This window comes from Pseudomonas sp. NFXW11 (genome assembly GCF_049887815.1).
In the GTDB taxonomy this organism is placed as follows: Bacteria; Pseudomonadota; Gammaproteobacteria; order Pseudomonadales; family Pseudomonadaceae; genus Aquipseudomonas.
This window is the reverse complement of record NZ_JAGEKI010000006.1, coordinates 1-55955: the sequence shown is the minus strand read 5'-3', so window position 1 is coordinate 55955 and position 55955 is coordinate 1. Positions and strand designations below refer to the sequence as shown.

Annotated in this window: 55 protein-coding genes and 1 pseudogene (1 of these 56 running past the window's edge); 34 read left to right on the top strand and 22 right to left on the bottom strand. The window is 62.0% G+C overall.

What is annotated here, in order from left to right; translation table 11 throughout:
- Both J4P02_RS11285 and J4P02_RS11280 read right to left on the bottom strand, forming a co-directional pair.
- Window positions 1-586 carry the 5' portion of an AraC family transcriptional regulator N-terminal domain-containing protein gene (locus tag J4P02_RS11285; RefSeq protein WP_426190105.1) on the bottom strand. It extends 317 nt beyond the left edge of the window, so 586 of the gene's 903 nt are visible here — the first part of the coding sequence; the start codon lies at window positions 584-586; the stop codon falls past the left edge of the window.
- A 119-nt stretch (window positions 587-705) separates the two neighbouring features.
- Entirely contained in the window at window positions 706-1563 is an 858-nt protein-coding gene (locus J4P02_RS11280) for a hypothetical protein (protein WP_426190103.1), read from the bottom strand.
- Between the two features lie 223 nt (window positions 1564-1786).
- On the opposite strand from J4P02_RS11280, the gene J4P02_RS11275 reads away from it, so the two are divergent.
- Window positions 1787-2233, top strand: a complete 447-nt coding sequence (locus J4P02_RS11275) for a hypothetical protein (RefSeq protein ID WP_426190101.1) — start codon at window positions 1787-1789, stop codon at window positions 2231-2233.
- 17 nt (window positions 2234-2250) lie between these two features.
- Here the strand turns inward: J4P02_RS11275 and J4P02_RS11270 are convergent, their stop codons facing one another.
- Window positions 2251-3240, bottom strand: a complete 990-nt coding sequence (locus J4P02_RS11270) for a zinc-dependent alcohol dehydrogenase family protein (protein ID WP_426190099.1) — start codon at window positions 3238-3240, stop codon at window positions 2251-2253.
- A 171-nt stretch (window positions 3241-3411) separates the two neighbouring features.
- Here J4P02_RS11270 and J4P02_RS11265 point away from each other — a divergent pair, with 171 nt between their 5' ends.
- Window positions 3412-4317, top strand: coding sequence for a LysR family transcriptional regulator (locus J4P02_RS11265; protein ID WP_426190097.1), 906 nt, complete (start codon window positions 3412-3414; stop codon window positions 4315-4317).
- On the opposite strand, the gene J4P02_RS11260 is transcribed toward J4P02_RS11265, so the two are convergent.
- Window positions 4314-5141 (bottom strand): helix-turn-helix domain-containing protein, encoded by an 828-nt coding sequence (locus J4P02_RS11260; RefSeq protein WP_426190095.1) that lies wholly within the window; start codon window positions 5139-5141, stop codon window positions 4314-4316. The genes J4P02_RS11265 and J4P02_RS11260 overlap by 4 nt on opposite strands.
- A gap of 134 nt (window positions 5142-5275) precedes the next feature.
- On the opposite strand from J4P02_RS11260, the gene J4P02_RS11255 reads away from it, so the two are divergent.
- Entirely contained in the window at window positions 5276-5830 is a 555-nt protein-coding gene (locus tag J4P02_RS11255; protein WP_426190093.1) for a GNAT family N-acetyltransferase, read from the top strand.
- Between the two features lie 65 nt (window positions 5831-5895).
- Here J4P02_RS11255 and J4P02_RS11250 read toward each other — a convergent pair whose 3' ends face one another.
- On the bottom strand, window positions 5896-6591 hold the full coding sequence (locus J4P02_RS11250) for a tRNA (adenine(22)-N(1))-methyltransferase (protein WP_426190091.1): 696 nt from the start codon (window positions 6589-6591) through the stop codon (window positions 5896-5898).
- A 430-nt stretch (window positions 6592-7021) separates the two neighbouring features.
- Here J4P02_RS11250 and J4P02_RS11245 point away from each other — a divergent pair, with 430 nt between their 5' ends.
- From J4P02_RS11245 to J4P02_RS11235, 3 genes are all read left to right on the top strand, one after another.
- Entirely contained in the window at window positions 7022-7897 is an 876-nt protein-coding gene (locus J4P02_RS11245) for a hypothetical protein (protein ID WP_426190089.1), read from the top strand.
- A 180-nt stretch (window positions 7898-8077) separates the two neighbouring features.
- Window positions 8078-8806, top strand: coding sequence for a hypothetical protein (locus J4P02_RS11240; RefSeq protein ID WP_426190087.1), 729 nt, complete (start codon window positions 8078-8080; stop codon window positions 8804-8806).
- 77 nt (window positions 8807-8883) lie between these two features.
- On the top strand, window positions 8884-9672 hold the full coding sequence (locus J4P02_RS11235; protein ID WP_426190085.1) for a hypothetical protein: 789 nt from the start codon (window positions 8884-8886) through the stop codon (window positions 9670-9672).
- 476 nt (window positions 9673-10148) lie between these two features.
- On the opposite strand, the gene J4P02_RS11230 is transcribed toward J4P02_RS11235, so the two are convergent.
- A complete protein-coding gene (locus J4P02_RS11230; protein WP_426190083.1) occupies window positions 10149-11501 on the bottom strand; it encodes a GIY-YIG nuclease family protein in 1353 nt (450 codons plus the stop codon).
- 230 nt (window positions 11502-11731) lie between these two features.
- Between J4P02_RS11230 and J4P02_RS11225 the strand changes: the two genes are divergently transcribed.
- Window positions 11732-12382 carry a hypothetical protein gene (locus J4P02_RS11225; RefSeq protein ID WP_426190081.1) on the top strand — a complete coding sequence of 217 codons (651 nt, stop codon included), beginning with the start codon at window positions 11732-11734 and terminating at the stop codon, window positions 12380-12382.
- Window positions 12383-12401: 19 nt separating this feature from the next.
- Here J4P02_RS11225 and J4P02_RS11220 read toward each other — a convergent pair whose 3' ends face one another.
- The 5 genes from J4P02_RS11220 to J4P02_RS11200 form a co-directional block, all read right to left on the bottom strand.
- Entirely contained in the window at window positions 12402-15236 is a 2835-nt protein-coding gene (locus J4P02_RS11220; protein WP_426190079.1) for a TonB-dependent receptor domain-containing protein, read from the bottom strand.
- A 95-nt stretch (window positions 15237-15331) separates the two neighbouring features.
- Window positions 15332-16297: a FecR domain-containing protein gene (locus tag J4P02_RS11215; RefSeq protein ID WP_426190077.1), complete on the bottom strand. Its 966-nt coding sequence runs from the start codon at window positions 16295-16297 to the stop codon at window positions 15332-15334.
- Window positions 16294-16800: a sigma-70 family RNA polymerase sigma factor gene (locus J4P02_RS11210; protein ID WP_426190075.1), complete on the bottom strand. Its 507-nt coding sequence runs from the start codon at window positions 16798-16800 to the stop codon at window positions 16294-16296. The genes J4P02_RS11215 and J4P02_RS11210 overlap by 4 nt, the downstream gene beginning before the upstream one ends.
- Window positions 16801-16994: 194 nt before the next feature.
- Window positions 16995-17741 carry a Fic/DOC family protein gene (locus J4P02_RS11205; RefSeq protein ID WP_426190073.1) on the bottom strand — a complete coding sequence of 249 codons (747 nt, stop codon included), beginning with the start codon at window positions 17739-17741 and terminating at the stop codon, window positions 16995-16997.
- Window positions 17738-17995: a hypothetical protein gene (locus J4P02_RS11200; protein WP_426190071.1), complete on the bottom strand. Its 258-nt coding sequence runs from the start codon at window positions 17993-17995 to the stop codon at window positions 17738-17740. The genes J4P02_RS11205 and J4P02_RS11200 overlap by 4 nt, the downstream gene beginning before the upstream one ends.
- 254 nt (window positions 17996-18249) lie before the next feature.
- Here J4P02_RS11200 and J4P02_RS11195 point away from each other — a divergent pair, with 254 nt between their 5' ends.
- The 6 genes from J4P02_RS11195 to J4P02_RS11170 all read left to right on the top strand — a co-directional run bounded on the left by J4P02_RS11195 (window position 18250) and on the right by J4P02_RS11170 (window position 24124).
- A complete protein-coding gene (locus J4P02_RS11195; protein WP_426190069.1) occupies window positions 18250-18783 on the top strand; it encodes an RNA polymerase sigma factor in 534 nt (177 codons plus the stop codon).
- Window positions 18784-18812: 29 nt separating this feature from the next.
- Window positions 18813-19772, top strand: a complete 960-nt coding sequence (locus tag J4P02_RS11190; protein ID WP_426190067.1) for a FecR family protein — start codon at window positions 18813-18815, stop codon at window positions 19770-19772.
- Window positions 19773-19919: 147 nt separating this feature from the next.
- Window positions 19920-22397: a TonB-dependent siderophore receptor gene (locus J4P02_RS11185; RefSeq protein ID WP_426190065.1), complete on the top strand. Its 2478-nt coding sequence runs from the start codon at window positions 19920-19922 to the stop codon at window positions 22395-22397.
- Window positions 22398-22680: 283 nt separating this feature from the next.
- A complete protein-coding gene (locus J4P02_RS11180) occupies window positions 22681-23337 on the top strand; it encodes a hypothetical protein (protein ID WP_426190063.1) in 657 nt (218 codons plus the stop codon).
- A gap of 142 nt (window positions 23338-23479) precedes the next feature.
- The gene (locus tag J4P02_RS11175; protein ID WP_426190061.1) at window positions 23480-23641 is read left to right on the top strand and encodes a DUF2986 domain-containing protein; all 162 of its coding nucleotides are present in this window, start codon (window positions 23480-23482) and stop codon (window positions 23639-23641) included.
- Between the two features lie 54 nt (window positions 23642-23695).
- Window positions 23696-24124: a hypothetical protein gene (locus tag J4P02_RS11170; RefSeq protein WP_426190059.1), complete on the top strand. Its 429-nt coding sequence runs from the start codon at window positions 23696-23698 to the stop codon at window positions 24122-24124.
- Between the two features lie 97 nt (window positions 24125-24221).
- Here the strand turns inward: J4P02_RS11170 and J4P02_RS11165 are convergent, their stop codons facing one another.
- Window positions 24222-24812, bottom strand: a complete 591-nt coding sequence (locus J4P02_RS11165; protein ID WP_426190057.1) for a TetR/AcrR family transcriptional regulator — start codon at window positions 24810-24812, stop codon at window positions 24222-24224.
- A gap of 173 nt (window positions 24813-24985) precedes the next feature.
- Between J4P02_RS11165 and J4P02_RS11160 the strand changes: the two genes are divergently transcribed.
- Together J4P02_RS11160 and J4P02_RS11155 are read left to right on the top strand one after the other, a co-directional pair.
- On the top strand, window positions 24986-25774 hold the full coding sequence (locus J4P02_RS11160) for an SDR family NAD(P)-dependent oxidoreductase (RefSeq protein ID WP_426190055.1): 789 nt from the start codon (window positions 24986-24988) through the stop codon (window positions 25772-25774).
- 256 nt (window positions 25775-26030) lie between these two features.
- Window positions 26031-27029, top strand: a complete 999-nt coding sequence (locus J4P02_RS11155; protein ID WP_426190580.1) for an NADP-dependent oxidoreductase — start codon at window positions 26031-26033, stop codon at window positions 27027-27029.
- Window positions 27030-27078: 49 nt separating this feature from the next.
- On the opposite strand, the gene J4P02_RS11150 is transcribed toward J4P02_RS11155, so the two are convergent.
- Window positions 27079-27342, bottom strand: coding sequence for a hypothetical protein (locus J4P02_RS11150; protein WP_426190053.1), 264 nt, complete (start codon window positions 27340-27342; stop codon window positions 27079-27081).
- Window positions 27343-27442: 100 nt separating this feature from the next.
- Here J4P02_RS11150 and J4P02_RS11145 point away from each other — a divergent pair, with 100 nt between their 5' ends.
- The 4 genes from J4P02_RS11145 to J4P02_RS11130 all read left to right on the top strand — a co-directional run bounded on the left by J4P02_RS11145 (window position 27443) and on the right by J4P02_RS11130 (window position 31031).
- Window positions 27443-28003: a hypothetical protein gene (locus J4P02_RS11145; RefSeq protein ID WP_426190051.1), complete on the top strand. Its 561-nt coding sequence runs from the start codon at window positions 27443-27445 to the stop codon at window positions 28001-28003.
- Window positions 28004-28355: 352 nt separating this feature from the next.
- A complete protein-coding gene (locus J4P02_RS11140) occupies window positions 28356-29339 on the top strand; it encodes a DUF1852 domain-containing protein (RefSeq protein WP_426190049.1) in 984 nt (327 codons plus the stop codon).
- A 27-nt stretch (window positions 29340-29366) separates the two neighbouring features.
- Window positions 29367-30401, top strand: coding sequence for a methionine synthase (locus J4P02_RS11135; protein WP_426190048.1), 1035 nt, complete (start codon window positions 29367-29369; stop codon window positions 30399-30401).
- 108 nt (window positions 30402-30509) lie between these two features.
- Window positions 30510-31031, top strand: coding sequence for a flavin reductase family protein (locus J4P02_RS11130; protein WP_426190047.1), 522 nt, complete (start codon window positions 30510-30512; stop codon window positions 31029-31031).
- Between the two features lie 245 nt (window positions 31032-31276).
- Here J4P02_RS11130 and J4P02_RS11125 read toward each other — a convergent pair whose 3' ends face one another.
- From J4P02_RS11125 to J4P02_RS11095, 7 genes are all read right to left on the bottom strand, one after another.
- Window positions 31277-31717: a hypothetical protein gene (locus J4P02_RS11125; RefSeq protein ID WP_426190045.1), complete on the bottom strand. Its 441-nt coding sequence runs from the start codon at window positions 31715-31717 to the stop codon at window positions 31277-31279.
- 855 nt (window positions 31718-32572) lie between these two features.
- On the bottom strand, window positions 32573-32995 hold the full coding sequence (locus J4P02_RS11120; protein ID WP_426190043.1) for a hypothetical protein: 423 nt from the start codon (window positions 32993-32995) through the stop codon (window positions 32573-32575).
- Window positions 32996-33182: 187 nt separating this feature from the next.
- Complete coding sequence (locus tag J4P02_RS11115; protein ID WP_426190041.1) at window positions 33183-33743, bottom strand: hypothetical protein; 561 nt, start codon at window positions 33741-33743, stop codon at window positions 33183-33185.
- A 192-nt stretch (window positions 33744-33935) separates the two neighbouring features.
- Window positions 33936-34484: a cupin domain-containing protein gene (locus J4P02_RS11110; protein WP_426190039.1), complete on the bottom strand. Its 549-nt coding sequence runs from the start codon at window positions 34482-34484 to the stop codon at window positions 33936-33938.
- A 400-nt stretch (window positions 34485-34884) separates the two neighbouring features.
- The gene (locus J4P02_RS11105) at window positions 34885-36165 is read right to left on the bottom strand and encodes an NAD(P)/FAD-dependent oxidoreductase (RefSeq protein ID WP_426190037.1); all 1281 of its coding nucleotides are present in this window, start codon (window positions 36163-36165) and stop codon (window positions 34885-34887) included.
- A 55-nt stretch (window positions 36166-36220) separates the two neighbouring features.
- Entirely contained in the window at window positions 36221-37711 is a 1491-nt protein-coding gene (locus J4P02_RS11100; protein WP_426190035.1) for an aldehyde dehydrogenase, read from the bottom strand.
- 33 nt (window positions 37712-37744) lie between these two features.
- Window positions 37745-39121, bottom strand: a complete 1377-nt coding sequence (locus J4P02_RS11095; RefSeq protein WP_426190033.1) for a glutamine synthetase family protein — start codon at window positions 39119-39121, stop codon at window positions 37745-37747.
- Window positions 39122-39387: 266 nt separating this feature from the next.
- Here J4P02_RS11095 and J4P02_RS11090 point away from each other — a divergent pair, with 266 nt between their 5' ends.
- The 9 genes from J4P02_RS11090 (at window position 39388) to J4P02_RS11050 (ending at window position 47635) form a co-directional block, all read left to right on the top strand.
- Window positions 39388-40143, top strand: a complete 756-nt coding sequence (locus J4P02_RS11090) for a gamma-glutamyl-gamma-aminobutyrate hydrolase family protein (protein WP_426190031.1) — start codon at window positions 39388-39390, stop codon at window positions 40141-40143.
- Between the two features lie 238 nt (window positions 40144-40381).
- The gene (potA, locus tag J4P02_RS11085) at window positions 40382-41524 is read left to right on the top strand and encodes a polyamine ABC transporter ATP-binding protein (RefSeq protein WP_426190029.1); all 1143 of its coding nucleotides are present in this window, start codon (window positions 40382-40384) and stop codon (window positions 41522-41524) included.
- Between the two features lie 41 nt (window positions 41525-41565).
- Window positions 41566-42447, top strand: a complete 882-nt coding sequence (locus J4P02_RS11080; protein WP_426190578.1) for an ABC transporter permease subunit — start codon at window positions 41566-41568, stop codon at window positions 42445-42447.
- Window positions 42444-43340, top strand: coding sequence for an ABC transporter permease subunit (locus J4P02_RS11075; RefSeq protein ID WP_426190027.1), 897 nt, complete (start codon window positions 42444-42446; stop codon window positions 43338-43340). Before J4P02_RS11080 ends, J4P02_RS11075 begins: the two co-directional genes overlap by 4 nt.
- 135 nt (window positions 43341-43475) lie before the next feature.
- Complete coding sequence (locus J4P02_RS11070; RefSeq protein ID WP_426190025.1) at window positions 43476-44588, top strand: polyamine ABC transporter substrate-binding protein; 1113 nt, start codon at window positions 43476-43478, stop codon at window positions 44586-44588.
- 284 nt (window positions 44589-44872) lie between these two features.
- Window positions 44873-45397, top strand: coding sequence for a DUF2867 domain-containing protein (locus tag J4P02_RS11065; protein ID WP_426190023.1), 525 nt, complete (start codon window positions 44873-44875; stop codon window positions 45395-45397).
- A 25-nt stretch (window positions 45398-45422) separates the two neighbouring features.
- Window positions 45423-46592 carry an N-methyl-L-tryptophan oxidase gene (solA, locus tag J4P02_RS11060; protein ID WP_426190021.1) on the top strand — a complete coding sequence of 390 codons (1170 nt, stop codon included), beginning with the start codon at window positions 45423-45425 and terminating at the stop codon, window positions 46590-46592.
- Between the two features lie 150 nt (window positions 46593-46742).
- Window positions 46743-47183, top strand: coding sequence for a CBS domain-containing protein (locus J4P02_RS11055; RefSeq protein WP_426190019.1), 441 nt, complete (start codon window positions 46743-46745; stop codon window positions 47181-47183).
- A 212-nt stretch (window positions 47184-47395) separates the two neighbouring features.
- Complete coding sequence (locus tag J4P02_RS11050) at window positions 47396-47635, top strand: ribbon-helix-helix domain-containing protein (RefSeq protein ID WP_426190017.1); 240 nt, start codon at window positions 47396-47398, stop codon at window positions 47633-47635.
- On the opposite strand, the gene J4P02_RS11045 is transcribed toward J4P02_RS11050, so the two are convergent.
- Entirely contained in the window at window positions 47613-48524 is a 912-nt protein-coding gene (locus tag J4P02_RS11045; RefSeq protein WP_426190015.1) for a LysR family transcriptional regulator, read from the bottom strand. The genes J4P02_RS11050 and J4P02_RS11045 overlap by 23 nt on opposite strands.
- A gap of 134 nt (window positions 48525-48658) precedes the next feature.
- On the opposite strand from J4P02_RS11045, the gene J4P02_RS11040 reads away from it, so the two are divergent.
- The 3 genes from J4P02_RS11040 to J4P02_RS11030 all read left to right on the top strand — a co-directional run bounded on the left by J4P02_RS11040 (window position 48659) and on the right by J4P02_RS11030 (window position 53181).
- Window positions 48659-49729: an AbrB family transcriptional regulator gene (locus J4P02_RS11040; protein ID WP_426190013.1), complete on the top strand. Its 1071-nt coding sequence runs from the start codon at window positions 48659-48661 to the stop codon at window positions 49727-49729.
- A 205-nt stretch (window positions 49730-49934) separates the two neighbouring features.
- Complete coding sequence (locus J4P02_RS11035) at window positions 49935-52166, top strand: LTA synthase family protein (RefSeq protein ID WP_426190011.1); 2232 nt, start codon at window positions 49935-49937, stop codon at window positions 52164-52166.
- Between the two features lie 175 nt (window positions 52167-52341).
- Window positions 52342-53181: an NAD-dependent protein deacetylase gene (locus tag J4P02_RS11030; protein ID WP_426190009.1), complete on the top strand. Its 840-nt coding sequence runs from the start codon at window positions 52342-52344 to the stop codon at window positions 53179-53181.
- Window positions 53182-53184: 3 nt separating this feature from the next.
- On the opposite strand, the gene J4P02_RS11025 is transcribed toward J4P02_RS11030, so the two are convergent.
- Window positions 53185-54075, bottom strand: coding sequence for a LysR substrate-binding domain-containing protein (locus J4P02_RS11025; protein ID WP_426190007.1), 891 nt, complete (start codon window positions 54073-54075; stop codon window positions 53185-53187).
- Between the two features lie 227 nt (window positions 54076-54302).
- Between J4P02_RS11025 and J4P02_RS11020 the strand changes: the two genes are divergently transcribed.
- The 3 genes and pseudogenes from J4P02_RS11020 to J4P02_RS11010 all read left to right on the top strand — a co-directional run.
- Window positions 54303-55001, top strand: coding sequence for a CoA transferase subunit A (locus J4P02_RS11020; protein WP_426190005.1), 699 nt, complete (start codon window positions 54303-54305; stop codon window positions 54999-55001).
- Between the two features lie 36 nt (window positions 55002-55037).
- Window positions 55038-55697, top strand: coding sequence for a CoA transferase subunit B (locus J4P02_RS11015; protein ID WP_426190003.1), 660 nt, complete (start codon window positions 55038-55040; stop codon window positions 55695-55697).
- Window positions 55698-55708: 11 nt separating this feature from the next.
- Window positions 55709-55955: pseudogene (locus tag J4P02_RS11010) on the top strand (acetyl-CoA C-acetyltransferase); the annotation flags it as partial.

The window sequence follows — 55955 nt, the reverse complement described above, 5'->3', positions numbered from 1 at the left end:
TTTGCTGGGTAGGCGAGCCCACCGCCAGCAATTGCTGCAAGGCCAGGCTGTGTCGCCCGGCCAGCAGGCGCACGACGATCTCTCGCTGGATCAGCGGCGCCAACTGGGGAATCAGTGCCGGCTCGTCGAGCAGGCCCACCAGCCGCTCCAGGGCACCCAGCAGGCCCGGCTCCAGCTCTTCGACCACGACCGTCTGGTAGGCACCGGCCGGAGCGGGCGCTGGCGCCGGCAACTGCGCAGCGACGTCGAGGATCTGGTGCATGTCCAGGGTCAGCATCAGGGCCAGGAACGGCTCGGCCACAGAGCCCTGGGACACCCGCGCCACCACCGGCTGGTCGATGCTGGTGAGCATGCCCTGCCCGGCCCGATAGTCGAGCACCGCATCCTGCAGCATCACCTGTTTGCCGCCCTGGGCGATCACCCCCAGGCCCAGGCTGTAGATGCAGGGAATGGGCGCCGTGGCCGCTGTGCGCCGGTGCAGCGAAAGGTGCGGCACTGCGCTGACGAAATCCCCGGAAGCCCTGGTGTGGCGGCTGATCAGGTCGGCCAGGGCGGCCAGTCGGGAGGCATCGGGAGACTGAGGCATGGGGCTGGGGCCGGGCGATTGAATGTTGGGCGATTGTGGCGGCAGGCGGCGCTGCTCTTCAAGCGCAACTGACGCCAGGCACTGCCCTGAGTGGCAATGCCCGGCAACCACCCTGCCCGTCACTCGGCGCGGTTGATGTACTGCCCCTTGGCCTGGTCGTAGACATAGCTGTAGTTATCAGCCGTCACCAGCGGCCGAACCTTGCCCGGAGCCTGGACCACGGTGCCGCTGACCTGCACCGTGACCTGGGGCATGGCGCCCTGGCCGGGGCTGAAGTGCAGCACGCCGTCGCTGTCGGCGCAGGTCATCACGGCGCCGCCGTCACAGGCCGCCGAGTTTTCCTCGCCGGTGCGCAGTTGGCCGACAAAGGACCAGACCCAGCCATCGTCCTCGGGCTGCTTGTTCGGGTTGAACAGGAACAGGGTATAGCCGCGGGTGGTCACCCCGCTGTCGAAGGTGGCGGTGGGCACCGCCAGCAGCAGGCGTCCATCGGCGGTGGTGTGTTCCAGGGGCGGGCGCTGGAGGTCCACTTCCTCGGGCTTTTCCCGGCCACCGAAGAAGCCGATCCGGTGCTCGATATTGCGCAAGGTATAGGCCTGGGTCTGGCCCGGGTGGGTGCGTTCGAAGGTCGCCTCGGCCAGGCGCACCTGGACCTCGGGCGCGGCGAAATCCTCGCCCTGGCGGGCAGCGGCGTCGCGGGTGTGCCAGACAAACGCCGAATAGTAGTGCTTGCCCTGGAAATCCAGTTCCCGGCCATACCAGAAGGTGGCGGTGACGCCGTCCTCCAATTGCACCTCATCCTGCTGGTCGGGCACCTCGACATTCTGCATCACCGCCAGCACCGCTCCCGGCGGTATGGGCGCGGCGGCCTGGGCTTGCGCGGGCGCCATGCAGGCCGCTGCGGCAAGCGCCAGGCACGCCAGCAGCGGGCCCATCCCGGTCTCGGAGAGTGCCGCGCGGTTGATCCTCTGCTTCATCGTTGCAACTTCCCTGTGAGTAACGGTCACGCATCATATCGGCAGGGTTTTGCCTGCGACAATCCGCTGGCCCATGGCTATCGCAGCGAAGGCTGATGCCGTCCCAAAGCCTCTGGACCCTGCCCCGGCGAACCGGCTAGCATCCGCGCCTGGCGCCGCAAGCAGCCGCTTCTGAGGTCATTCCGGCGAGCGCTCGCCATCACAGCAAAAGGAAATGCACAGGGTGAAATTCATCTGCGCCGGCAACAGCCTCCCCCCCTATGCGGTCGCCTGCCGCGAGCTGGGCTTCGGCGAAACCCTGAAGGGCGTGGCAAACCCCTATGAACTGAGCCTGGAGGTCAGCGAGCTGAGCCCGGACTTCGTCATGCTCGCGGATATCTTTATCGCTGAATGCCGCTGCGACGACCTGGCTCAAGGTTATGTCGATATCCCCGAGCTGGCCGCCCTCGACTACCCGAGCTTCGACGAGCTGTGCCAGGAGCACGGGCCAGTGGCCGTACTGTTGATCAAGGACTACCTGTATTTCGAGCTGTTCTTTTCGCTGTTCCCCTACTCCCCACAGGTCAAGGCGGTGATCAACGACATTGCCAGCATCAGCCTGCAGGGCAGCACCTTGTTCATCAGCGGCCAGACCTATCCGGTCCGGCGCGGGCCCGGTCTCCCGGGGTAGCGCCGGACTATTAAGGGTCAGACGCTGACCACCACCTTGCCAACCTGCTGGTTGGCTTCCAGGTAACGGTGCGCCTCCTGGATCTGCTCCAGGGGGAAGGTCTTGGCGATGATCGGGCGCAGCGCCCCCGATTCCAGGCCATCGAGGATAAAGGCCTTGGCCCGCTCCAGGGCTTCGGAGTCGGCGACGATTTCCGCGTAGAGATAGCCCTTGAGGGTCAGGCTCTTGCCCAGCACGGTGAACAGCGGGAATGGCGTCGGTTCCGGGCTCAGCGCACCGTATTCCAGCAGAATGCCGCCACGGGCCATGCTGCGGGTCAGCGCATCGAAAGCCGGGCCACCCACCGGGTCGAACACCACCCGCGCGCCCTGGCCGGCGGTCAGGGCCATCACCCGCTCCACCAGGTCCTCTTCATCGCTGACAATCACCTGGGCCGCGCCGGCATCCAGCAAGGCCTGTTGCTTGCTGCGGGTACGAGTCACGGCGATGGCCGTGGCGCCTACTTTGCGCGCAACCTGCAAGGCCGCCAGGCCAACGCTGCTGGAAGCCGCGGTCACCAGTACAAAGTCCCCCGGCTTGAGCCGCGCCTGATCGATCAACGCGCCCCAGGCGGTAACGTACTGCATCCAGGACGCCGCCGCCTGCTCGAAGGACAACCCCGCCGGGTGCTTGACCAACAAGTGCCCCGGCACATTGGCCAGCTCGCCGTAGGTGCCCCAGCGGGCGATATCCAGGGGCGGAATCAAGCTCACCGCATCCCCCGGTTGCACGCCACGCACCGAGCTGCCCACGGCCTGCACCACCCCCGCCGCTTCATAACCCAGGCGGCTGGGGAACTCGGCTTCCTGCAGGTAGGCGTGATTGCGGAACATCACTTCGGCACGGTTCAGGCCAAAGGCCTTGACCGCGATCTGCACCTCGTCCGGGGCCGGGGCCGGCACCTCCAGTTGCTCCAGCTTGAGGACGCTGGCGTCGCCGTATTCATGGATTCTGACAATGCGTGGCATGTGCGATACCTCTGGGTCTTGGGGCCGGGCGCAAGTAGCGCCGACCGGAAATGGGTGGACTGGCGTCGCCCCGCAAGTCGCCGGGGCTGACGGCATGCCAGGCAATTTAGGCGTTGGAAGCCGTGGAATAAAGACCTAGGATGGCCCAACACTAGAAACAGGGTGTTTGTAATGGACCGATTGACCCAGATGGCGACCTTCGTCAAGGCCGTGGAATTGGGCTCGTTCAGCGCCGCCGCCGACGAGCTCAGGCTGTCGCCGCAACTGGTGGGCAAGCAGGTGAAGATGCTCGAACAGTACTTGGGGGTATCGCTGCTCAACCGTACCACCCGGCGCCAGAGCCTGACCGATTTCGGCCGCGCCTTCTACCAGCGGGCCAAGCTGATCCTGGCGGATATGCAGGCCGCCGAGAACCTCGCGGCGGTGACCCGTGGCGTACCCAGCGGGCGCCTGCGCATCAACGCCCCGGTGACCTTCGGCATGCACAGCCTGGCCCCGCGGCTGCTGGAGTACATGGTCCAGTACCCGCAGGTGGCGGTGGACCTGACCCTGTCCAACGAACTGGTGGACCTGGTGGAGGACGGCTACGACGTGGTGCTGCGCATTGGCGAGCTGCCCGACAGCGGCCTCAAGGCGCTGCGCCTGCAGCCCTACCAGTTGCTGCTGTGCGCGGCGCCCTCCTACCTGGCGCGGCGGCCGCCGCTCACCAGCCCCTGGGATCTGCAGCAGCACGACTGCCTGGGTTTTGCCTACGCCGATGGCCGCACACACTGGCAGTTCGAAGGCCCCGAGGGGCTGATGGAAGTGCCGATTACAAGCAGATTGACCATCAATCAGGGCGACCCGTTGCTGGCCGCCGCAATCGCCGGGCTGGGGGTGGTGTTGCAGCCCCTGGAGCTGGTGGGCAATGCCTTGCGCGCTGGCACCCTGGTCAACCTGCTGGCGCAGTACCGAGTGCCACCCTCGCCGATGCACCTGCTCTACGCGCCGGACCGGCGCCTGACCCCGAAGCTGCGCAGCTTCCTCGACTTTGCCAGCGCCACCTTTGGCGAACGGCATCCGCCTGCCCTGCCCTAGCCCTTGCGGTACTGGCTCAGGCCCTGGCCGGTGAGGCGCTTGAAGTACTTGCCCAGGTAGGAGGCGTCGGCAAAGTGCAGGTCGTCGGCAATCTGCTGCACCGAGCGCGAGGTCTGCGCCAGCTGCTTCTTGATTTCCAGCACCACTTGGCGGTCGATCAGGGTCTTGGGTGCATCGTTGAAGTATTTGCGCGACTGCTGCGCCAGGTAGTAGGGGGTGACGTGCAGCAGCTCAGCATAGAAGGCCACGTCGCGCTGCTGCCGGCAGTGCCGGGCGATCAATTCCCAGAATTTCCAGCACAGCGCCTCCGGCCGGCTGCAATCGTTCTGCGCCCGGGCATCCAGATCCAGGTGCGCGCAGAGCCAGAGAAACAGGTTCTGCAGATGGTTGATCAGCATCCGCCGTCGGTACTCCGCGCCCTGCCCGTCGAGCATCGCGGCCTGAGCTTCCCAGGCCCGCAGAAAGCCCCGCAACGGCCCGGACGAAGGGTACAGGGGCGAGTGATGGAGGTAGGCGAACAGGCTGTTGGGCAACAGCGCCGCCACCTCCGCGGCCATCGAACGATCGAGCAGGTAGCGGTGGCAGGCAAAGTCCGCGGACTGGCTGCTGACCCGTACCACGGAGTCCTCCGCCAGCACCAGCACATCGCCCCTGGCCAGGCGATACGGCTGCAGGTTCACCTGCAGCTCGGCACGGCCCCGCTGGCCGATCAGCAGCACCACATAGGCCAGCTCCAGGGGCTGTTCCTGGGGCTCGGCGAAGCGACCGCCACCGATGAAAAAGTCCTCGCGAGTATTCGCCGGAAGCTTAAAGCCGCTGTGCATTGGCCCTGACCTTGAACAAATCGCTGCCCCTCGGGTGTTTTCAAAATCACCGATTTTGCGCAAAAACCTGCGTTGCCGCCAGGCCCCGCACTTTCGACAATGGCCGAGTCATATTCAACCCGCCAAGAGTATTTATGTTAAGCAGCGAACGCCTGATCATGCGGCCCTGGCAAGCCAGCGATGCACCCAGCCTCTATCGTTACGCCAGCGACCCAAGAGTCGGCCCCCGAGCCGGCTGGCCGGTGCACCGCAACGTGGCGCAAAGCCTGGAGATCATCCACAGCGTCTTCGCCCACCCCGAGGTCTATGCCGTGACCCACCGCGACGAAGGTGTCGCCATCGGCATGGTCGGCCTGCTACAGGGCCGGGACAGCAACTTCAGCATCGCCGACGACGAAGCCGAGGTCGCCTACTGGATCGGCGTGCCCTATTGGGGCCTGGGGCTGATTCCGGAAGCGGTGCAGGCGCTGATGCAGCATGCCTTCCACACCCTGCAACTGAAGGCCCTGTGGTGCGGCTACTACAGCGACAACCAGCAGTCGTTCCGGGCCCAGGCCAAGTGCGGCTTCCAGTACCACCACACCGAGGAAAACAAGTTCAACCCCTTGATGAACGACTATCGCACCGAGCACATCAGCCGCATCGGTTACCAACAATGGTTGCAGGGCCAGGGCCGGGCGCATTCCTAGGTGCCACTGAACGGGGTCGATGCTGATGATCGGCCCCGAACTTGTGCGTCGTTTTTGAAGCGGGATCAGGCCAGCAACTGGTCGATCCAGCGCACCTCTTCGGCCAGGGCGCGGATTTGCTCCTCGGGCACGGCCTGGCGGGCCTGGGTGAGCTGGCCCAGGGTCCGCTGTTTGAGCCGCAGCCGGCGCTGCCACTTGGCCAGGAAGGCCGGGCTGCGGGCCTGCAGTTGCAAGGGGCCGAAGTACAGTTCCTGCTCGCTGTAGCGCACCGGGCCGTCGGGCTCGGCGACGATGATCTCGTAGTCGAAACGGTTCTCGCGCAGCACCTCTTCATGCTGGATGCGGTAGCCATGCTCCATCAGCCATTGGCGCAGCGGCCGCTCGCCGCCATTGGGCTGCAGGATCAGCCGTTCGCGGCCGCTGAGGCGCGCCCAGTCGCGCTGCAGGATGTCGCGGATGGTTTCGCCACCCATGCCGCAGAAGCTGATGGCGGTGATGCCGTCCGCGGCCTCGATAGCCCCCAGGCCATCGGCCAGGCGCACGCTGATATGCGCGTCCAGGTGGTTCTCGCGCACCGTGCGCTGGGCCGCCTGGAACGGCGTGCGCGCCACCTCCCCCGCCACCGCCCTAACAATCACGCCACGCAGCATCAGCGCCACCGGCAGGTAGCCGTGGTCTGAGCCGATATCGGCCAGCCGCGCCCCGGCCGGAACCTGCGCCGCCACGCGCTCAAGGCGCATGGATAATGTCTGTTGATTCAACTGCTACCCCTTTTCACCAGCAGGCTCCGGCCCCCTGGGGCCAGATCGGCAGCGATTCTGGCGAGCAATGCCGGGCATTTCAAATTTATCCGAGCGGTCCCGGGTGCGTGCCAGGCTGAGGGCTACGGCATACGGCCGAACTGCGACTTCCCGCCCCTTGCGGGCCATCTCTTATAACGGCGGCAACGGACTAAGCCTGAGAACAAGGCGAACATTCGAACGCTACGGTAACGATACTTAAGCAACGCGGTTGCACGGTTTAGGCTATTGAAAACAGTTTAACCACGTTGAATTCAGGACCTATAGAAAACACCTTCGACAGTCAAAAAACCTGAGCAGCCACTGGCTAAATCAACTCGTTGGCGAAGGCACTGCCTGCCCATGAAAACATCCGATTGAGTCATTCAGCATGTCAGCGCGGTTTCCATGAATGGATGCAGAGGAAATTGATGTCATGCCGGACCCCAAAACCAAGCGCCCTGGTCAAGAGTTGGTCGCTTTAGCTGAAGTAGAGTCCGCCAGGAAACTACTTCTAGCCAGTACAGCCTTTAAAAAGTCGCCACGCATGAGCCGTTTGCTCAACTATCTTGTCGAACAGGCGCTTCAGGATTCAGCTCGCGACACCAGCGAATACGCGATCGGCATCGGCGTCTTCGACAAGGACCCCTTAGCCTACAGCACCGGAGATGATCCGATTGTCCGGGTCCAGGTTGGGCGATTGCGCACCAAACTGAAGAACTACTACGCCTCCGCGCAGTGCAATGCCAGGGTGGAAATAGTCATTCCCCTGGGCTGTTACATGCCGGTGTTTCGTTACAAGCCTTCCAGCCCCCATACCGTGCAGCAATCCGCGGGGTTTTCTATCTGTCCGTTCAAATGTGTATCCCAGCAAGTGCCGTGGGAATACTTCACCCAGGGCCTCAATGCAGAACTGACCCACCAGCTCTACAAGAACCTGGGGCGCAAGATATTTGTCGAACCGGCCACGATAAGTGACCGCCATGACAGCCCGGGTAAAACTCTGGAAGCGGTTTTCCCAGCGGCTGTCGGGCACCGCCTGGAAGGCAGCGTGCATGTTGATGCGCACTGCATCAGAACTTCCGTGCGCCTTATCGACCCGCTAACCGGCTGCGTTGTCTGGTCCGAGCAGTTCCAACGAACTGCAAACATCACCCTTGCCCACCCGCAAGAACTTGCAGCCGCCATTTGCCAGGCATTGCACAGTTTCCTGCGCATTAACGAGAGCAACTTCCGAGAAAAAACGCTTCCCGAAGCAAGCATAAAACATGAACAGCAATGCAAATAACGATATGACACCTGGTTACCGTATCGATACTTATCCTATTACCAGCACCGCATTAGTCTTTAAATCGAGCCACTGAACTTGACCAGCAATCAACGACGGCCAACCTGTGGTTCAAATAGCCAGTCGAAAGGATCGAACGACTGGCAAACTTTAATGCGTTAAGGATTAACAGGTGAAAAAATGACTACCTTCGTTATGGACTTCGACTTCACTTCGGCCGATCAGAAAGCCGTGCTCAGCTCGCTGCAGGCCCAGGGCTACAGCCTGATGGGCTACAAAGGCGCCGTGGGCCCCAACCAGCTCACCGTCGGTGTGCCTACCTGGTTCTCGGTGCCCTTTGGCACCATGTTCGGCCTGGTCGATATCGACTACACGCCACAATACAAGCTGTATGTCACCACCCAGAGCAACATCGCCGCCAACACCACGATCCAGATGCAGTCGATCTCCGGTCAGCTGCCCCTGGGCAGCGCGCAGACCTTCAACAGCGATGGCAGCTTCGTCGCTGGCGGTGTGCAGAATGTCCCGGCAGGCAGCCTGGGGCTGTTCAACAACCGGCCTGCGGGCACCCCGCCGCTGACGGTCGGCCTGGCGGGTTTGGTCAGTACGCCAGCGGGAGTCAACTACCTGCCGTTTTGTGCCTTCACCCTGAACCCCCAGGGTTCGATCATCATGACGCCGCTGGAAACCATTCTGCTGGTCGCTGCGCAGCAAGGCCTGCAGTCGGGTAATGTGCAGGCCACCGTCTCGGCACCTGGCTGTACCTTCGAGTTCAACTCCAGCACCATCGAGTACGACCTGCAGATTCTGCCCAGCACCTTCGCCATCACCAATCGCCCCAATACGCCGTCGGTGTTGCCGGTCAGCTCGGGTTCGACCATCGGCACCATCATCAACTCGGGTTCTTGATGGCCTTTGAGTAGCGCAAGAACACCCGTGTCCGCCTGGGCGGACACGGGTGTTTTCCATTTGGCCGGAGGAGCCCAATGTCTCGACATGCCTTGATGACTGTGCTTCATGCATGGCTGGCGTTCTCCCTACAGGGCCAGATAGCCGCTGCCGACCCGATGCAACTGACCATCGAACTGGATGCCTACGCGAAGCAGTTCCTGAGTGCCAATCAGCAGAAGATCGTCATTGTAGTGCCCGACCCCGAGTCCGCGGATGGCTCGACAGTGGTTGCGGCCATTACCCTGCAGCCCATCGCGGATTCGACGAAGCTGATATTCGAATCTGACGCCGTACTCTACATCTCCAACGGCCCTGTAGAGCCCCTGGACACCCTGAACATGGCCATCAGCAACCCGGTGGCTTACGGCTACACCTACAGTTTCAATGGTGTACAGATCAATGGCGACGGCAGCGGTTGGAGCGACCATGTCGGCATCTATTATGCCGCCCCAAGCAATGCACAACCCGTTGTAACCGGCTTGGCCGAGTTCATCTACGAGAGCGGCAACCCGAAACCGGATACCGCACTGCCGATCAACTACTACGCGCTCAACCCCTTCGAAACTCAATACATCAAGCGCCCCGCGCCTGTAGTGTGGATATTTGTAGCCAGCACGATCGATACCGGCAGCCTATTGCCAAGTAGCACCCTCAAGCCGGTGACCACTTCATTGGCTCGCGCACGATCATTGGCGAAAACCAGTTCACAACTACAGATAGGCCGTTACCTGGCAGTAACCCTGGATTCATCGACTCAACCAATAGTGCACTTCTCCAGTGCTATCAATGCATTTATCGATGGCCCCTACCCCAGTACGGAATGAACTTTGCGCCATACCTAAAACACCGCAGGCAAACTTCCCCGCGCTACTGTAACGACACTTACCCGCCCTCCCCATGCACGTCATCATGCAATCGTAGCCTGTTGAACAGTGTCGTCCGGTTTATTGGCCAACACTCGAATCCAAGGCTATTTCCTTAAACCAGTTCAGGTAGATAGCAAAATGACACAAGTTTATAGCTCGGCCTCAAACACCGTAGTTGCCAATGGCGGACCCTATGTAAAAGTCGGCGATCACCTTTGGGACGTACCCAATTGCCTGCCATTGAATGGCCCTGAGGTGAATGAACGCTACATGCTGCGAGACGGCAACCGCCCGCAGATCTCCGTCAAGTGCATCGCCCAGGGTGCACCTGGAATTCAGACAGCTCGCTTCCAGGAGGTATAAGCCAAAACCCACAGGCACCGCGCAAAGCGGTGCCTGTGGGCAAGCAACGCCGGTAGCGGCAAAATGACAAATCAGGCCAGTGCCTGCTGCACCTCCAACTCCAGGCTTGCCTCCAGCTCCAGCGCGGGCCGCGTCCATGCTGCGGCCAATGCCGGGTTGGCGCTTATCTGCTGTTCGATGCGCTGAGTCTCGCGGTACTCACGGGCCTTGGCGCTCATGGTCCATTGGGCTTGCACGCCCAGTTCCTCAAACGCCCGGCGAATGGCCGGCAGCGCGATGCGGAAGAACTCCTTGCGCGGGTTGACCTTGTTCACCTGCTCGCGGAGGAAATGCCGGTGCAGGCGTTTTTCCAGGCCCGGGGCGTCGTTGCTGAAAATCATCGCGTGCACGTCGTACTCGAAGGGCACGCTGGCATCCCCCAGCTCACGCACCCGGTCCAGGGGCTCCAAGCGGCGGGTCATGCCGATCTTGAACACCTGCTCGCCAAACGAGCCGACATTGGAAATCACATAGACATGCCCGGCCCGGGTCTGCTGGGCCATGGATCGCGCACGCTGGTTCTTGTCCTCGGCGCACTGCAACTGAGCCTCGAGCTGGGCCAGTCGCGCTTCGAATTCGGCACGCTGCGCCGCACTGGCGGCCAGCACTTGCTCCCGCGCCTGCTGCAGCGCCCGGCGCAGGCTGGCTTGTTCGTTGAGCGCCTCCTGGATCGCCCGCTCATAGTCACGCCGGGCCTTTTGCTCTTCACCGATCTGCTCATGCAACTGGCGCTGTTCATCCCGCGCCTGCTCTTCGAGCCGCTTCACCCGCGTCGCCCAGTGCAGTTCATCCAGGCGCGCCTGGAGGTAGTGCTGGCTGATCCGGGCATTGCCGAAGGCGGCGCCATTGAGGTTCACCCGCGCCGCCGCGTCATGGATTTCCTGTGCAAGCGGGTCGGGGTTGCCGGCCCCGGAGCGCAACAGGGCCCCCTCTACCCTGCCGTTGAAAGCATCGACCACCAAGCGCACGACCCTCTCGCGCCGATGCGGGTCGGCATCGTCACAGATCGCCGCCTGGCCCGTCCTGAGCATCTGCCGGCTGCACTCGCGAGCCTCCTTGAGTTTCTGTCCGCACGGGCTGTAGCCGAACGCCTCGGCCAGCTCATCCAACTGGCTGCAACTGGGCAGCGTGCAGGCATCGCCGGCCAGCACTACGGCGCACTCCCGGGCCTCGGCGAAGACCCGTTCGGCTGCGGCCTTGGCCTGCTGCAGTTGTTGCTTGAGCAAGGCCAGCCGCTGCTGGGCCGACTGCAAGTCCTGTTGCCGCTGATCAAGCTGTTGCTGCAACCTGTTGATCAGGCCCTGGGCCCTGACACTCCTGAGCATGAAAACGAACGCCGCGATCCCTGCGGCTACCGCCATAAACCCCATGAGCCACTGTTCCATGTGCTTTTTTTCTGGTGGGGGATCCTACAACGTCGAGATGGCCAGGCGCTATCAGGGGAACCGGGACAAAAACCGCCAAGACCCCGGATACCGGGTAAGATCCGCCATCGCCGCCTGGCCGCAACAAGCCTTGCGGGGCGCGACAAAACACCACGGCGCGACCTGCGCGCGCAGTGCTTCGAACTCTCGGCCAATGCTGCTGCGGCATGACGAACAAGGATCGACCCACAGTGACTTTCAGCCAACAGATGGCCCGTGCCTTCCCCCAGAGCAACCCGCTGCCCAGCGCCTTGCACCAGGCCCTGCAACTGCTTGAAGCCCAGGGCTGCCTGCGCACCCGCCGCGATGGCGTGCGCTATATGAGCCTGCACCCCGAAGCCGAATTCAGCGCCATGGCCACCTGTGCGTTCTACCTGCCGGAACCGGCCGATAGCGCCCTGTGGACCGCCAGTGACGACCCCGAGGTAAACCAGCGGCTGGTGATTTTCCTCCGGACCGGCGGCGACGGATCCTGGGCCGGCCTCTGGCGGGACGACGCCGGGCAGCAGCGGGTGGTGCACCTGGGTTCGGGCTCCGGGTCGCTGCTGCTTGGGGTGCTCACCGACAGTGCCGAAGACCTGCTGCGCCTGCTGGCGATAGGTTACGCCGAGCTGTGCTGGCCGGAGCAGTTCCCGCTCACCCCCGAAGAGGTGCGCGAGCAGGACTATGAGGATGACGACTACCCGCCGCCGCCCCGGCTGCTGCGCGAGCATGTGCAGCAGACCCTGGGCTTGACGGTTCCACCGCGGGCCGCAGAGCTGGTGCAGAGCACCGAGAGCATGGACGCCGAGCAGTCCAGCGATCCGTTCTGGAACTGGCTGAAACAGGTGCGCGGGGACTAAAGCGCCCCGCGCCCACGCCCTAGAACTTGGCCTGCATGCCCACCCGCAAGGTGCGCCCCGGCGCCGGCATGAAACTCTGTGCCAGCGGGTCCAGGTAGTAGCGGTCGGTGAGGTTCTGCAGCGACACGTTGAGGCTGGCGTCTTCCTGCAACTTGTAGTTGAGGAACAGATCGAACAAGGCCACCTCGCGGTAGTTCATCTGCGGCGTGGTGGCACCGGTCTGCCAGGGTTTGTCGGCGGTCACCGTGGGCCCCGAGGTGTAGGTGATGCGGGTGCCCAGGGTCAGGCTCTGGTCGAAGAAGCGCAGGCCGGTGGTCAGGTTGCCGGCAAAGCGCGGCGGGTTCTGGGTGTTGGTGTAGGACCCCATAAAGCTGCCCGGGGTGCAGTCCGGGGTGTCGGCGGTTTTGCGGTAGGGGTTACTGGTGGCGCGCAATGTGGCGGCAAAGGCGGCGTCGCAGGTTTCGGTCTTCAGGTAGTAGGTGGACGACAGGTCGGCAAACACCCGGCCGGCATCGTAGTGGCTCTGCAGTTCCAGGCCGCGGGTGGTGTAGCTGTCGGTGTTGCTGAAGCGCATCAGGCCCCACAGGCCCGGGCTCGGGTCGTAGTAGCGGGTGATGTAGTGCTTGATGCTGTTGTTGAAGTAGGCCACCTTGAGCGCCGCCGAATCGTCATCGAACAGCAGGCCTTTGTGCAGGGTGCTGGCACCGATTTCCCAGTTGCGCGAACGCTCGGGCTTCAGGTCCTTGCCGGGGGTAGTCTGCTGCACGCCGTGGCCGGTCTCGAACAGCGAGGGCATGCGAAACCCCTGGGTGTAGGAGGCATAGACGAAGGTGTCCGGCAGCACTTCGAAATTGATCCCGAAGGACGGGGCAAAGGCCCGGCCGCTGTTGCTGGCCTTGCCGGAGTAGTTGTAGCCGGTGACCACCCTGCCCACCTGCGGATCGTCGACCTCGGTACTGGTGGCGCCGAACTGGTTATAGGGCGTGCCCTCGAAGGGGTAGTTGGTGTTGTTGAAGACAATCCCATTGTTCAAGCGAGGGTCGGTAGCGTCGGTGTAGAGGCCGTTCTGGTCCGGGAACCACATTAGGTAGCCGTAGTCCCCCGGCTTGTTCACCGTCACATAGCGATGCTCGCGCACCTCTCGCCGCGCCGTGGCCTGGGCCACATGGTCCTTGCTGTGGAAGTAGGTGTAGCGGCCGCCACCCCACAGGGTCAGGCTGTCCACCGGCTGGTACTCCAGCTTGCCGTTGAAGCTGTATTCCTGCCGCGAGCCCTCGCGCAGGCTGCGGTTGGCGTTGATGTCGTCCTGGGTGGTGACCACGCCTTTCTGCGGGCGCAGTTCCTCGAGTTGGAACGAACCGCCCAGGTCGAGTTTCAGGTCACCGTAGTCGGTGGCAAAGCGCGAGGTATTGGCCAGGCCGCCACCGGTGCGGCGGTTGGCCTGCCGGCTCCAGGCACGGTCGCTGCGAAAGGCCTGGGAAGCCGGGGCCGACCAGGCGCTCAACTGGCTGGTCTGGGCATCGGTGAGCCATAGGTCGGCGGTCAGGTCCAGCAGCGGGTTGTCCGCCGGCAGGTAGTTGTAACGCGCGGTGTAGGTGTCGATCTGGGTATGGCCCAGGGGGTACTGGTAGATGCCGCCGGTGCCGAAGCGGAAAATGTCCGAGGGCATGATCTCGCCGATCCGCCCGTCGTAGCGCCGGTAGCCGAGGTCGAAGGTGTGGCCGTCCGCCGGGCGCAGGGTGGTCTTGAGCAGCCAGGATTCAGTGCGCGACGACGAGTTCAGCACTTCTTCGCCGGCGTTGTAGGTGGTGGCCACGGTGGTTTCCTCATCGCCGTAGCGATCGAAGGTGCGGTAGCGGTCCTGGCCCTTCTTGCCGGAAAAGTAGTTGCCCTGGTTGCGCTTGGCATAGGCCGCCACCACATCGAACAGATCATGGCGGTAGGCAAAGGCCAGGCTGCCGGCCTCGGCATCGGAACCGAACAGGCCGCCACGGCTCTGGTGCGGTTCGCTGTACAGGTCCTCGGTTTTCGAATGGACATCGCGCGAGGCCGGCGCCACGCCGTTGTTCCAGACATCGCCCTTGAGGCGCAGGCCGATGTTGTGGCCAGTCTTGAGGATGTCGTCGACGCCGAGGGTGCGCATCTTCACCGTGCCGCCGATGGCGCTGGAGGTCAGGCTCGGGCCCTTGTCGATGACGACATCGCTGATCAGGTCCGGGTCGACGTAGCTGCGCTGCTGGGTGCCGGCATAACCACGATAGACATCCAGTGCCTGCTGCGCGCCGTCCACGGTCACCGCCACCCGACTCTGGCCCTGGATGCCGCGAATGTTCACATCCAGGCCACCGCCGTTGCGGCTGTCGCCCACCTGCACCCCGGGCTGGCCCTTGAGCATGTCGCCCACCGAGATCGCGCCGAAACGCTCTAACTCATCAGCGGAGATATGCACTGACGAACGCGGTGCCCGGTACACCTCCTCGTCATCGGGGTTGTCGCCCTTGACCTTCTGCGCCGGCAAGGCCACCGACTCCTGGCGCAGGCGCAAGGCATAGCCGCCGCCGGGCTGGCGCTGGAAGCTCAGGCCGGTGCCGGACAGCAGCCGATTCAGGCCGGTTTCGGTAGTGAAATCCCCGTGCAACCCCTGGCTGGTCTTGCCGACGGTGAGCAGCGCATTGCCGGCCATGCTGATCCCCGCCTCGGCGCCGAAGCGCGACAGCACCTGGTCCAGCGGGCCGGCCTCGATGCTGTAGTGACGTTCCCCGGCGGCCAGCGCCAGCTCGCTGTAGAGCGGCGACAGGCTGAGCAGCAGCAGGCCGAGGGTGTGGGTTCGCAAGACACGAGCGGGGAAAATCATGCAAGGCTCCTAGGGATCGAAACCCACCTGTGCCGGTGGGTAATACCTGAAGGCCAAGCCAGATCGAAAAAACTATCATTCTCATGAAAAAAGTTTCAGGCCGCCACCAAGGTCACCCAATAACGGGTTCGGCGCTCGATCCGCACCGGCAAGGTGGTGGCCAGCAGGGCCAGGGCGGCATCGGTGTCGTCCAGCTGGAAACTGCCGGTCACCCGCAGGGCCGCTACCTGTTCGCTGCAACGCAGGAAACCCGGACGGTAGCGCGAGAGCTCGGCCAGCAACTGGTCCAGGCGCATGCGCTCGGCGGGCAGGATGCCCCGCAGCCAGGCCTGGGCCAGGAAGCCGTCGACCGGGGTCGGCTGGCCTACTCCTCGGGCGTCGACCCGGGCTTGCCAGCCGGCCGGCAACGCCAGTGGGCCGGGCTGCTGCCGGGCACTGACCTGCGCCAAGCCGCGCAGCACCGTCACCAGGGTGCCCTGGCGATCATGGCGCACCAGCAAATGGGCGCCGCGGCTGTAGAGCAGCGCATCGGCGGTCAGCAATTGCAGCGCGGCGGCATCGGCCGGGGCATCCAGGGCCAGTTCGCCCTCGACCAACTGCAGCCGAGACTGCCCATCGCTCGACTCCAGGTTGACCGCGCTGGCGGTGTTCAGCCACAGCGAACTGCCATCCGCCAGGGCCCAGCGCCGGCGCTCGCCGATGCGCGTGCGGTAGCTGGCCAGGGCCGAACGCACCAGGGTGGAGTCCGCCCCCTGCCAGGACATCCCTCCCAGCAACCCCAGGGCCAGCAGGTACTTGAGCACCTGTCGTCGCCGCTGCGGATCGGCCCCCGCCGCCTGCAAGGCCCGGCGCGCGGTGGCGTCGGCCAGCAGATTGGCCCCTGGCTGCAACAGCAACGGCAAACTGCTGACCCGCTGCCAGGCCCGTTCATGCTCGCTGTTGGCTTGGCGCCAATGCTCCAGGGCCTGCTGCTCGGCGGCACTCATCAAGCCGGATTGGGCGCGCACCAGCCAATCGATGGCCGTGTCCCGCACTCGGGGATCGACAACGGCTCCACTCATTCGAAACGGCTCGCATAACAGACGCTGAAGGCCTTGCCCATGTCCCGCTGCACCTGGGCCACGCTGAGGTTCAACTGCGCGGCGATCTGCGGGTAGGTCAGGCCATCGAGCTGGGACAGGAAGAAAATCTGCCGCACCCGCGACGACAAGCCCACCAGCAGCGAATCCAGCTCCAGCAGGGTTTCGATCATCAGATGGCGCTCTTCGGGCGAAGGCTCCTCCCCCACCGGCCGCGCCGCCAAGGCGTCCAGATAGGCGCGCTCGATGGCCTGCCGGCGCCAGCGATTGATCAGCAGGCCATTGGCGATGGTGGCGAGAAAGGCCATGGGCTGGCGCAGCTCGCGCACATCTTCCTGGGAGCGCAGCACCCGGATAAAGGTGTCGTGGGCCAGGTCCTCGGCATCGGCACGCTGCCCCAGGCGCCGCTGCAACCAGCCGCGCAGCCAGCCGTGATGGTTCGCATACAACTGGGCGACGGGCGAGGCGGTGCTGGAGTTGGGCATGGGAAAATCGCACTAATTGATAATGCTTCTCATTTTATTGTTTGAGGTGGGGAGTTGTATAGAGGGAAATCAGCTGCAAGCTGCAAGCTGCAAGCTGCAAGCTGCAAGCTGCAAGCTGCAAGCTGCAAGCTGCAAGCTGCAAGCTGCAAGCTGCAAGAGCATGGGGCACTGGCAGCGGAATGTGCTGGATTGGTTCACTTGCCAGTCTTTGGCCGCCGAGCTCGATAGGTTTTATAGATCTGCTGGATTTGCGGGTTGTCCAGGCTCTCGTAGGTAATGCCGTCTTTATCAAGCCCATCGAGACCGCGGATGCCACCGATAATTTGTGGCCACTCTTCACGGCTCTTAATACCAATGATGAAGGGCTTCAGGTAGCGGTCGAGGTGTTTCTCGGAGGGATCGCGAATCTCTTCACTAAGCGCCTGCAGATAGTCATTTTTATTGGTTCTGGACCAGTCGATGGCAAACCCTGCCCGGTAGCACAACTCCATGAAAACCAGCAGGAGGGTACGACCGTTGCCGTCCAGGAACGGATGCGCGAACGCCAATTGCCCCATCACCTCACCCGGCCTTTCTCGAAATCGATGCTTGTCTGCCGCAAGCCGAAGCCCATAGTCGATCGACATTTTAAGGGCGTCAGGATGCTCGAAGAGCACATGGTGCGGGTCGTCGTATGCCCCTTTGAATACGGCCAGATGCGGAACCAGCTGATATCGGTCCTGACCCGCCCAAGGATAAAAGCCGCCAAACAGGAGCCTATGCACCTCAAGGATCGCGTCGTAATCAAGCGGTCGTTTTTTTGCCAGATAAGCGAGTGCTTCTTCGATACTCAGTTCGAAGATGAAGTGCTCGGTTTCTTTGACCTCAACAGGATCTTTAAGGCCTTGGACATTTCGCAGGTAGCCAGCGGTTTCGAAATCACCGAAAGGATCAAAACTCATGCGCTGAGTTTCTTTTTCGCCTGCCTCTTTTCCTCCAGATAACGCCCCTGGAGTGCGAGGCTTTCGGCCTTGCTCAGCACGCCCTTCTTCTTGAGGTTGATCAGCAACTGCTCAACGCCATCCAACTCGACCAGGTCACCCGCCAAACGGGTGATGGTGACAGCCATACGGCTCATGTTGTCTGGCTCGGCAGTCACCTTATGGGCCCTGGCAAGCTTGCGAACCTCTCTGGCGACACTGACGGTTTTGCTCATCGAATAGCCCTCCATTAGCTGAGAAATCATAGCAGCAAAGCCCTGCCGTTTGTGTTGGCACCCACCTGCGCAACTGGGCGTCCAGGGCTGCCAGACGCAGCGACCTGAGCAGTTGGAGGCAAGCACTCGAACAACCCTGATACCGCAAGAACAGCAACAAACCTCACCCATCCTCGGCAACATATCAATTGCGAATCACTCGCATCTTCTGCTAGCGTGCGCGCTCCTGAACGAGCCTCGATCAAGGTAGTGCTGTGCCCTCCTGGAATAAGCAGATTGCGCGCCTGTTCACCGAACAGAAGAAGGCGCTCGAAGCCTTCGTCACCCGCCGTACCGGCAGCGCCCAGGTGGCGGCCGACCTGACACAGGAGTCTTTCCTGCGCCTGGCCCGGCTGGAGTCCGGGCAGAAAATCGATAACCTGCCGGCCTTTCTGTTCACCATCGCCAGCAACCTGGTGCGTGACCATCAGCGCCAGGCCATGCGCCGCGAGCGCCTGGAAGTGGGTGAGCCCAGCGAAGAGTTGCCTTGCGACAGCCCCTCGGCCGTCGAGCAGTTGTCGGCCGATCAGGAGCAAAGCCTGATGCAGGATGCGATTCGCGCACTGCCCGAGGCGACCCGGCAGATATTCCTGCTTTATCATGTCGACGAATATTCCTACCGGGAGATCGCCGAACGCCTGGCCATCAGCCCGCGGAGTGTCGAATACCAATTGCGTCGCGCGTTGATCGATTGCCGGGCCTTTATCCAGGCTCGGCTGGCGGGCGATGTTCGAGGTTCGCGGCCATGAATCGCGATCCCGCTGCCGTGGAACCCCTGATGACCGACCCCCTTGCCTCATCGCCCGACGACGATCTGTTTGCCCAAGCGTCTGCCTGGTACTTCCGCCTGCAGGCCGAAGACGTGAGCGCCGCCGAACTCGACGCCTTTGCCGATTGGCTGGCCCTGGGGCAGGCACAGGATGACGCCTGGCAGGAAGTGCAGGCGCTGCTGGGGGCCCTGCGCCAACCGGCGCGGGCCATTCGCCAAGAGCAACAGGCGCGCTGGCGCCGACCGCGCCAGCGGCAATGGCGGCAGTGGGCGTGCGCCGCGGCGGTGCTGTTGATGGTCGGGCTGGCGGCCGGGCAAACACCCTGGCTGGACCGCATGCGCGCCGACTACGCTACCGCCACCGGGGAAAAGCGCCAGGTGCAACTGGCCGACGGTTCGGTGCTGCAGCTCAATACCGACAGCGCCGTGCAGGTGCAGATGAGCGATAGCCTGCGCCAGGTTCGCCTGCTGCGCGGCGAGGCCTGGTTCGTGGTCACCAAGGACCCGGCCCGACCCTTTGTCGTCGAGTCCGGCGCCGGGCAGGTGAAGGTGGTCGGCACCCAGTTCAGCGTGGCCAGGCGCGATCAGCAGACCCGCGTGCAGGTTGCCCAGGGTCGGGTCGAAGTCAACGCCGGCAGCGGCGAGCCGGTGTACCTGGAACCCGGGCGCGCCGTGGAATACCAGCACCACAGCCTGAGCGCGGTGCATGGTTTCGAACCCGCGGTGGGGCTGGCCTGGCTGCAACGCCAATTGGTGTTTCGCCAGCAACCGCTGTCCGAAGTGGTGGATGAGCTGAACCGCTACTGGCCCGGGCGCACCCTGGTGCTCGGTGACGAGTTGCGCAATCGGCGGGTGTCCGGGGTGTTCGATATCGACAAGCCGGACGCCGTGCTCAAGGCGCTGACCTACACCCTGGGCCTGCGCGCCGAGCATTACACCCCGTATCTGCTGGTGCTGCGGGAAGGCTGAAGCTGCCCCGGCGATATTTGTAAATAATTCTCAAATAGTTTCAGGGTTTTCCCCAATGCCGTCGTCCTTGATCACTGAGGCGCAAACAATAAGCACTCTCAAGTAGTGCCGCGCCGCCACATCGACTTCGATCATTGGGGAACATCCATGGGACATCCGATTGCCACCCGGCGCCTGCCCGGCGTACCGACCTTGTTGACGCTGGCCCTGGGCCTTGCCGTCGCGGGGTTGCCGATCTGCGCACAGGCCGCGCCTGCGGCGCAGGTTCAGCTCTACCCCTTCGAGATTCCGGGGCAATCCCTGGACGCGGCCCTGGCGGCCTTCTCGTCGGTGACCCGGGTTCAGGTGCTGGTTTCAGCGGAAGTGACCCAAGGCGCGCACTCCCCCGGCCTGCACGGCAGCTATGCCAAGGATGAAGCCCTGGCTCGCCTGCTGGCCGGCACCGGGCTGGAAGCCAGCTTTATCGAGGCGGACAGCGTGACCCTAAAAAAGCCTCAGCCCGCCGGTTCCGCGGTGAACCTGGCGACCACCAAGATCAGCGCGCAACGCCTGGGGACCACCACTGAAGACAGCGGCTCCTACACCACCGGCGCGGTGACCCTGGGTAAGAGCACGCAAAAACTCAAGGACATTCCCGAGTCGGTCAGCGTGCTGACGCGCAAAGCCATGGATGACCAGAACATCTCCAACCTGACCCAGGCCGTGGAAGCGGTGGCGGGCCTGGCTTCGGTCAAGTCGCCAGGGCCGGGCATGTTCATGTTCGCCCGGGGTTTCGAGATCGAGTCGCTGCAATACGATGGCGTGCCAGTGGCGCGTAACGTCTACGCCCTGGGCAGCTACATCAGCGAAGACATGGTGATCTACGACCGCATGGAAGTGCTGCGCGGTTCCGCCGCGTTGCTGCAGGGCGCCAACAGCCCCGGCGGCGCCATCAACATGGTGCGCAAGCGTCCACAGGCAGTGCCCACCGCCACCTTGAGCGCCAAGGCCGGCAGTTGGGACCGCTACAACTCCCAGGTGGATGTGGGCGGCCCGCTGAATGAAGCCGGCACCCTTCGCGGCCGGGCGGTGGCCAACTACAAGAAAGGCCATTCGTTTTCCGATTACGTGTGGAACGAAGAACAGACCCTGTACGGCGCCCTGGATTTTGACCTGAGCGACGACACCGTGCTGGGCGTTGGCTTGAGCAACAAGAAAAGCCGTGGCCGCCCGTACTTCATCGCCATGCCGCGCTACAGCAACGGCAAGGCCCTGGACCTGCCGCGCTCGACCTTCACCGGCTCGACCTGGAACCGTTCGATGAACGACCAGACGGCGCTGTACCTGGACCTGGAACACCGCTTCAACGACAACTGGAAGCTCAAGGCCACCGCGCTGGCAATGAACGAATCCAACGAGGCGACCTACCAGTTCGTCGCCGGTGCCGTGCAACCGGGCACCACCCGTGGGCCTAACTATTCCGACTTCGCCACCGACTTCTATGGCAAGAATCGTGGCCTCGACCTGTTTATCAACGGCGACTTCGAAGCCTTGTCGTTCAAGCAGAGCCTGCTGCTGGGCGCCAACTATTCCAAGTACACCAGCGACGACGGCTATGCCCGCGCCTTCACCCCAGGGGTGGACATCGCCAACATCGATCATCACCGCCCCAACCAGAGCTTCGACTCGATTGCCGACAAGGCCAACCTGGCGCTCAGCACTTATGACGTGCGACAAAAAGGCCTCTACGGCTCCTGGCGGATCAACCTCACCGATCCGCTGACGCTGATCCTCGGCGCGCGCAGCAGCTGGTACGACTTCAAGTTCGACCAGGACAATTACAGCGCCCGTAAACTGCAGGAAGGTGGCGAGAAAAACTCGGTCAAGACCAGCGGCAAGGTCACGCCATTCGCCGGCCTGGTGTATGCACTGGATGACCAGTGGTCGGTGTATGGCAGCTACGCCGAGGTGTTCATTCCCCAGGTGCAGTTGACCAAGGAGAAAACCGCTTTGCCGCCCGTGGAGGGTAAGAACTACGAAGTGGGGATCAAGGGCGAGCTGATGGACGGCCAGCTCAATACCGCGCTGTCGCTGTTCCGCTACATCCACAAGAACCGCGCGGTCAACGACCTCACCACCGACATTGAAAGCACTGATGCTTGCAATGGCTGGTACTGCTCCACGGCCTCGGGGAAAGTTCGCAGCCAAGGGCTTGAAGCCGAGGTCAGCGGCGAGGTTGCGCCGGGCCTGCAACTGGCCAGCAGCTATACCTACAACACCACCAAATTCCTCGAGGACACGGACAAGAAAGGCAAAGTATTCGCCACCTCGACGCCCATGCATATGCTGCGCATCTGGGGTGATTACCGCCTGCAGGGGGATTTCAACAAGGTCAGCCTGGGCGCCGGCGTCAACGCCCAGAGCAGCACCCTGAGTTTCGACCGGGCCTTCAAGCAGCCCGGGGTTGCCATCTGGAACTCGCGGGTGGCCTATGACGCCAGCGACGAGGTGACCCTGGCGGTGAACCTGAACAATGTGTTCGACAAGAAGTACTTTATTTCCTCCTACAGCCAGGTAACGGGTAACAACTACTATGGCGACCCGCGCAACTTCATGTTCAGCGTGACCTACAAGCCGCAGTTCTAAGCACAGGCATTAAAAATGCCCTGTGGCGAGGGAGCTTGCTCCCGCTGGGCGCAAAGCGCCCCCCAAAATGGGACGGCTACGCCCCAGAGCGCCGGCCGGCCCCACGGGAGCAAGCTCCCTCGCCACAAGTACAGTGCTTGCCCTTGACCGATTGGCATCAATATCTACCGGGGTATTTTTTTGCCTCCGGGTAAAAAAATGCCGGCTTCCAGGCTGCTACACTCCCCTCCCCGAACTCACCTGAGCTCCCCTTCAGGTGCTGCCTCATTGAAAGGACTCCCCCATGAGCAAGCTGGCCTACAGCCTTTTCGCCACCACCCTGGCACTCTCCCTCGACACCCACGCGGCCACGGTGGCCGAGGTGTTCACCGGCGATATGCTGGGCACCAATCAGCGCTACTTCGAATCCGTGGCCGGCATTCCCCGGGAGTCGAACGGCGACGTGCATAGCTTCAAGGTCCAGGGCTGCGATATCAGCGCCACGGTGCAAGGCGGCAAGGTCAGCACGCTGCGCATGGAGCTGACGCCCAAATGCCAGGCCGACCTGACCCAGTTCGTCGGCACCTTTGCCCCGGCGCCGGGCAAGCCCCTTACCGTGGGGGCCTTTGCCGCAGCCTCCGGCGGCGACCTGAGTTTCAGCGCCGATTGCCTGAGCATGTGCGGCAACGCCGCCGACCCTTCGGTGTATGCCCATTGGGAAGGCCCCCATGCCGTGGGTTTCCGCGAGGTGCAACTGGAAGTGATGCTGGTGTCCGATGCCGCCATCAATGCGGCGAGCCAGTGGGAATCGCAGATGAGCAAGGCCGAAGGCGAAGACTACGTGATAGAAACCCGCTTCAACTGCGACACTAAACACTCTGCCGTGGCGCAGAAGGCCTTTGCCAATGTGCCCGTTACCGCCGTCACCATCGGCACCGAACTCAAGGGCCCGGGCTGCTGACACTCAGCAGCGGGTGACCCACGGCAGCCGGAGGTGCACCGGCCCGGCTGCCACAACCGCAGGCGCTGCTGCAGCTGCCACGCCCCCAGGGATCAGGCGCAAGCTGGTATCATTCGCGCGCTTCCACCCCGGGTAGAGAACGATGAATCGTCGCAAGAAAATCAAGCAGCTGTTGGACGCTCACGCGAAAAAGGCCAAAGCCAAACTGGCACCGAAAAACAAGCCCAAGTACATCTGCAAGGCCGACCGCTTGAAGCTGGCCGAAGAAGCTGCGCGTGAGGAACAGGCTTCGACCCAGAGCTGACACGCCGGGTTCGATGGGCAGGGCTGGCGGCGCCATCAGGAAACCCCATAGGAGATGGAACTCTTGCCCACCCCAGCAGCCACGCGTCGCCCCTGGTATCTGAAATTGCTCTGGATACCGCTGCTGTATGGGCTGCTGGCTTACTGGCAGGTCGCGCTGCCAACCGTCACCGTGCACTACTCGGCAGAGGGCCGGGAGGAGCTCAGGTACATCTGGAATGTCCAGGACCGGATTGCCAAGGGTGGAATGCTGCCCGGAGGCGGCGCGACCGATCATGGCGCGCTCTTCCCCGACGACGAATTCTTTATGGAGTTCTCCTGGTGGAGCAAAAACACCGGGCGCAATCACTGCATCAGCATCACCCCGCAATGGCCCCATAGCGCTATCTACCTGAACGCCGAGGGCGACCTCGACCTGGGCAAGACCAGCGCAACGGATAGGCGCAGGGTGCAAGAGTGTCACTGGGATCGGGCCAGGCCTTAGGTCTGTTTCACCTGCAGGTTCGGCAGGCCTGGCGCGTCCAGATGTGATTGGCGCACGGATAGCCGACATTGCACTGCATCCGCTGACGCAGTCGGATCTATGGCACCGAATCCACTGTATCGGCCGCCAAGGAAGCGAACATTTCAGCGCGGCATACCTCAAGAATCTCATCGGCCAGGACGGAATCATCCGGGCATGCACGGGACAGCACAATCGCGCCGACAGCACGAGACAGCAGGTCGAGCATTTTCTTACGCCCCTCACCCGCCGCGGCATCCGGCGCCGTCGGATATTTCTCGCCCAATGTTTGCAGGATGCGCTCGATCCCTTCGGCAAACGTCGCCTTCACATCCTCCGATTGACGCGCCGCGTCGCCACACAATGCGGCCATGGTGCAACCGCCACCCCGTGCGTCGCGGTGGTCCCTCGTTACATAGGCATCGATAAAGCCTGGAACATCGAGCGATGCAGCACCTGCCAGGGATTTGGAAAGGCTGCAGGCCGAGGCTTCGGCCATCAGGTCGGCCTTCGAAGCGAAGTGCTTGTAGAACCCTCCGTGGGTGAATCCGGCTGCCGCCATGAGATCCGCCACACCGACGCCGTCGAAGCCGCACTCACGGAACAGCTCAGAGGCCTTTTCAACAATGTGCTCCCGATTGGCCTGGGCCTGGGCCTTGCTCACTCTCACCTGTCATTCCTCACGTCCGCTGGGAAAACCTGTTGCCGATGATACATAGATGTTGGTCATAATCAAAACCGTTGACAGTTTAGATTTCGATCATCATCCTAATTGCACGCACCACCGACCTCCACCCAGCGCGTTTTCTTGTTTTCACCCATTCTGAAAGAGAGATGACCCCCATGAGCACTCGCCCTACTGTTCTTATCACTGGCGCCTCCACCGGCATTGGCGCGGCCTACGCCGAACGTTTCGCGCAACGCGGCCACGACCTGGTGCTGATTGCCCGAGACCAGGCGCGCCTGGACGCACTTGCAGCCCGTTTGCGCAGCGAACACGAGATCGCCATCGATGTGATGCGGGCGGACTTGACCCAACTGGACGACCTGACCAGTGTCGAAGCCCGCCTGCGCGACGACACCCGTATCGGCATCCTGGTGAATAACGCCGGTAGCGCTCTGGCCGGCAACTTCATCGAGCAAAGCACCGAGAGCATTGCGCAACTGGTCGCCCTCAACACCACGGCGCTGGTACGGCTCGCCAGCGCCATCGCCCCACGCCTGGCCAAGGCCGGCACAGGCACGATCATCAACATTGGTTCGGTGGTCGGCCTGGCGCCAGAGCTCGGCATGACGGTCTACGGTGCCACCAAGGCATTTGTGCTGTTCCTTTCCCAGGGCCTGAGCCAGGAGCTTTCGCCCCAGGGCGTGTACGTGCAGGCCGTGCTGCCGGCCGCCACCCGCACCGAGATCTGGGATCGCTCCGGCATCGACATCAACACCTTGAACGAAATCATGGAAGTGGGTGATCTGGTGGATGCGGCGCTGGTCGGCTTTGATCGCCGCGAACCGGTGACTATCCCGCCGCTGCACGAGGCTGAATCCTGGGACCGCCTGCAAAGCGCGCGTCAGGGGCTGCTGCAGCAACTCCGGCAGTCTGCGGTTGCCCAGCGCTACCAGCCCCAACACTGATCATCTTGGCGCCCGCCGCCGTGCAAGACTCGATGCAGTCGAGCAAGGCGGCGCATCCAATGCGGCCCCCTGAGCGCAGTAGACATGCCCACCATGAGTACCAATAGCCCCGCTGCTGCGCAAACGTCCTACATCGATGCGCAGAACCGTTCGATCACGGTCAAGGGTATTTCCGTGGCCAGGGCCCTGGCGTTCCTGGATGCCTGACAAGGCGATGCCGCCAACCCTCCCTCCAACCGACAAGAGCCGTACCACGATGAAGGCATTTCTAATTGATCGCTATGGCAAGAACAGCGGGCGCATTGGCGAAGCCCCCATGCCCACTGTGGGTGCCCACGAGGTGTTGATTGAGGTTCACGCCAGCAGCGTCAATCTGCTGGACTCGAAGATCCGCACAGGCGAATTCAAACTGATCCTGCCCTATGCATTGCCGTTGGTGCTGGGCAACGACCTGGCGGGCGTCGTGGTGGAGGTCGGCTCGCAGGTGCAACGCTTCAAAGCGGGAGATGAAGTCTACGCGCGCCCGCCCGAAGCGCGGATCGGCACCTTCGCCCAATGGATCGCCGTGAACGAAAACGCGATTGCCCTGAAACCTGCCAACACCAGCATGGCGCAGGCCGCGTCGATTCCCTTGGTCGCCCTGACCGCCTGGCAAGTGCTGGTGGAAACCGCCCGCATCAAAAAGGGCCAGAAAGTGCTGATCCACGCCGGCTCCGGCGGTGTTGGCACCCTTGCCATCCAACTGGCCAAACACCTCGGCGCCTATGTCGCGACCACCACCAGCACTGCGAATGTCGAATGGGTTAAGGCGCTGGGGGCCGATCAGGTGATCGACTACACCCGGCAGGACTTCAACAGTGTCTTGCACGACTACGACCTGGTGCTGAACAGCCTCGACGCCGACGTACTGCACAAGTCACTCAAGGTCCTCAAGCCCGGCGGCCAGCTCATTTCCATCTCGGGCCCACCTACTGTGCAATTCGCGCAGGAGCAAGGGTTGTCCTGGCCGTTGCAGCAAGTCATGCGCCTCTTGAGCTTCAATATCCGGCGCAAGGCACGCCAGCAAGGCGTGAGCTACGCGTTCCTGTTCATGCGGGCCAATATCGCCCAGCTGCAACAAATCACCGCGCTGATCGAGGCCGGAATCATCAAGCCTGTGGTTGACCGCAGCTTCACCTTTGAAGCAACGGCAGAGGCGTTGAAGTACGTCGAGCAGGGACGCGCCAAGGGCAAGGTGGTGGTTAGGCTCAAATGACTGCGCCCATTCATGCGTCAACCGCAGAGGTTGCAGAGGTTGTGCAGCATCAACCGGCATCATCCGGGCTGAACGAGGTGACTTCGCCAGGGCCGCAGAAACCGCAACAGCGCCAACCGGGCGCGGCGGCTGTTGAGCCGCCAGTGATCGTTTGGCGCAGTTTGCTGCTTGAACAGTAGGAAAGCGCTGGTATGGACGGGGGATCGGGCATGGCCATAGCCAATGGCATTCCCTCGCCTCCTGCACCGCCCGATAGCCACAGCACGCAGCCCGCGAAAAACCGCGTCATCAATAGCGGCATTTTAATGGCCATGCCATGCTCCCGGTGTTTATGATGCGACCCATGCCCCGGTGCAATGACACCAGGGCAGGCCCATTTTCCAGGACAGAAGCAGAGGGATGCTGTGAGTCGAGTGATCAATCGTGTGATTCAACAAGCCGCGGAAAACTTTTCCGATAGCTTGAGTGCGTTCTACCCCTCCTACGGCCGCAATGGCATAAACGAACGCAACCTCACCTTTCAATTGGCCAACGCCTTTGGGGCACGTAACGGCGCCCATGCCTTTATGGAAGTGCCGTTTCTTAACCCACTGACCCAACGCTATGAAAATCGTATCGACTGCATGCTGTTCGACAAGGAACGGGTGTTCTTTGTCGAGGCCAAGCGTTTGTTCAGGCTAGAGAAAGCCGAACAACTGCGTAACGACTTCCAACGCATGAATGCGGAAACCCTGGCACCGATACTGAAAAAATTCGTCTCCCCCACCACCCGGACACGCAGTGTCTATCGCTTGATGCTCGCCGAAACCTGGCACTCCAACATTGTTAACTGGTGGCAGAAGGAAGACACCGCCCGGGGCTGGGACCACAGCTGGCTGCCAGACAATAGCGGCGTGGTCGAGGTCAAGACCTTCGATAACCAAAAAAAACTGCATTGGCTATACGCCTATGAGCAGTTGGAGATGCCTGACTAAAGGTTAGGGATCTGGAAGCTTGAGAGTCGCGCCTGCAAAGCACACAACTGGAGCCTTACTGGACCTGTGCCCCTGCCGCAAGGCTCTATCACCCAAGGTACGCAGCGTCGGCACGACTCAGTGAGCCTTGTGGGCCAGGGACTTCTACAACTGACCACCCGCCGCATCATGAACAGGGCTAAAGAATTTCTGAAATCAATTCATTTTCTCTCATTCAATGCCTCAGCATAAAATGCCGCTAAGTTAGAAACAGCATGAAGCTTATCAAGCAAACCAGAAAGTAAATTGGAACCCGCTAAAATCCAATGAATAAGTTCTGGTTTGCCTCAGCAACTTAGGGCCTCAGAACACAATGAACAATGAGTTTGCATTCACCCTCAAAAACATCAGCTTCGATGAGAACTATCAACCCTCCGAAAACACCCGCATCACCACCAACTTTGCCAACCTGGCCAGAGGCAAGAGCCGCCAGGAGAATTTACGCAATACGTTGAGGATGATTGACAATCGTTTCAATGCCTTGGCTCATTGGGACAACCCCAAAGGCGATCGCTATACCGTCGAACTTGAAATTATTTCTGTCGAGATGAGTATTGGCACAGAAACCAGCCGCACGCCTCTGCCACTGATTGAAATATTGAAGACCCATATCATCGATCAAAAAACCAATGAGCGCATTGAAGGCATTGCCGGCAACAACTTCTCGTCCTACGTGCGAGATTATGATTTCAGCGTGCTGTTGCTGGGGCACAACAATGGCCAGCCTGGCTTCAGCACTCCGGAAAACTTCGGCGAGTTGCATGGCAAGCTATTCAAATGTTTTGTAAATTCAAGCACCTATAAAGACAACTTCAATAAGCCACCGGTTATCTGCCTAAGTGTTTCGAGCAGCAGGACCTATCATCGGACGGAAAACCAGCACCCGGCACTGGGTGTTGAATACCAGCAGGATGAATACTCCTTGACCGATGAGTACTTCAATAAAATGGGGCTGAAGGTTCGCTACTTTATGCCGCCAAACAGTGCTGCGCCTTTGGCCTTCTATTTCTCCGGTGATCTGCTGGGTGACTACAGCAACCTTGAGCTGATCAGCACCATCAGCACCATGGATACCTTCCAGAAGATCTACCGGCCTGAAATCTACAATGCCAACTCCGCGGCCGGAAAATCCTACCAGCCAAGCTTGAAGAACCAGGACTATTCATTAACGCGAATTGTCTATGATCGCGAAGAACGCAGCCGGCTGGCCATTGAACAGGGGCAGTTTGTTGAAGAGCACTTTATCAAGCCGTACCAGAGCATTCTTGAGCAATGGTCCGCCCACTACGCTCTTTGATCAATAAAAAGTACAAGGTCATCCATCATGAAAAAAATGCTCCCCACTTCAACTGCCGGCAGCCTGCCTAAACCCGCTTGGCTGGCACAGCCCGAGACACTTTGGTCACCTTGGAAACTGCAAGATGAGGAACTGACTGAAGGCAAACAAGATGCTCTGCGCCTGTCACTGCAAGAGCAGCAACAAGCAGGCATTGATATCGTCAGTGACGGCGAACAGACCCGCCAACACTTTGTCACCACCTTTATCGAGCATCTCGACGGTGTTGATTTCGAGAAGCGCGAGACGGTTAGGATTCGTGATCGCTATGACGCCAGCGTGCCGACGGTGGTGGGCGCCGTTGCTCGCCAGAAACCGGTGTTTGTTGAAGATGCCAAGTTCCTGCGCCAGCAAACCCGGCAACCCATCAAGTGGGCGCTGCCAGGCCCGATGACGATGATCGACACGCTGTATGACAGCCACTATAAAAGTCGCGAAAAACTGGCGTGGGAATTCGCCAAGATCCTCAATCAGGAAGCCAGGGAGTTGGAGGCTGCCGGCGTCGACATCATTCAGTTCGATGAGCCCGCATTCAATGTGTTCTTCGACGAGGTGAATGATTGGGGCGTGGCCACCCTGGAAAGGGCAATCGAAGGCCTCAAGTGTGAAACCGCCGTCCATATCTGCTACGGCTACGGCATAAAAGCCAATACCGATTGGAAAAAGACCCTGGGTTCCGAGTGGCGGCAATACGAAGAAGCCTTTCCCAAGTTGCAGAAGTCCAGCATCGATATTGTCTCGCTGGAATGCCACAACTCTCATGTGCCCATGGATCTGATCGAGCTGATTCGCGGTAAGAAAGTGATGGTCGGCGCCATTGATGTGGCCTCCAACACCATCGAAACACCCGAGGAAGTGGCCAATACCCTGCGCAAGGCATTGCAGTTTGTCGATGCCGACAAGCTCTACCCTTGCACCAACTGTGGCATGGCGCCTTTATCTCGCGGCGTTGCCAGAGGCAAGCTGAAGGCGCTGAGTGCAGGTGCCGAAATCGTCCGCAGAGAGCTCTTGAATCAGGGCTGAGCGAAGGCCGAAAGGCGTGTTCGAGAGGGTGCAGTCGCTTGCAAATTACCGAGCTACTGCAGGCCCTCTTCGGCACTTTCGAGCTGCATTCTTTATTTAGGACCTGCCATGTCACTCCCCAGTACGGCTATCGAGCCATTGAGCTTTCGCCAGGCGCTCGGGCACTACGCCTCCGGTATCACGGTGATTACCTCCCACATCGATGGCGAGCCGATTGGCTTCACTTGCCAGTCGTTCTACAGCGTATCGACGAGCCCGCCGCTGGTGTCATTCAGCGTCATGTCCGGTTCGGCCAGCTACCCCAAGATTCGCCAGGCCGGCCGGTTCGTGGTCAATATCCTCTCGGGTGAACAAGTGAGGATTTCCAACCAGTTCGCTCGCCGAGGTACGGACAAATGGCACGGCGTCGACTGGCAAGAGTCCCCCCTGGGCAACCCGATTATTGCCGGCAGCCTGCACTGGCTTGATTGCGAAATTCACGCCGAACATGCCGCGGGTGATCACTTGATTGTGATTGGTGAAGTGAAAGCGCTGAACCTGCAACAAGCAGACGCCACGCAGCCCTTGCTGTACTTCAAGGGGCAATATTGCAACCTCGCCGCGCCTAGCGCGAAATTGCATCTCACTTGATCAGTCCTGACCAGCCAATTGCATTCGACTGACCACCCCACCGTTTGGCGGAGTGGTCGGCGCTCTTCAGCTTTTCCTGCGGGCTGTCTCCAGGGTGCCGCGCCGTTGCAGACGAGCACATATCGGGCACCATCCTCCCAGTGACAGGGCCAGTTACTGCATACCCTCAATACTTTTCAGCTGTTTTTGGTAAAGACCATCAGTCAGAAGCCCTGAGTTTTATAAAATGACTCAAAAATCCCAAGTTAATGCTTTTTCTTTTCAGCCAAATAAAAATCTAGATATTTTTTGGGTCTTTGCTTAAAGGCTCTTTCCTTGCCGTACTGATAGGCTTTATCCAGGCACCTATAGGATGCCTCATTATCCCCCAGTTCAAAGTACACCATCCCCAAATCAATTAATGGTGCAGTATCAACATCGGAGCCTTCTGCTTCAAGTTGGAGCTCAGCCCAATATTTTGCATTCTCAAAGTCAGACAAACCAAAATAGGCAGTATAAAATGATCCCGCCAGCCATGAACCAATCATTTCCCACTGCAACTTCGGCTCAGGCATCAAAGCCCATGCTTTTTCATACTCACGCAATGCGCTAGCATGATCTCTATCTGTATTCAGGCTGTTGCCAAGTTCTATAATTGATACTATTTTCTCTTCAAGCTCTGGATTCTCATCCGACAAAACACGCATATTAATCACCCTTGTTAAAATTACGTCCCTCGCCACGCATTCGCTCAATAACTGCCCGGCCGGTCTTGCTATTTATCCCTGGGGCTCTTCCCATGTTATCGAGACGACAGATTGTCCCCGCCCATCAACCCGATTGGATCTTGCGTGGCAAACCTCCCCCACCGCCGGGTCTTAGTACCTGAACCTGCTGTAGTACAGCCCGCTTTCCCGGTCGTGGTACTGCCCCAGGAAACGCAGATTCTGCGCCACCAGCTTCCAGCCCACCCCAGGCTTTGTAAGCCGTTTATCGATGCCGATTATGATACAGACAACTGGTTCGCACGCGCCAAAGGCATGGAGCATGAAGCCGACAACGGCATCCGCAGCGCACAAAAGTACCCGGGGCTCAGCTACCTGGCGCAAGGGTGGCGGCTCGGCGCGGATGATCGAAATCAGAAAAAGGCGACGCAGTGCGTCGCCTTTTTCATTTCCTCAGCACTCAACCGAATTCAAGCAGGAGCAACCGGCTCAGCCTGCTGCAAGCCTCTATCGCCCAAGGTGCACAGCAGATCGAAACCGTCACTGAGCAACAGGCCGATGGCCGCGCGGATCTGTGAGAGATCCTGCGAACCGGAAGCGCAGTCGAGGATTTCCAGCAGATGGTCTGCTTTTGGGCGGGAGGTTGTTCGGTTTATTGTTTCAAAACTATATGGGGGGGGTTGGTGTTATGCATGGATGCTTGCGACCAAAAGGAGTCACTCATAACATCTACTAAACTGGGGCGATTGATGTATTAATCAAAGGACGCCAAGGTTAGATGTTGATTTATTTCAGTAGGCTTTGACCCTCCGGGAGGGCTGGCAGCTGAAATGGAAGTCAAAATGTATATACCCATAGTTCATTAAATACATAATCAGGCTCAAGGATGTCGCTGAGACTTTCAAAGTCGTCAAGCTCTTCGGGAAGAGATAACCCAACTCCGCGAAGCTGGTCTACCTGAACAAAACCCGACCACGCCATTTGTGTTTTTGAGTTGGCCAGCACCTCTGAAACGGTAATTCCAGGCCATAATTTATCCATGTACTTTCCTTGGAATTTTTCATTGCATGATACTGCCGAAATTACACCTTCGCTGTCATGATATACGGTTATTAGTCCATTATTTATGACTAATGCATTCGGTGTTTTTTCAACAAGGTATTCGCTTTTTAATATTGCTCTGGCTATGTTCTCTATCTGCTCGCCAATCGATATTCCCCCAATGGATACTCCGGGGGTGATGATGTTGTTTATTTTCATGATTGCCCTATGTTTTGGCGAGTTAGCCAAGATTTCATTGTCCGCTTTTGGCCGTTTTCAGCCCATCCCAACAGGAACAAGTCGGCCAGAAGAAGACGCTCACCTAAGATAAATACCGATCTCAAACGCCCGCAATGCTTGACATGGGGGCCTCCGTAGCGGCGAGCGAAGCATGCAAACATGTCTGTTAAGACGTTGTACATTGACCTCTTTGAAGGAAATCTTTTAGTGCGGCTTGATAGAGCGTTAATATTTGATTGTCCGCATTGAGCAGGGCGAAGGGAATCATCGTGAGATGTGAGAACGACGTGGAGCTTATCGAATAAGTTTTTTGCCTACAAAAGCTGCGGTCCTTGTTCAACATGAAATCAAACTTGAAAATATTTGACCTTGTACACCAACTAGGAATCAAGCCAAGACTCAAGCCCGTTAAGTAGTCTTGTGTACAAGCACCGCCAGATGAACGTTCTGAGATTTTTATTTCTAATGTAGGGAGTGTCGAACCTGTAAGGCTGGAGCTAGTGTTTTGTGCGTTTGGAATAATCTTGAGTGTCGCTGCCCGTGCATCCTTGCCAAAGCGACTCTCTTTCCATGAAGAATAGATTTCGTAACTGAAGCTGGAGATATTTTCTTTTTCTTCGAATTCAACATGCTCATTGATTGTCGGCTGGGACGAATAGGATATGCAGCCACAACAAAATATCGCAATACTGCTAAAAACAAGTCCATTTGCTATTAAGCGGCGCATACTCAGCCCCCTCAAATTATTAATTAGCCGGCACTTCTGCCACTAGACAATTACAATTTTATTGAGTGCCGCATAGCGGCTCATCCATTCGCATGATTTTTGAATCAGAATAACAGGGAAGACTGTACGCACGACAAACAAAAAGCGGCTTTACAAAAGCCGCTCCAAATCAATCAAACACCCCCGCCCCACTCAGAAATTCGCCGGCGTATTCGCACTAATAATCTCCGCCTCATCCTGCCCAATATTCCTGAAGCTATGGGGCAAAGTGGTCGGAAAGTAATACCCATCCCCCGGATTCAACACACTCACCTGCCCATCCACCGTCAACTCCACGGTGCCGCGGGTTACCAGGCCGCACTCCTCGCCTTCGCTGTGCACGATCGGCTCTTCGCCGGAGCTGGCGCCGGGGGCGTATTGCTCGCGCAGAAAGCGCATCTGGCGGTTGGCCAGGGGCGCGCCGACCATCAGCAGGCGCAGGCCGTCACGGCCCAGGTCGGGCTGTTCGTTGGCGCGGAATACGTATTGGTGCTCGCGGGGCGGCTGGTCGAAGGTGAAGAAGTCGGCCAGGGACATGGGAATGCCTTCCAGCAGCTTTTTCAGGGAACTGACGGAGGGGCTGACGCGGTTCTGTTCGATCAGGGAAATGGTGGCATTGGTAACGCCGCTACGACGGGCCAGCTCGCGCTGGGAGAGTTTGTAGCTTTCGCGAACGAGTTTGAGTCGGGTGCCCGTGTCCATAACAGCCTTATGTGAGAGGAACTTAAGGGTATTGGGTGGCGGCCGGGTCGCGAATGGCGCGATTTGACTGCCCCTGGAGCCTGAAAAGGCGGCTATTTAAACATGTTTGACAGGCAAGCTGTAAAGGCTGGCGATGAGGGGCCAGACGGGGGAATTTCGGGCTGGGCTGGCGCGGGTTACAGCCACCTGAAACCCTGCCTTTGGGTGGCGAGGGAGCTTGCTCCCGCCCGGCTGCGCAGCGGCCGTAACCCGGGTGACCGGGTCATTGGGATTGATCGCGGTTGTCGAGTTTTGGAGGGCTGTACCCTCCAGCGGGAGCAAGCTCCCTCGCCACAGCAAGCTCCCTTACCACAACAAGCGCCCTCACCACAGAAGGCGCCCTGCCCTACAGGTTGATGAATCAGATGCCGAAGCGGTCGCGCAGGGCGTAGTACGCGGCGCCCATGGCGGTCAGCGGGGCCTGGAAGGTGCGGCCGCCGATCATCGGCATATGGGGCAGCGCGGCGAAGGCATTGAAGCGTTCGGCGTCGCCGCGGATCATTTCGGCGATCAGCTTGCCTGCCAGGTGCGAACAGGTGACGCCATGGCCGCTGTAGCCCTGCATGTAGTAGGCGTTCTTCTCGATACGGCCAAATTGCGGCATGCGCGACATGGTCAGCAGGAAGTTGCCGGTCCAGCGGTAGTCGATCTTCACGTCCTTGAGCTGGGGGAAGGTCTTGAGGATTTTCGGCCGGATCAGTTGCTCGATGTCATCCGGCTCCCGGGCACCGTACACCACGCCACCGCCGTACAGCAGGCGGTTGTCGCCAGTGAGGCGGAAGTAGTCCAGCAGGTAGTTGCAGTCTTCCACGCAGTAGTTGTTGGTGATCAGGCTGCGGGCCAGTTGCTCCGGCAACGGCTCGGTGACCACGATCTGCGAGCCGCAGGGCATGCTCTTGCGAGTCACCCGCGGGTCGAGGTCCTGCTGCAGGTAGGCGTTGCCGGCAATCAGCAGGTACTTGGCGCGGACCACGCCCTTGGCGGTGCGCACCACATTGGGTTCGCCGTAGGTGATTTCCACCGCCGCCGACTGTTCGAAGATCTTGCCCCCCAGGCCGATGATGGCGCTGGCTTCGCCCAGGGCCAGGTTCAGCGGGTGGATATGGCCGCCCTGCATGTCCAGCAGGCCGCCGATGTAGTTCCTGGTGCCGACTTCGCGGTCGATCTGCGCCTTGTCGAGCATCTTCAGGTTGTGATTGCCCAGGCGTTCCCAGTTGCGCTTCTGCTCGGCCAGGCCCTTGAGCTGCTTGTTGTTCAGCGCGGCGAAGATGCCACCGGGGCGGTAGTCGCACTGGATGTCGTAGTGCTGGATGCGCTGGCGAATGATCTCGGCGCCTTCGAAGATCATGCTGCCGAGCACCTCGGCACTTTTCTCGCCGTAGCGCTCTTCGATCACGTCCACATCACGGCTGTAGGAGTTGACCAGTTGCCCGCCGTTGCGCCCGCTGGCGCCGAAGCCGACCTTGGCCGCTTCAAGCACGGTGACGCTGTAGCCGGCTTCCGCCAGGAACAGGGCCGAAGACAGGCCGGTATAGCCGGCGCCGATCACGCACACATCGCACTCAACCAAGCCATCGAGTTGCGGGTAGTCGGTGGTCTGGTTGCGGGTCGCCGCGTAGTAGCTGTTCACGTAGGTTTGCATGAGAAATTCCCCAGCGGGTACGGGCCCAGGCCCGCCGCCGCTGTTGTTATAAGGGTTAGAGCTTGATCCAGGTGGCCTTGAGCTCGGTGTATTTGTCGAAGGCGTGCAGCGACTTGTCACGACCATTGCCGGACTGCTTGAAGCCGCCGAAGGGCGCGGTCATGTCGCCGCCGTCGTACTGGTTGACCCACACGCTGCCGGCGCGCAGGCCCCGGGCGAAACGGTGGGCGCGGCTGAGGTTGCTGGTCCACACCGCCGCCGCCAGGCCGAAGATGCTGTCGTTGGCGATGTGCAGCGCCTCTTCCTCGCTGTCGAAGCTGATCACCGACAGTACCGGGCCGAAGATCTCTTCCCGGGCGATGGTCATGGCGTTGGTCACACCGTCGAAAATCGTCGGCTGCACATACAGGCCGCCGCTGCTTTCCAGGGCGCGGGCACCGCCGGCCAGCAGCTGGCCGCCCTGCTCCTGGCCGATCGCGATAAAGCGCAGCACGTTGTCCAGTTGGCGCTGGTCCACCACTGCGCCCACCCGGGTGGCCGGGTCGAGGGCGTGGCCCGGTTGCCAGGCCTTGAGGGCCTCCACCAGCAGCGGCATGAATTGCTCGCGGATCGAACGCTGCACCAGCAAGCGCGAACCGGCGGTGCAGACTTCACCCTGGTTGAAGGCGATGGCGGCGGCCGCCGCCGCGGCCGCTTCGTGCAGGTCCGGGGCGTCGGCGAACACCACGTTGGCGCTCTTGCCGCCGGCCTCCAGCCACACCCGTTTCATGTTCGACTCGCCGGCATACACCAGCAGTTGCTTGCCCACCGCGGTGGAGCCGGTAAAGGCCAGCACGTCCACATCCATATGCAGGGCCAGGGCCTTGCCGACGCTGTGGCCGTAACCCGGCAGCACGTTGAACACGCCCTTGGGAATGCCGGCCTCCAGGGCCAGCTGGGCGATGCGGATCGCGGTCAGCGGCGACTTTTCCGACGGCTTGAGTATGAACGAGTTGCCCACCGCCAGGGCCGGGGCGAACTTCCAGCTGGCCATGATCAGCGGGAAGTTCCACGGCACTATGGCCGCCACCACGCCCGACGGCTCGCGGGTCACCAGGCCCAGTTGGTCGTGGGGGGTGGCCGCCACTTCGTCGTAGAGCTTGTCGATGGCTTCGGCGTTCCAGCGGATGGCGTTGGCCGTGGCCGGAATGTCGATGGCCATGGAGTCGCCAATCGGCTTGCCCATGTCCAGGGTTTCCAGAAGCGCCAGTTCTTCCTGGTGCTCGAGGATCAGCTCGGAAAAACGGATCAGGATGCGCTTGCGCTCGGCCGGGGCCAGGCCCGACCACACGCCACTGTTGAACGCCTGGCGCGCCACGGCCACGGCACGCTCGGCATCGGCCTGATCGGTGCTGGCAACGTTGGCCAGGAAGCGCCCGTCCACCGGGCTCAGGCATTCAAAGGTGGCGCCACTGGCAGCGGCGCAGTACTGGCCGTCGATAAAGGCACGGCCTTCGAGGCGAAGGGACTGGAAGTACTGCTCCCAGTCGCTGCGGGATTTAGTCATGACACATACTCGACACAGGGTGCAGCACGGTCATCAGACCGTGTGCAGGTACCAGTTGTATTCCAGGTCGGAGATGGAGTTTTCGAACTCCGCCAGCTCGCTTTCCTTACAGGCCACGAACACGTCGATGTACATCGGGTCGATGTACTTGGCCATCACCTCGCTGTCGTCCAGCACCCGCAGGGCGTCCCGCAGGTTGCTCGGCAGGCTCGGCTCGCTCTGTTCATAGGCGTTGCCTTCCATGGCCGGGCCAGGCTCGATCTTGTTGGTCAGGCCGTGGTGAATGCCCGACAGCACCGAAGCCATCAGCAGGTAGGGGTTAGCGTCGGCGCCGGCCACCCGGTGCTCGATGCGTACGGAGTCCGCCGAGCCGGTGGGCACGCGCACGGCCACGGTGCGGTTGTCGACGCCCCAGGTCGGCGAGTTCGGCACATAGAACTGGGCGCCGAAGCGGCGGTAGGAGTTGACGTTGGGGCAGAGGAAGGCCATCTGCTCCGGCAGGGTATCAAGCACACCGCCGATGGCGTGACGCAGGGCCTCGTTAGTTTCCGGATCTTCGCTGGCGAAGATATTGTTGCCCTGCTTGTCGAGGATCGAGATGTGCACGTGCAGGCCGTTGCCCGCCTGGCCCGGGTAGGGCTTGGCCATGAAGGTGGTGTCCATTTCATGGTCGTAGGCGATGTTCTTCACCAGGCGCTTGAGCAGTACCGCGTAGTCGCAGGCCTTGATCGGGTCGGAAACGTGATGCAGGTTGACCTCGAACTGCGCCGGGGCGCTTTCCTTGACGATGGCGTCGGCGGGGATGCCCTGCTCTTTCGCGCCTTCGAGGATGTCCTGCAGGCAGTCCACGTATTCGTCGAGGTCGTCGATCAGGTAGACCTGGGTCGACTGCGGACGCTTGCCGGAAATCGGCGAACGCGGCGACTGCGGGCGGCCATTCACGTTGTCCTGGTCGATCAGGTAGAACTCCAGCTCGAAGGCGGCGCAGATGGTCAGGCCCAGGGCGTCGAACTTGCTCACCACCTGGCGCAGCACTTCGCGGGGGTCGGCGAAGAACGGCTGGCCCTCGATCTCGTGCATGGTCATCAGCAGTTGCGCGGTGGGGCGCTTCTGCCAGGGCTCCACGCTCAGGGTGCCGGGAATCGGGTAGCAGATGCGGTCGGCGTCGCCGATGTCCAGGCCCAGGCCGGTGCTTTCCACCGTGGAACCGTTGATATCCAGGGCAAACAGCGAGGCTGGCAGGTTGATGCCCTTCTCGTAGACCTTGTGCAGGGCGGTGCGCTCGATGCGCTTGCCGCGCACCACACCGTTCATGTCTGCAATCAGCAGATCGACGTAGAGAACCTCGGGGTGTTTTTTCAGGAAGGCATTGGCTTCATTGAGCTGAATGGCACGCGGGGGGACCGACATGATGCACCTATTGTGTTAATTATTATGTTCACTGCTGTGACACGCCAGCAGTCAACCCGAAAGAAAACCCGCAGTCAATAGCCAACAGAGGCCGCCATTCGTCAATTATTTTGACCCGCGCAACGCACAAAGCGCCAGAAATCCGCGCCATTCGCGGGTTGCAAGCGAATAACGTTTAGAATTTTTTACATGGAAGTTGTCAATTAAAATCAACGAGGATAAGCTCTGGAAAAACTCGTTCCAGCGTGAATTTCGAGGTGATAAAAATGGCATTCAAGCCATTGATCGGCGTTACTGCGTGCGTCAAAGAGATTGGCCTGCGCCCCTACCACGTCAGCGGCGACAAGTACTTGCGTGCTGTCAGCGTCGCGGCCGAGGGCCTGCCCCTGATCATTCCTTCCCTGGCAGACCTGCTCGATATCGACGAGCTGCTGCACAATCTGGACGGGCTGCTGTTCACCGGCTCCCCTTCCAATGTCGAACCCTTCCACTACCAGGGCACGCCCAGCGAGCCGGGCACCGCCCATGACCCGCAGCGCGACGCCACTACCCTGCCGCTGGTGCGCGCCGCGGTGAACGCCGGGGTGCCGGTGCTGGGCATCTGCCGCGGTTTCCAGGAAATGAACGTGGCCTTCGGCGGCAGCCTGCACCAGAAGGTGCATGAACTGCCGGGCTACATGGACCACCGCGAAGCCGACGATCCACGGGTCGAGGTGCAGTACGCCCCGGCCCATCCGGTGGCGATCCAGCCCGGCGGCGTGTTCGCGGCCATGGGCCTGGCCGGCGAGATCCAGGTCAACTCGATCCACAGCCAGGGCATCGATCGCCTGGCCCCCGGCCTGCGGGTCGAGGCCGTGGCGCCGGATGGCCTGATCGAAGCGGTGTCGGTGGACTACAGCCTGGCCTTCGCCTTCGGCGTGCAGTGGCACCCGGAATGGCAGGTGCTGTCGAACCCGGCCTACCTGCGGATCTTCCAGGCCTTTGGCGACGCCTGCCGGCAACGGGCCGCGCAACGCCGCTAAAGGGCCCGCATCGGCCGCCAACTGAGCAACCCAGACGACTCATCACGCCCTGCCCCACGGCGTGCACCCCGGTGCGCGCCCGATCTTCGGTGTGAGCAGCAAACGGCAAGACCACAACAACAAATAGCGTCAGGCCGCCAGGGAGGCAGCGCCGAATCGGCCCGCCCCTGCGGGCTGGCAATCCACCTTTAGGCCCGGCCCCATTGGCCGAGCTGCTGACACCTGTTGGGAGTTTCACATGGCAAACGCCTCCAGCACTTACCGCAAGGCCCTCGAAGGCACCCCCTGTGCGCAGAAGGTCCTGGTCAAGATCGACCGGGTGACCAAGAAGTTCGATGAAACCGTGGCCGTGGACGATGTGTCCCTGGAAATCCACCAGGGCGAGATCTTCGCCCTGCTGGGGGGCTCCGGTTCGGGCAAGTCCACCCTGTTGCGCATGCTCGCCGGTTTCGAGCGGCCCACCGAAGGGCGCATTCTGCTGGATGGCGTGGACATCACCGACATGCCGCCCTACGAGCGGCCGATCAACATGATGTTCCAGTCCTACGCCCTGTTCCCCCATATGACCGTGGCGCAAAACATCGCCTTCGGCCTCAAGCAGGACCGCCTGCCAGCCAGCGAGATCGAGGCCCGGGTCGAGGAAATGCTCAAGCTGGTGCACATGACCCAGTACGCCAGGCGCCGGCCGCACCAGCTGTCCGGCGGCCAGCGCCAGCGCGTAGCCCTGGCCCGCTCCCTGGCCAAGCGGCCCAAGCTGCTGTTGCTGGATGAACCCATGGGCGCCCTGGACAAGAAGCTGCGCTCGCAGATGCAACTGGAACTGGTGGAGATCATCGAACGGGTGGGCGTGACCTGCGTGATGGTGACCCACGACCAGGAAGAGGCCATGACCATGGCCCAGCGCATCGCCATCATGCACCTGGGCTGGATCGCCCAGACCGGCAGCCCGGTGGACATCTACGAAGCCCCGGTAAGCCGCCTGGTGTGCGAGTTCATCGGCAACGTCAACGCCTTCGACGGCAGCGTCACCGAAGACCTGGAAGGCTACGCGATCATCGACTGCCCGGACCTCGCCCAGCAGATCTATGTCGGCCACGGGGTCAGCACCTCGGTGCAGGACAAGTCGGTGACCTACGCCATCCGCCCGGAAAAGATGCTGGTCACCACCCTCAAGCCTGAGTCGCGCTACAACTGGTCCAAGGGCAAGGTGCATGACATCGCCTACCTGGGCGGCCACTCGGTGTTCTACGTCGAGCTGCCTGGCGGCAAGATCGTCCAGTCGTTCATGGCCAACGCCGAGCGCCGTGGCGCGCGGCCGACCTGGGACGACGAAGTCTACGTCTGGTGGGAAGACGACAGCGGCGTGGTACTGCGCGCATGAGTACCTCGACCATGACCCTCAATCAGAAACTCCTGCGTGTGCTGCCCAGCGGTCGCAAGCTGGTGATCGGCATTCCCTTTGTCTGGCTGTTCCTGTTCTTCATGCTGCCGTTCTTCCTGGTGATGAAGATCAGCTTCTCGGAAGCGGCCCTGGCGATTCCGCCCTACTCGGAGATCTACAGCTACGCCGAACAGAAATTCCAGCTGCTGCTGAACCTCGGCAACTACGCCATGCTGGCCGGCGACGAGCTGTACCTGTCGGCCTACCTGGGTTCGCTGAAGGTGGCGCTGCTCAGCACCCTGATGTGCCTGGCCATTGGTTTTCCCATGGCCTACGCCATCACCCGCACCAGCAAGGAAGCGCAGAACGTGCTGTTGCTGCTGATCATGATGCCAACCTGGACCGCAATCCTGATCCGCGTCTATGCCTGGATGGGCATCCTCAGCAACAACGGCCTGCTCAACAGCTTCCTGCTGTGGACCGGGCTGATCAGCCAGCCGCTGGAAATCCTCAATACCAACACCGCCGTCTATATAGGGGTGGTCTACGCCTACCTGCCGTTCATGGTGCTGCCGCTGTACGCCAACCTGGTCAAGCATGACCAGAGCCTGCTGGAAGCTGCCTCGGACTTGGGTTCGAGCAACTTCAACAACTTCTGGAAAATCACCGTGCCCCTGGCCAAGAACGGCATCATTGCCGGTTGCATGCTGGTGTTCATTCCGGTGGTGGGCGAGTTCGTGATTCCGGAACTCCTCGGCGGCCCGGAAACCCTGATGATCGGCCGCGTGCTGTGGCAGGAATTCTTCAACAACCGCGACTGGCCGGTGGCCTCCGCCCTGGCGGTGGTGATGCTGGCGATCCTGATTATTCCGATTTTGCTGTTCAACCGCAGCCAGGCCAAAGAGATGGAGGGACGGGCATGAAACGCGTCGAATTTTCCAAGCTGATGCTGGTGCTGGGCCTGCTGTTCATCTACCTGCCGATGCTGATCCTGGTGATCTATTCGTTCAACGCCTCCAAGCTGGTGACGGTGTGGGGCGGCTGGTCGATCAAGTGGTACGTGGGCCTGCTGGATAACCAGCAATTGATGGGCTCGGTGATGCGCTCCCTGGAGATCGCCTGCTACACCGCGATTGCCGCGGTGGCCCTGGGCACTCTGGCGGCCTTCGTGCTGACCCGGGTCACCCGCTTCAAGGGCCGCACCCTGTTCGGTGGCCTGGTCACCGCGCCGTTGGTGATGCCCGAGGTGATCACCGGCCTGTCGCTGCTGCTGCTGTTCGTGGCCATGGCGCAGCTGATCGGCTGGCCCATGGAGCGCGGCATCGTCACCATCTGGATCGCCCACACAACCTTCTGCGCCGCCTACGTAGCCGTGGTAGTCTCCGCGCGCCTGCGGGAACTGGACCTGTCCATCGAGGAAGCGGCCATGGACCTGGGCGCGCGGCCATTCAAGGTGTTCTTCCTGATCACCATCCCGATGATCGCGCCGTCCCTGGCGGCGGGCGGCATGATGTCCTTCGCCCTGTCCCTGGATGACCTGGTACTGGCCAGCTTCGTTTCCGGCCCTGGCTCCACCACCTTGCCGATGGAAGTGTTCTCGGCGGTGCGCCTGGGGGTCAAGCCGGAGATCAACGCCGTGGCCAGCCTGATCCTGCTGGCAGTGTCCCTGGTGACCTTCCTGGTGTGGTACTTCGGTCGCCGCGCCGAGGCCGCGCGCAAGCGGGCCATCCAGGAAGCCATGGAGTTCACCGCCAATGAGTCCTGGCAGCCACCGGCAGCGAAAAAACCTGCGGCACGAACGCCGGCGACGGCATAGCCGCCGCTTCGCCAGCAAGCTGGCTCCTACAGGGTTTGTGTTGCCCCTGTAGGAGCGAGCTTGCTCGCGAAAGCGCCCCCCGATACCCACCTTGCACACGCAACAATCTGCAGAATAAGAAATGGAGTTGTACCGATGAAAATGCTTGGCAGGATGGTGTTCGCCAAAACCATGCTCTCACTGTCCTTGATGGGCGTAATGGCTACCGGCGCTCAGGCCAGCGACAAGGTGCTGCGGGTCTACAACTGGTCGGACTACATAGCCCCGGACACCCTGAAGAAGTTCGAGGCCGAGACCGGCATCCACGTCACCTACGACGTGTTCGACAGCAACGAAACCCTGGAAGCGCGCCTGCTCACCGGCAAGTCCGGCTATGACATCGTGGTGCCCTCCAACAGCTTCCTGGCCAAGCAGATCAAGGCCGGGGTCTACCAGGAGCTGGACAAGTCCAAGCTGCCCAACTGGAAGAACCTCAACCCGGTGCTGCTGAAGAACGCCTCCGCCAGCGACCCTGGCAACGCCTATGCCTTCCCCTATATGTGGGGCTCGATCGGCATCGGCTACAACCCGGACAAGGTCAAGGCGGTGCTGGGGGCCAACGCCCCGACCCACTCCTGGGACCTGCTGTTCAAGCCGGAGAACGCCGAGAAGCTCAAGGCCTGCGGCATCAGCTTCCTCGATTCGCCCACCGAAATGCTCCCCGCTGCCCTGCACTACCTGGGCTACCCGGCGGCCAGCAAGGACAAGGCGCAAATCGCCGAGGCCGAGGCGCTGTTCATGAAAATCCGCCCTGCGGTGACCTACTTCCATTCCTCCAAGTACATCTCGGACCTGGCCAACGGCAATATCTGCGTGGCCGTGGGTTATTCCGGCGACGTGCTGCAGGCCCGCTCCCGCGCCGAAGAGGCCGGCAACCGGGAGAAGGTCGCGTTCAGCATTCCCAAGGAAGGCGCCGGCAGCTTCTACGACATGATGGCCATCCCCAAGGACGCCACCAACGTCGACAACGCCTACCTGTTCATGAACTTCCTGATGCGCCCGGAGATCATCGCCGAGGTCACCAACAGCCTGGGCTACAGCAACGCCAACGCGGCGGCCACGCCGCTGGTGGACGAAGCGATCCGCAACGATCCGGCCTCCTACCCGCCCCAGGCCGTGCTGGCCACCCTGTATGCAGTGCCGGACCAGCCGATCCCGATCCAGCGGGTGATGAACCGCGGCTGGACCCGGATCAAGCTGGGCAAGTGATGCAAACTGCCCGTCAGCACGGCGGGCAGTGCTCCCCCTTTTTCCGTTCATGTCGCGCCTTACCACCGCGGCAGCACTTGCGAACGGCTTCACCCGGCTCACTCGGTTGGGGTGAATCCTTGGCGCCTTCGGGCGCCTTTTTTGCGTCAGCCAGCGCCTGCCCATTGCTGGCAAGCAGCCTCCTCGGCAGCAGCACCTTGCCCCCAAACAATGGTATTTTCCGCAGCTGCGCTGCCACGGAGCAACACGGCACCGGCACTGTCATTTTCCCAGGGAGCTGTAGCATGAAGACCGCCGTCCAGCCTTGTAGCTTGCCCACCCCTTCGAGCATCGCCGAGCTGGCCCCCGGCGCCACCTTTATCGATTGCCGTCGCACCCTGGCCCATCACCCCGAACGCAGCGCCCTGCGTCATCTGTTGAACCTGATGAGCCAGACCCCGGCCTGGATCGACCGCCTGATGGGCCTGCGCAATCGCGTGGTGCAGCTGTTCGGCCTCAAGGACCTGGGGCGCCTGACCCGCATCGACCTGGCGCGGGCCGATGAGGATTACCGCCCCGGTGAGCGGGTCGGCATCTTCACCCTGATTTCCCAGGCCCCGGACGAGGTGCTGGTGGTGGACCGCGACAAGCACCTGGATGTGTACCTGTCCCTCAACCTGCTGCCCGCCGACGCCGAGGGCCGGCGGCCGCTGGTGCTGTCCACCCTGGTGCATCCGCACAACTTGCTGGGGCGCCTGTACATGCTGCCGGTGGCGCCTTTCCACCGGATCATCGCGCCCATGACCCTGGCCAATATCAACCGTGGTTGAGCCCTCACTTTCCAAGGAACTTGCCGTGCCAACACCCGAATTCGATGTGCTCGTCGTGGGCCTGGGCGCCATGGGCGCCGCCACCCTCTATCAACTGGCCAAGCGCGGGGTGAAGGTGGCCGGCATCGACCGTTTCAGCCCGCCCCACGACCAGGGCTCCAGCCATGGTGACACCCGCATCACCCGCCAGGCAGTGGGCGAAGGCGCGGCTTATGTGCCCCTGGCGATCCGCTCGCAGCAGATCTGGCGCGAACTGGAGGCCGAGCTGGACGTGGAGCTGTTCGAGCAGTGCGGGGTGCTGGTGATGACCGCCAGCACCGACCCGCAACGCCCTGCGGATGCCCGGGATTTCACCGACAACAGTATCGAGCTGGCCCGGCGCTACGGCATCGAGCACCAGGTGCTGGATGCCGGCGAAATCCGTCAACGCTTCCCACAGTTCGCGCCGCTGGATGACAGCGCCCGGGGCTACTTCGAGCCCGGCGGCGGTTTTGTCCGCCCGGAGCGCTGCATCGAGGCGCAACTGACCCGGGCCCGGCAACTGAGGGCAACGCTGATCACCGGGCAACAAGTGCTGGAACTCAAGCCCGGTGCCGACGGGGTGGAAGTCATCTGCCAGGGCTCGCGGTTCAAGGCCCGGCAGGTGATCGTCAGCGCCGGCATCTGGTCGGCGCCGTTGCTGGGCGCGCCCTTCGACTCGCTGCTAAGGGTCTGTCGCCAGCAGCTGTACTGGTTCCGTCTCGACCAGCCAGCGCATTACCCGGCCCGTTCGCCGAGTTTCATTCTGCACAGCGCCGAAGACCGGGACACCTGCTACGGCTTTCCGCCGATTCCCGGCGAAGGCAGCGTGAAGATCGCCACCGAGCAGTACGAACAAGCCAGCCAGCCGGACAGCCTCGACCGCCAGCCGAGCAGCGCCGATGCCCAGCGCCTGTTCCGAGAACTGGTGGCGCCGCATATGGCCGGGCTGGCGCCGCAGCTGGTGAAAGCCAGTGTCTGCGCCTACACCGTGACCCCGGATTCGGGCTTTATCATCGACCGCCATCCGCACCTGGCCCATGTCACCGTGGTCAGCGCCTGTTCCGGGCATGGCTTCAAGCATTCGGCGGCGATTGGCGAGGCCCTGGCCCAGCAGGTGGTGGACGGCCGCAGTGAGCTGGACCTCGGCAGTTTTTCCCTGCAACGCTTCACTTGAGGGGCAGGCCCGGGAAAAAAATCCCCGGGCTGACGTTTTTCGCCGTTTATCTGCCGTTTTCAGCCTTGCCGGCTGGCCCAGTCTCTACGATTCTTTAGACACCCTCAGGGCGGCGTGTCGCCGCCCCACGTAGAACCACCGGAGCGCCCCATGAAGAGCGTCGCAGAGCTGCTGAAACTCAAGGCCAAGCACAACCAGCAAGTGCACACCATCGCCCCGCAGCAGATGGTCCTGGAGGCCCTGATGCTGATGGCCGAGAAAAACGTCGGCGCCTTGCCGGTGATGGAAAACGGCGTGGTGGTCGGGGTGATCAGCGAGCGTGACTACGCCCGCAAGCTGGTGCTCCACGGGCGCTCCTCGGTGGGCACGCCGGTCAGCGCCATCATGAGTTCGCCGGTGATCACCGTGGACTCGCACCAGAACGTGGAAACCTGCATGAGCATCATGACCAACAGCCACCTGCGCCACCTGCCGGTGGTGGAAAACGGCCAGTTGCTGGGGCTGCTGTCCATCGGCGACCTGGTCAAGGAAGCGATTGCCGAACAGGCCGACCTGATCCGCCAGCTGGAGCAGTACATTCGCGGCGAATGATTCGCCCACTTCGGTAGGAGCCGGCTTGCCGGCGAATGGGCCCGAAAGCCATGTGCCGCCCTGGCCGACGCCGCCCGGCCAGTTCCTACACAAGCGAGCTCCTACGCTAGTGGGTTGTTGGTTACATTGGCGGCGGTCGACACACCCTGCCCCTGGCCAGGCCCGGGCAAAAGCCTGATCCTTGGCCACTCCTGCCAAGCACGGACAAAGCCATGAGTACCCTGAACATCTGCCTGCCAGAAGCCCTCAAGAGGTTTGTCGACGATCAGGCTCGCCAGCGCGGCTACAGCACCAGCAGCGAGTACCTGTGCGAACTGATCCGCAAGGATCAGGACCGCCAGCAACTGCGCGGCCTGCTGTTGGCCGGAGCCGAGTCGACTCCAGGTGCACCCGTTGACGCTCAGTATTTCCAGTCGCTGCGCGCCTCGCTCACCGCTCCCCGCCAGCCGTAAAGAACTGCCGCCCATCGCGCTTGAGCAGGTCCAGCAGCGCCTGGGCCGCCGGCGACAGGTAGCCCTCGGCACGCACCAGCACCACGATGCTGCGGCGCATGCAGGTTTCGCCCAGGGGCACTTCCCGCAGATGGGCGATGCCCTTGAAGTCGTCCAGGGTTTCCCGGGCCAGGAAGCTCAGCAGCCCAGTACTGGCGATCAGCCGCGGCAACAGGGAGATGGTGTTGGTTTCGATCTGCACCACCGGTAGCGGCAGTTCGTGGCTCTGGAACACGTTGTCGATCCAGCGCCGGGCCGACACCCGGGTGCCCGGCAGCACCCAGCGGTAGTCGCAGAGGTCGCGCAGACGCATCGGCGTGTCGAAGATCGGGTGCTCGCGGCTGGCCACCACCACCGCCTGGTCGTCGAACAGCAGGTGATGGCTGAGCTGCGGGTCACCCTCGAACAGCGGGCAGATCACCATGTCCAGGCGCCCGCTGCGCAGCGACTCGCGGAGCATATCGTCCTGGCCGATCACCAGGTTCAGGGTGATATCGGGGGCACGCGCCAGCAGCGCCGCGGTCATCTGCGGCAGCAGGTGCTCGGCCATGCTGGCGGCGCAGCCGAGGCGGATATTGCCCAGCACGCCGCTGGCGAAATCCCGCACCTCGCGGTGGGTCTCGGCGATGTTCTGCTGCAACTGCCGGCTGCGCCGCTGCAACAATTCGCCCACCGGGGTCAGCTTGATGCCGCGCCCTTCGCGCTCGAACAGCTTGGTGCCAAAGGACTCCTCCAGGCGCTGGATGCTCTTGCTCAGGGCCGGCTGGCTGCGGTTGAGCTTCAGCGCCGCCCGGCCCAGGTGGCCGAGTTCGGCGATGGTGTCGAAATAGGTCAGGTCGCGCAGGTCCATGATCGATCAACAATAGTTATGAGTTGATCACAATTAGAAACTGGACGTGATTAATTGCGCTACTAATAATTTGCCTTGTCGCCGGTCTTACCGCTTCCGCAACAGAAGCGGCCAGCGCCTTGGAGTACCGTCCCTTGTCGCCATCACCTCGTCTCTTCCTCACCCGCTGGCCCCTGGCCCTGCAATGGCTGGCCTGGCTGCTGCTGGCCGCTGCCAGTGGCCAATCGCTCAAATACCTGGAGATTCCTGCCGGACAATTTCTCGGCCCCATGCTCAGCGCCATCCTGTTCGGCGTGTGCGGCGCGGCGATTCGTGTGCCACGCCTGGCATTCCGCCTGGGCCAGGGCGCGGTGGGCATGCTCGCCGCGCACTCCATCACCCTAGCGGTGCTCCAGGCCATGCTGCAGTCCTGGCACGTGATGCTGCTGGCAACCCTGCTGACCGTGGGCCTGAGCACCCTGGTGGGCCTGGCGCTGGAGCGCCTGGGGGGCATCGCCGCCAGCACCGCAGCCTGGGGCACCGCGCCGGGCGCGGCCTCGGCCATGGTCTCGATGGCCGACGAATTCGGAGCCGACTCGCGGGTGGTGGCCACCATGCAGTATGTGCGGGTGGTGTGTGTGGTGATGGTCGGGGCCCTGGTCAGCCACTGGATCGGCGCGCCGGCCAGCGCCAGCGCGGCCCCTGCCGGGGCGATGGCCGCGCACGGCCTGAACGCGATCAATGTCGGCCTGTCCCTGGCGGCCATCGCCGGCGGCGTGCTGCTGGGTTCACGGGTGCCGGCCGGGGCCCTGCTGGTGCCGTTGCTGCTGGGCGGGGCGCTGCAGGTTGGCGGGCTGCTGCAGATCAGCCTGCCCTCCTGGCTGCTGGCCTGCGCCTATTGCGCCATCGGCGGCTACATTGGCCTGCGGTTCGACGCGCCCACCCTGAAGTACGTGCTCGGCCACCTGCCGGCGATGATCGGCGGCGCGCTGCTGCTGATCGCCCTGTGCGCGCTGTCGGCCTGGGGCCTGGCGCACTGGCTGGGCAAGGACTTTCTCTCGGTGTACCTGGCCACCAGCCCCGGCGGCCTGGATGCCATGGCGATCATCGCGGTGGACACCCATTCCGATATCGGCCTGGTGCTGGCGCTGCAAACCCTGCGCCTGTTCGCGGTGATCCTCAGCGGAGCCTTCGTCGCCCGGCTGATCATCAAGTGGTCGCGCTGAGCCTTGAACGCTTTTTTAACACGCTGAAATAGTAAATCCCGTCACCCCTGTTTCTGGCCTCAGACGCCTGAATACGGGGCCTAAGCCAAATCTGAAGCACACTGAAAGCCAATCTCAGGCAACCCTGGATTTAATTCCCTTAACGAATAAGAAACGTCTGGCCATCAGCTCTTGTTACCATTGCGCACATTTGCGTGATGATTTGATGACAGGCAGGTTATTTGTGAAGTTTATCCGTCGTTGCCTACAGCACCCCCTCGCCCCCCTGTGCACCCTGTTCGGCCTGCTGTTGCTGGTGCCCATGGGCGCGCGCCTGGCCCTGGGCTGGTCCAACCCGCTGGGTTACCTGTCGGACCTGGCCAGCGCCAGCCTGCTTACCCTGCTGCTGTACCGTCGCCCCTGGTGGCTGGCCCTGCCGCTGCTGCTGGTGTGGAGCCTGCTGACCCTGGTCAGCGCCGAACTGGTGAGTGCCGTGGGGCGCATGCCCAACCTCGCCGACCTGCACTACCTGGTGGACCCGCAATTTGTCGGCAACTCCACCGGCGGCGGCCTGACCCACCCCGAGCTGGGGCTGACCCTGCTGCTGGGCCTGGTGCTGTGGCTGGTGGTGCAGCGCAGCAGCCGCGCGGCCGCCCTGCCGCCCCTGCCACGCAAGCTCTGGGCGCTGCCCTTGGCGCTGTTCCTGGGCCATGGCGCCAGCCAGTACCTGAAACCCAGCGAAGCCGATCAGTGGCAACTGTTCAACCTGCCGCACCAGGCCCTGGCCACCGCCACCGGCCAGGCCCAGATGCAGATTGAAGACTGGCTCGACGGCGATGTCGCCGATGTGCCGCCGCCCATGGCCGGCCTCACCCGCCTCGATCTCGAAGGCCAGCCACTGCTGCCCAGCGCCGGACGGGCGCGCAACGTGCTGCTGATCACCCTGGAAGGCATTCCCGGGGCCTATATCAAGACCAACCGCGAAGCCCTGAACAGCCACTACCAGGAAGACCTGATGCCCAAGCTCAGCGCCTGGGCCGAACGCGGGATGAACACCCCGGACTACGTGCTACACAGCCACCAGACCATCCGTGGCCTGTACGCCATGCTCTGCGGCGACTACGACAAGCTCGACAACGGCACCCCCAAGGGCGTCGAGATGCTCACCCAGAACCAGCGCAACCAGGCCTGCCTGCCGGCGCAGATGCACAAGTTCGGTTTCAACACCCACTACCTGCAAGGCGCCGGCCTGCGCTTCATGGCCAAAGACAAGATCATGCCGCACATCGGCTTCGATTCGACCCACGGCCTGGAGTGGTTCAACAACCCCAACTACCTGGAATTCCCCTGGGGCAAGGACGACAAGGCGTTCTTCGAAGGCGCGCTGACTTATGTCGAGAAGCTGAAGAAGCAGAAGCAACCGTGGATGCTCACCCTGCTGACCGTCGGCACCCACCAGCCCTACTCGGCCCCCGAAGACTACCTGGAGCGCTACGACACGCCGAAACAGGCCGCCGTCGGCTACCTCGACGACGCCATCGACCAGTTCCTCAAGGGCCTGGAGCGCCAGGGCGTGCTCAAGGACACCCTGGTGATCATCACCTCCGATGAATCCCACGGCATCGACGGCGTGCGCCTGGCTTCGTCCTGGGGCTTCAACCTGATGCTCGCCCCCGACCAGGCGCTGCTGCCTCATATCAAGTCCGGCACCTATGGCCACGTCGACCTCAGCGCCTCGGTGCTCGACTACTTCGCCTTGCCGGTGCCCGCCAGCCTCAGCGGCCGCTCGCTGTTTCGCGACTACGCCCAGGGCCGGGAGATCATGTCCTACACCAACGGCAAGCTGCGCTACCACGATGGCCAGGGCACCTTTACCGAGTGTGACTTCCAGCAACGTTGCCGTTATTACCAGAGCACCGGTTTTATCGCCGACAGCGCCAGCCTGAAGGGCCAGTACGGCGGCCAGCGGGCGCGGCAGATCAGCGCCCGGGCCACCCACCTCGACCGCAGCCTGCTGCAGTCACCGCTGAACCAGCACTATCAGTTCGGCAGCCCGGCAATCATCCCGCTGCAGGCGCAGATCAAGGATGACTGGGCCGACAACCTGATCGGCGCCCAGTACCTGGAAATGCCCAAGGGCTCGCAGACCCGGGTGCGCTTCACCGTGCGCTCGGCCGACCCGCAGCAGAACGCCTATATCCTGCTCAAGGGCAAGGAACTGGAGCAGGACGTGCCCCTGGGCCTGCCGGAGGAAATGCTGGTGACCCCCGACCAGCCGCTGCAGATGGATTTCAGCTTCGACAACCCGCAAACCCGCAAGGCCTTCTCCTTTCATCTGCTGGGCTATGGCCTGGGGGCCGTGGAAGTCAGCGACTTCAGCGTGGTCACCGAGCTGCCGGGGCAGGACGACAGCGCCGCGGAAATGCCCATGGAAGAAGAGGTCGAACACTCCAGCTGATGCCCAGCCCGACCTGGAGCCCGGCTCCAGGTCGCATCCGCCTTGTTCCCGAGCGGCCCGCGCGCCGCTATCGCCAGCGCACCCGGTGCCGATTTTCAGGCAAAACCCTGGCGTGCCAAGGGCTTTGCGGCTATTTCTGCTAAACCGCACCGGCCACTGCACACGAGCGCTGCCCATGATCGACCTCGCCACCCCAGCCCTGGACCAACTGGTCGCCGCCATGGGCGCCCAGCCCTTTGTGGTGCTGACCGGCGCCGGCATCAGCACCCCCTCGGGCATTCCCGACTACCGCGACAGCCAGGGCGTGCGCCGGGGCCGGCAACCGATGATGTACCAGGAGTTTCTCGGCCAGCCCAACGCCCGCCGCCGCTACTGGGCCCGGGCCATGCTCGGCTGGCCGCGGATCCGCCAGGCCCGGCCCAATGCCGCCCACCAGGCCCTGGCGCAATTGCAGGACGCCGGGCGGATTGCCGGGCTGATCACGCAGAATGTCGACACCCTGCACCACCAGGCCGGCAGCCGCGAAGCGATCGAACTGCACGGCAGCCTGCACCGAGTGCTGTGCCTGGACTGCGGCCAGCGCAGCCCGCGGGAGGCCATCCAGCAGCAGCTGGAAGCCGCCAACCCCTACCTGGCCGGGGTCGATGCGCAGCAGGCCCCGGATGGCGACACCCTGCTGGACCCGGCCTTCGAAGAACGCTTCCAGGTGCCGCACTGCCCCCATTGCGCGGGCGAGCGACTGAAACCCGATGTGGTGTTCTTCGGCGAGAATGTCGCCCCGGCCACCGCCGCCCTGGCCTGGGAAGCGGTGCACCAGGCCGGCGGCCTGCTGGTGGTGGGCTCGTCGCTGATGGCCTATTCGGCGTTTCGCCTGTGCCGCGCAGTGGTCGACCAGGGCAAGCCGTTGCTGGCGATCAATTTCGGCAAGACCCGGGCCGATGAGCTGCTGCAACTCAAGCTCGCCGAACCCTGCGACCAGCTCCTGCCGCAATTGGCCCAACGCCTGCTGCGCTAAGGCTCAAGCCGGGGCAAAAGCTTGCTCGCGGAGAATGTCGAACAACGCCTGGGCCGCGCTGGACAGCTCCTCGCCGGGCTTGGTCAAGACGCCGATGGCGCGTTCCACCACCGGCTCGCCCAGGGTCAGGCAATGCGCCCCCAGCTCACGCATTTGCTCGGCGCACAGGGCCGGCACCGCGCTCACCCCCAGGCCACTGGCGACCATCCGCCCCACCGTCGCCAACTGGTGGCTCTCGAATTCCACTGGCAGTTGCACACCGCGGGCCCGCAGGTGTTCTTCCAGCATCACCCGCACCGTGGACGGCCGCTGCAAGGTGATGAAGGGCTGCTGCAGCAAGGCTTGCCAATCGATCTCGGCGTGTCGCGCCAAGGGCGAATCCCTGGGCACCACGGCGACAAAACGGTCGATGTACAGCGGGGTGAACAGCAGGGAGCTGTTGTCTTGCGGCTCGAAGGCCACCCCCAGTTCCACCTCGCGGTCGCGGACCATTTCCAGCACCTGCTCGTTGATCACATCGTTGACCGTGACATTGACCTGGGGATAGCGCGCGCGAAACTGCTTGAGAATCGGCGGCAGCAGATTGCCGGCAAAAGACGGCATGGCCGCCAGGGTCACCCGCCCGCGCTGCAGGGTGAAACGCTGGCGCAGCTCATCCTCGGCATTGTCCCAGTCGGCGATCAGGCGCCGGGCCAGGGGCACCAGGGCCTCGCCTTCCGGGGTCAGGGCGACGTTGCGGGTATTGCGGGTGAACAGGCGCCCGCCAAGGCTTTGCTCCAGGGCCTTGATGGTCAGGCTCAGGGCCGACTGCGACAGGTGCAGGCGCTCGCAGGCCAGGGCGAAACTCAAACTGTGGGCCACCGCGAGAAAGGCGCGGATCTGCTTGACGGTCATCTCAGCCTCCAGGAGGCAACTATAAGAGGAGAGCTACAAGTTGCGAGCTTCAAGCTGCAAGTGCTTGCAGCTTGCAGCTTGCAGCTTGCAGCTTGCAGCTTGCGCTATTGTGCTGATTTTCTCATCAATCCACCTTAAAAATAAACTTAACAAATCAATCCACTGGCGCAACACTGCTCCACACACGGCTGGCCAGCCGCCAACGAACAAGAAAGAGGATGGTGCAAATGGCAGGTTTCGATAAGCGCGTGGCGTCCTACGAGGAAGCCCTGGAAGGTCTGCAGGATGGCATGACCGTGATCGCCGGCGGCTTCGGCCTGTGCGGCATTCCCGAAAACCTGATCGCCGAGATCAAGCGTCGCGGCACCCGCGACCTGACGGTGGTCTCGAACAACTGCGGGGTCGACGGTTTCGGCCTCGGCGTGCTGCTGCAAGACCGTCAGATCAGCAAGGTGGTGGCCTCCTACGTTGGCGAGAACGCCCTGTTCGAGAAACAGCTGCTCAGCGGCGAAATCGAAGTGGTGCTGACCCCCCAAGGCACCCTGGCGGAAAAAATGCGCGCTGGCGGCGCCGGCATTCCGGCGTTCTTCACCGCCACCGGGGTCGGCACCCCCGTAGCCGAAGGCAAGGAAACCCGCGACTTCAACGGCCGCACCTACCTGATGGAAGAGTCCATCACCGGCGACTTCGCCATCGTCAAGGGCTGGAAGGCCGACCATTTCGGCAACGTGGTCTATCGCCACACCGCGCAGAACTTCAACCCCCTGGCGGCCACCGCGGGCAAGATCACCGTGGTCGAAGTGGAAGAGATCGTCGAGCCGGGCGAGCTGGACCCGACGCAGATCCACACCCCCGGCATCTATGTCGACCGGATTATCTGCGGCACCTTCGAGAAGCGCATCGAACAGCGCACCGTGCGCAAGTGATCGCCCTTCCCCAGCCCGAATAAAAGGACAACAACCATGGCTCTTTCCCGCGAACAAATGGCTCAGCGCGTCGCCCGCGAACTGCAAGACGGCTACTACGTGAACCTCGGCATCGGCATTCCGACCCTGGTGGCCAACTACATCCCCGATGGCATGGAAGTGATGCTGCAATCGGAAAACGGCCTGCTGGGCATGGGCGCCTTCCCCACCGAGGACGAAGTCGACGCCGACATGATCAACGCCGGCAAGCAGACCGTCACCGCCCGTGTCGGCGCCTCGATCTTCTCCTCCGCCGAATCCTTCGCGATGATCCGCGGCGGCCATATCGACCTCACCGTGCTCGGTGCCTTCGAGGTGGACGTGCAGGGCAACATCGCCTCGTGGATGATCCCCGGCAAGCTGGTCAAGGGCATGGGCGGCGCCATGGACCTGGTAGCCGGTGCCGAGAACATTATCGTCACCATGACCCACGCCTCGAAAGACGGCGAATCCAAGCTGCTGAGCCGTTGCAGCCTGCCGCTGACCGGCGCCCAGTGCATCAAGCGCGTGCTCACCGACCTCGCCTACCTGGAGATCGAGAACGGCGCCTTTATCCTCAAGGAACGCGCCCCCGGGGTCAGCGTCGAGGAAATCGTCAGCAAGACCGCCGGCAAGCTGATCGTGCCGGACCATGTGCCTGAAATGCAGTTCGCCTGAGGAGCCCCACCATGCAAGACGTCGTTATCGTTGCCGCCACCCGCACCGCGGTGGGCAGTTTCCAGGGCTCCCTGGCCAACATTCCCGCCGTTGACCTGGGCGCCGCGGTGATCCGCCAACTGCTGGCCCAGACCGGCATCGACCCGGCCCAGGTCGACGAAGTGATCATGGGCCAGGTGCTCACCGCCGGCGCCGGGCAGAACCCCGCGCGCCAGGCCGCGATCAAGGCCGGCCTGCCCCACGCCGTGCCCGCCATGA

What these genes read in the sequence shown, in the direction of transcription:
- J4P02_RS11120 (WP_426190043.1), bottom strand. Translation starts at nt 32,995, where the DNA reads ATGAAAATAAACAACATCATCACCCCCGGAGTATCCATTGGGGGAATA.
- J4P02_RS11030 (WP_426190009.1), top strand. Translation starts at nt 52,342, where the DNA reads ATGATCGACCTCGCCACCCCAGCCCTGGACCAACTGGTCGCCGCCATG.
- J4P02_RS11240 (WP_426190087.1), top strand. Translation starts at nt 8,078, where the DNA reads ATGACTACCTTCGTTATGGACTTCGACTTCACTTCGGCCGATCAGAAA.
- J4P02_RS11070 (WP_426190025.1), top strand. Translation starts at nt 43,476, where the DNA reads ATGAAAATGCTTGGCAGGATGGTGTTCGCCAAAACCATGCTCTCACTG.
- J4P02_RS11210 (WP_426190075.1), bottom strand. Translation starts at nt 16,800, where the DNA reads ATGCCCAACTCCAGCACCGCCTCGCCCGTCGCCCAGTTGTATGCGAAC.
- J4P02_RS11130 (WP_426190047.1), top strand. Translation starts at nt 30,510, where the DNA reads ATGTCACTCCCCAGTACGGCTATCGAGCCATTGAGCTTTCGCCAGGCG.
- J4P02_RS11280 (WP_426190103.1), bottom strand. Translation starts at nt 1,563, where the DNA reads ATGAAGCAGAGGATCAACCGCGCGGCACTCTCCGAGACCGGGATGGGC.
- J4P02_RS11020 (WP_426190005.1), top strand. Translation starts at nt 54,303, where the DNA reads ATGGCAGGTTTCGATAAGCGCGTGGCGTCCTACGAGGAAGCCCTGGAA.
- J4P02_RS11220 (WP_426190079.1), bottom strand. Translation starts at nt 15,236, where the DNA reads ATGATTTTCCCCGCTCGTGTCTTGCGAACCCACACCCTCGGCCTGCTG.
- J4P02_RS11170 (WP_426190059.1), top strand. Translation starts at nt 23,696, where the DNA reads ATGGAACTCTTGCCCACCCCAGCAGCCACGCGTCGCCCCTGGTATCTG.
- J4P02_RS11265 (WP_426190097.1), top strand. Translation starts at nt 3,412, where the DNA reads ATGGACCGATTGACCCAGATGGCGACCTTCGTCAAGGCCGTGGAATTG.
- J4P02_RS11075 (WP_426190027.1), top strand. Translation starts at nt 42,444, where the DNA reads ATGAAACGCGTCGAATTTTCCAAGCTGATGCTGGTGCTGGGCCTGCTG.
- J4P02_RS11045 (WP_426190015.1), bottom strand. Translation starts at nt 48,524, where the DNA reads ATGGACCTGCGCGACCTGACCTATTTCGACACCATCGCCGAACTCGGC.
- J4P02_RS11015 (WP_426190003.1), top strand. Translation starts at nt 55,038, where the DNA reads ATGGCTCTTTCCCGCGAACAAATGGCTCAGCGCGTCGCCCGCGAACTG.
- J4P02_RS11110 (WP_426190039.1), bottom strand. Translation starts at nt 34,484, where the DNA reads ATGGACACGGGCACCCGACTCAAACTCGTTCGCGAAAGCTACAAACTC.
- J4P02_RS11215 (WP_426190077.1), bottom strand. Translation starts at nt 16,297, where the DNA reads ATGAGTGGAGCCGTTGTCGATCCCCGAGTGCGGGACACGGCCATCGAT.
- J4P02_RS11055 (WP_426190019.1), top strand. Translation starts at nt 46,743, where the DNA reads ATGAAGAGCGTCGCAGAGCTGCTGAAACTCAAGGCCAAGCACAACCAG.
- J4P02_RS11270 (WP_426190099.1), bottom strand. Translation starts at nt 3,240, where the DNA reads ATGCCACGCATTGTCAGAATCCATGAATACGGCGACGCCAGCGTCCTC.
- potA (WP_426190029.1), top strand. Translation starts at nt 40,382, where the DNA reads ATGGCAAACGCCTCCAGCACTTACCGCAAGGCCCTCGAAGGCACCCCC.
- J4P02_RS11135 (WP_426190048.1), top strand. Translation starts at nt 29,367, where the DNA reads ATGAAAAAAATGCTCCCCACTTCAACTGCCGGCAGCCTGCCTAAACCC.
- J4P02_RS11230 (WP_426190083.1), bottom strand. Translation starts at nt 11,501, where the DNA reads ATGGAACAGTGGCTCATGGGGTTTATGGCGGTAGCCGCAGGGATCGCG.
- J4P02_RS11260 (WP_426190095.1), bottom strand. Translation starts at nt 5,141, where the DNA reads ATGCACAGCGGCTTTAAGCTTCCGGCGAATACTCGCGAGGACTTTTTC.
- J4P02_RS11025 (WP_426190007.1), bottom strand. Translation starts at nt 54,075, where the DNA reads ATGACCGTCAAGCAGATCCGCGCCTTTCTCGCGGTGGCCCACAGTTTG.
- J4P02_RS11205 (WP_426190073.1), bottom strand. Translation starts at nt 17,741, where the DNA reads ATGAGTTTTGATCCTTTCGGTGATTTCGAAACCGCTGGCTACCTGCGA.
- J4P02_RS11125 (WP_426190045.1), bottom strand. Translation starts at nt 31,717, where the DNA reads ATGCGTGTTTTGTCGGATGAGAATCCAGAGCTTGAAGAGAAAATAGTA.
- J4P02_RS11140 (WP_426190049.1), top strand. Translation starts at nt 28,356, where the DNA reads ATGAACAATGAGTTTGCATTCACCCTCAAAAACATCAGCTTCGATGAG.
- J4P02_RS11235 (WP_426190085.1), top strand. Translation starts at nt 8,884, where the DNA reads ATGTCTCGACATGCCTTGATGACTGTGCTTCATGCATGGCTGGCGTTC.
- J4P02_RS11050 (WP_426190017.1), top strand. Translation starts at nt 47,396, where the DNA reads ATGAGTACCCTGAACATCTGCCTGCCAGAAGCCCTCAAGAGGTTTGTC.
- J4P02_RS11065 (WP_426190023.1), top strand. Translation starts at nt 44,873, where the DNA reads ATGAAGACCGCCGTCCAGCCTTGTAGCTTGCCCACCCCTTCGAGCATC.
- J4P02_RS11100 (WP_426190035.1), bottom strand. Translation starts at nt 37,711, where the DNA reads ATGACTAAATCCCGCAGCGACTGGGAGCAGTACTTCCAGTCCCTTCGC.
- J4P02_RS11105 (WP_426190037.1), bottom strand. Translation starts at nt 36,165, where the DNA reads ATGCAAACCTACGTGAACAGCTACTACGCGGCGACCCGCAACCAGACC.
- J4P02_RS11150 (WP_426190053.1), bottom strand. Translation starts at nt 27,342, where the DNA reads ATGGCCATTAAAATGCCGCTATTGATGACGCGGTTTTTCGCGGGCTGC.
- J4P02_RS11160 (WP_426190055.1), top strand. Translation starts at nt 24,986, where the DNA reads ATGAGCACTCGCCCTACTGTTCTTATCACTGGCGCCTCCACCGGCATT.
- J4P02_RS11090 (WP_426190031.1), top strand. Translation starts at nt 39,388, where the DNA reads ATGGCATTCAAGCCATTGATCGGCGTTACTGCGTGCGTCAAAGAGATT.
- J4P02_RS11185 (WP_426190065.1), top strand. Translation starts at nt 19,920, where the DNA reads ATGGGACATCCGATTGCCACCCGGCGCCTGCCCGGCGTACCGACCTTG.
- J4P02_RS11095 (WP_426190033.1), bottom strand. Translation starts at nt 39,121, where the DNA reads ATGTCGGTCCCCCCGCGTGCCATTCAGCTCAATGAAGCCAATGCCTTC.
- J4P02_RS11180 (WP_426190063.1), top strand. Translation starts at nt 22,681, where the DNA reads ATGAGCAAGCTGGCCTACAGCCTTTTCGCCACCACCCTGGCACTCTCC.
- J4P02_RS11200 (WP_426190071.1), bottom strand. Translation starts at nt 17,995, where the DNA reads ATGAGCAAAACCGTCAGTGTCGCCAGAGAGGTTCGCAAGCTTGCCAGG.
- J4P02_RS11035 (WP_426190011.1), top strand. Translation starts at nt 49,935, where the DNA reads ATGACAGGCAGGTTATTTGTGAAGTTTATCCGTCGTTGCCTACAGCAC.
- J4P02_RS11245 (WP_426190089.1), top strand. Translation starts at nt 7,022, where the DNA reads ATGGATGCAGAGGAAATTGATGTCATGCCGGACCCCAAAACCAAGCGC.
- J4P02_RS11155 (WP_426190580.1), top strand. Translation starts at nt 26,031, where the DNA reads ATGAAGGCATTTCTAATTGATCGCTATGGCAAGAACAGCGGGCGCATT.
- J4P02_RS11190 (WP_426190067.1), top strand. Translation starts at nt 18,813, where the DNA reads ATGACCGACCCCCTTGCCTCATCGCCCGACGACGATCTGTTTGCCCAA.
- J4P02_RS11115 (WP_426190041.1), bottom strand. Translation starts at nt 33,743, where the DNA reads ATGCGCCGCTTAATAGCAAATGGACTTGTTTTTAGCAGTATTGCGATA.
- J4P02_RS11175 (WP_426190061.1), top strand. Translation starts at nt 23,480, where the DNA reads ATGAATCGTCGCAAGAAAATCAAGCAGCTGTTGGACGCTCACGCGAAA.
- J4P02_RS11255 (WP_426190093.1), top strand. Translation starts at nt 5,276, where the DNA reads ATGTTAAGCAGCGAACGCCTGATCATGCGGCCCTGGCAAGCCAGCGAT.